Origin of the sequence: Catellatospora methionotrophica, assembly GCF_011297335.1 — a bacterium.
Classification (GTDB): domain Bacteria; phylum Actinomycetota; class Actinomycetes; order Mycobacteriales; family Micromonosporaceae; genus Catellatospora; species Catellatospora methionotrophica.
The window spans coordinates 1-56,447 of sequence record NZ_JAAOTJ010000009.1 but is presented as its reverse complement, the minus strand read 5'-3'; the positions used below and the strand labels follow the sequence as shown (position 1 = coordinate 56,447).

Genomic DNA, 56,447 nt, shown 5'->3' with positions numbered 1-56,447 from the left:
TCCACACGTGGTCGAGGATCTGCGCCTTGGACAGCACCCGGTTCGGGTTGAGCATCAGGTATCGCAGCAGCTTGAACTCGGTCGGTGAGAGCTGCACCAGGTTGCCCGCCCGGCGCACCTCGTGGGTCTCCTCGTCCAGCTCCAGGTCGGCGAACGTGAGCTTGGGCGAGTCGGTCTCGCCGCTGGTGCGCCGCAGCACCGCGCGGATGCGGGCGGTCAGCTCCTCCAGGCTGAACGGCTTGGTGACGTAGTCGTCGCCGCCCAGGGTCAGCCCGCGGATCTTGTCGTCGGTGGCGTCGCGCGCGGTCAGGAACACCACCGGCACGCGACCGCGGTCCTGGCGCAGCTGCTTGATCACCTCGAAGCCGTCCAGGTCCGGCAGCATCACGTCGAGCACGACGAGGTCGGGCCGCGCCTTCGCGGCGGCGTCGAGCGCGGTCGCGCCGTCGCCCACCGCCTTGACCTCGAAGCCCGCGAAACGCAGGCTGGCCGACAGCAGCTCCAGGATGTTCGGGTCATCCTCGACCACGAGCAGATTCGCCTCAGGCATGTCCCCCATCCTGCGCCGGATCGCTCGCCCGGCGCTGTGGATACCCTGAACGCTTCCTGTGAATTCGGCGACAGAACCCGGCGAATAGCCTGAATTCGGAACTATCGCCCCGGTTCCGCGTGCTCCAGGTCGGCGTGGGACAGGCGGGCGGCCAGTTCGCGGCGCGGCGCGTCGGCCGGGCGTGGCGCGCCCAGCAGCACGGCCGCGGACATGCCCCGGGCGGCGAGCACCCGGCGCAGCGATACGACCAGGGTGTCGTCGCCGACGAAGGCCGCCGCCGGGTGGGCGTACCGCAGGGTGATGGTCTGCACCGGCGCGTCCGCGTCGATCGCGGCCTGGAGGAACGCCGCGCGCCACGGGACCGGGTGCGGGCCGCAGGTGGTGGTGCCCTCGGGGAACACCTGCACCGCCTGTCCCGCCCGCAACGCCACCGCCACCTGCGCGACCGTGCCCGGCAGCGCCCGGGGCCGGGCCCGGTCCACGAAGATCGTCCGCTGGCGCCGGGCGATCCGCCCGATCACCGGCCAGGTGGCGACCTCGGTCTTGGCCACCATGCGCAGCCCGCCGGCGCGGCGGCTCAGCGCCGTCATCACCACGATGTCCAGCCAGGACACGTGGTTGCCGACCAGCAGCGCGCCCGGCGCGACGCCCGGCCCGGTCACCCGCAGCCGGATGCCCAGCGCCCGCAGCAGCGCCCGCGCCAGCAGGTCGGCCCGCCAGGGCAGCAGCGTGCCGAGCAGCAGCACCAGCCCGCCCGCCACGGCCCGTAGCGTCTGGCGCAGCCGGCCGACCCGCGGCCCACCGTCGCCCCCGCACTGCCGCCCGCAGTCCGCGTACGGCCGCCACAGCTGGTCGCCGGGTATGCGTGGCGGCGCGGCAGGGCGGACCCGCGCCGCGGGCGGAGTCGCCGTCCGCGGCGCCGTTCTCATCTCTTGCACGGTGTCACCCCTGTCGCGAGCCGCTCACGCGGCGAGAAAGTGCTTGAGGTAGCGCGGGTCGATCCGGTCCAGGCCGAGCAGGACGTAGAAGTCGGCCACCCCGAAGGACTCGTCGTACGCGGGCGCACCGGCGACCCACGCGCCCAGCCGCAGGTAACCGCGCAGCAGCGGCGGCGCGGCGGCGATGGTCGCCGGACGCTCGACGGGCAGCGCCTGCCACGGGGTGCGCGGCACCACGCGCAGCTGCGGCGGAGCCAGGTGCTTGCGGGACACCAGGTCCCACACCTGCGACGCCTGCGCGCCGCCGTCGGCCAGCGGCACCGAGGCGCAGCCCGCGAGCCAGCGGTGGCCCATCCGGTCCAGGTACTTGGCGATACCGGCCCACATCAGGTTGATCACGGCGCCGGTGCGGTGGTCGGGGTGTACGCAGCTGCGTCCGGCCTCGACCAGCTGGTCGCGCAGTACGGTGAGCGCGGTCAGGTCGAACTCGCTGTCGCCGTAGCGGCGGCCCAGCCAGATCGCCCGCTGCGGGGGCAGCAGCCGGTACGTACCGACGATCTCGCCGGTGCGGTCCTCCCGCACCACCAGGTGATCGCAGTACGCGTCGAACTCGTCGACGTCCAGGCCTCCCGTGTCGGGAAGCCGGGCGCCCATCTCCTCGGCGAAAACGCGGTAGCGCAGCCGCTGCGCCGCCTCGACAGTGGCCGCGTCCCCGGCGATCAGCGCGGAGTAGCCCGTGGGGGCGGCGGTAAGCAACATCGTCGTCATGTGCCCTGTGTAGAAGCCCTGCTTGACACCTGGGCCCGTGCTGGATGACCGGCACATGAAGAGTGAGAGGCTTGACGGCATGACCTCCCTGGTGATCGACGCCCGGCACAACGGACCGCCCGGCTCCGGCAACGGCGGCTGGACGAGTGGCCTGGTCGCGGGGGCTGTCGGCGTGCGGAGCGGACTGGTCGAGATCACCCTGCGCAAGCCGCCGCCGCTGGACGTCGCGCTGGCGGTCACCGCGACCGGGGACGGCTGGGCGGTGCTCGATCAGGACACCCTGATCGCGTCCGCCGCTCCGCGCGCCGACGACATCCCGGCGGTGCCGCCGGTGAGCCGCACCGAGGCGCTGGCCGCCTCCGGTCGCTACGCCGGGCACACCGACCACCCGTTCCCGACCTGCTTCGTCTGCGGGCCGCAGCGCGCGGACGGGCTGCGCATCTTCCCCGGGCGGCTGCCCGACGGCCGGACCGCGGCCACGTTCGTGGTGCCGGCCGACGTGTCGCCGACCGTGGTGTGGGCCGCCCTGGACTGCCCCGGCGGCTGGGCCGTCATCGACCGGGACCAGGCCTTCGTGCTCGGCCGGTACGCCGTGGCGGTGGACGGGCTGCCCGAAGCCGACGACGAGTGCGTGGTCGTCGGGCAGCCGGTGCACCGGGAGGGGCGCAAGGCGCTGGTCCGCTCGTCGCTGTACGCCCCCGACGGTTCCCTGCTCGCGCGGGCCGAGGCCACCTGGATCGCGGTCCCCGGCTGACGGCTGTGCCGTGGGTCACCGCCGAGCTGCGGTTCCGCCCCGGGCGTACTGTCGCGCATAGGACGGCGTGTGTCATGCGACACGGAGCCGTGCCGCGAGTGCCGCGCCACAGCGCACCGCGTAGCCTGGGAGCCGGTTTTCTGAGTACTCGTTAAAGACGTGCGGAAGAGGCGAAAGAACCCGTGTCGACCCAGCACACATCGGGCGCCGGCCCGACTGGACGCTCAGTTCAGGACAACCCACTGGCGAGCTTCGGTCCGAACGAGTGGATCGTGGAGGAGATGTACCAGCGGTACCTCGCCGACCCGACCAGCGTCGATCCGGCGTGGCACGACTTCTTCGCCGACTACAAGCCGGCCGACACCGCGCCCGCCGCGGCCAAGCCGGCTGCCGCCAAGCCCGCCGCGCCCGCGCAGCCCGCTGCCCCCGCGCAGCCCGCTCCGGCCGCCGCTGCCCCGGCCCCCGCTCCGGTAGCCGCCCCCGCCGCCACACCCGCGCCCGTCGCGCCCGTCGCGGCGAAGCCGGCCCCGGCTCAGGCCAAGCCCGCCGAGAAGCCCGCGCCCGCCGGGGCGCAGGTCGTGCCGCTGCGCGGCATCGCGGCCAAGATCGTCGAGAACATGGACGCCTCGCTGGAGGTGCCGACCGCCACGAGCGTGCGCGCCGTCCCCGCGAAGCTGATCTCCGACAACCGCATCGTGATCAACAACCACCTGACCCGCGGTCGCGGTGGCAAGGTCAGCTTCACCCACCTCATCGGGTACGCCATGGTCCGCGCCATCGGCATGCACCCCGAGATGAACAACCACTTCGCCGTCGTCAACGGCAAGCCGTCGCTGGTCAAGCCGGAGCACGTGAATCTCGGCATCGCCATCGACCTGGCCAAGCCCGACGGCACCCGCAACCTGGTGGTGCCGTCCATCAAGGGCTGCGAGCAGATGGACTTCCGCCAGTTCTGGCAGGCGTACGAGGACGTGGTGCGCCGGGCTCGCAAGAACGAGCTGACCATGGACGACTACACGGGCACCACGACGTCGCTGACCAACCCCGGCGGCATCGGCACCGTGCACTCGATCCCGCGCCTGATGCAGGGCCAGAGCGCCATCATCGGCGTCGGCGCGATGGAGTACCCGGCGCCGTTCTCCGGGATGAGCGAGCAGCAGCTGGCCGACATGGCCGTCAGCAAGATCATCTCGCTGACCAGCACCTACGACCACCGGGTCATCCAGGGCGCGCAGTCCGGTGAGTTCCTGAAGGTCATGCACGAGCTGCTGCTCGGCGAGCACGGCTTCTACGACGAGATCTTCACCGCGCTGCGCATCCCGTACGAGCCGGTCCGCTGGGTGCGCGACATCGCGCACACCTCCGAGGGCCAGATCGACAAGGCCGCGCGGGTCATCGAGCTGATCCACTCCTACCGGGTCCGGGGCCACCTGATGGCCGACACCGACCCGCTGGAGTTCATGATCCGCAAGCACCCGGACCTGGACGTGCGCCAGCACGACCTGACCCTCTGGGACCTCGACCGCACGTTCCCCGTCGGCGGCTTCGCCGGCAAGGACGTGATGAAGCTGCGCGACATCCTGGGCGTGCTGCGCGACTCCTACTGCCGCCGCGTCGGCGTGGAGTACATGCACATCACCGACCCGGAGGAGCGCAACTGGATCCAGGCGCGGGTCGAGCGCAAGTACACCAAGCCCAGCCCGGAGGAGCAGAAGCACGTCCTGGGCCGGCTCAACGCCGCCGAGGCCTTCGAGACCTTCCTGCAGACCAAGTACGTCGGCCAGAAGCGCTTCTCGCTGGAGGGCGGCGAGTCGCTGATCCCGCTGCTCGACGAGATCCTGCAGGCCTCCGCCGAGAGCAGCCTCGACGAGGTCGTCATCGGCATGGCGCACCGCGGCCGGCTCAACGTGCTCGCCAACATCGTCGGCAAGCCGTACGAGAAGATCTTCGGTGAGTTCGAGGGGCACCTCGACCCGAAGACCGCGCAGGGCTCCGGCGACGTGAAGTACCACCTGGGCTCCACCGGCAAGTTCACCTCGCCGGACGGGCAGTTCACCACCACCGTGTCGCTGGCGGCCAACCCGTCGCACCTGGAGGCCGTGGACCCGGTGCTGGAGGGCATCGTCCGGGCCAAGCAGGACCGCCTCGACCTGGGCCTGCACGGCTACACCGTGCTGCCGCTGCTGATCCACGGCGACGCCGCGTTCGCCGGCCAGGGCGTGGTCGCCGAGACGCTGAACCTGTCCCAGCTGCGCGGCTACCGCACCGGCGGCTCGGTGCACGTCGTCGTCAACAACCAGGTCGGCTTCACCACCGCCCCGGAGTACAGCCGCTCGTCGCTGTACAGCACCGACGTCGCGCGCATGATCCAGGCGCCGATCTTCCACGTCAACGGCGACGACCCCGAGTCGGTCGTCCGGGTGGCCCGCCTGGCGTTCGAGTACCGCCAGGAGTTCAACAAGGACGTCGTCATCGACATGGTCTGCTACCGGCGGCGCGGTCACAACGAGGGCGACGACCCCTCGATGACCAACCCGCTGATGTACCAGATCATCGACACCAAGCGCTCGGTGCGCAAGCTCTACACCGAGGAGCTGATCGGCCGCGGCGACATCACCGTCGAGCAGGCCGAGGAGGCGCTGCGCGACTACCAGACGCAGCTGGAGACGGTCTTCAAGGCCACCCGCGACGCCGTCGCCGGGGTGTCCAGCCGGCTCACCCGCGCCCGCGAGGTGCTGCCCGAGCCGAGCGTCGCCACCGCGATCCCGACCGACCTGGTCCGCCGCATCGGCGAGGCGCACACCACGCTGCCCGAGGGCTTCACCCCGCACAAGCGCATCCAGCAGCTGCTGGACAAGCGCGCCAAGATGGCCGTCGAGGGCGACATCGACTGGGGCTTCGGCGAGATCATCGCGTTCGCCTCGCTGCTGGCCCAGGGCGTGACCGTGCGCCTGTCCGGCCAGGACTCGCGCCGCGGCACGTTCGTGCAGCGGCACGCGGCCATCGTCGACGCGCAGACCGGCGCGGACTTCCTGCCCGCCACCGCCGTGGCCGCCGACGACGCCCGCTTCCACGCCCAGGACTCGCTGCTGAGCGAGTACGCCGCGCTCGGCTTCGAGTACGGCTACTCCGTCGAGGACCCCAGCGCGCTCGTGCTCTGGGAGGCGCAGTTCGGCGACTTCGTCAACGGCGCGCAGTCGGTCATCGACGAGTTCATCAGCTCGGGCGAGGTCAAGTGGGGCCAGCAGTCGAGCCTGGTCGTGCTGCTGCCGCACGGCCACGAGGGCCAGGGCCCCGACCACACCTCGGGCCGCCCGGAGCGCTGGCTGCAGCTGGCCGCCGAGGACAACATGCGGGTGGCCATCCCGTCGACCCCGGCCAGCCACTTCCACCTGCTGCGCCGCCAGGCGCTGTCGGCCAAGCGCAAGCCGCTGGTGGTCTTCACGCCGAAGTCGCTGCTGCGCCACCGCCTCGCGGTGTCGTCGGTCGCCGACTTCACCGAGGGCACCTTCCAGCCGGTGATCGGCGAGACCGGGCAGATCGATCCGGCGCAGGTCAAGCGGGTGCTGCTGTGCTCGGGCAAGGTCTACTACGACCTGGTCCAGGCGCGGCAGGAGCGCGGCGTCACCGACACCGCGATCATCCGCCTGGAGCAGCTCTACCCGCTGCCCGTCGACGAACTGAAGGCCGAGCTGGCCAAGTACGCCGCCGCCGAGGACTTCTGCTGGGTGCAGGAGGAGCCGGCCAACCAGGGCGCCTGGTCGTTCGTCGCCCTGAACCTGCTGGAGCACCTGGACGGGGTGCGCATGCGCCGCATCTCCCGCCCCGCTGCCGCGGCCCCGGCCGTGGGCTCCACCAAGCTGCACGACGTCGAGCAGGCCGCGCTGCTGGAGGCGGCGCTGCCCCGCTCCTGAACACCGCACGACAGATGACCGCCGTCCCCGGCCCGCAGGCGCGGGGCGGGGACGGCGGCCCTTTTCCGGAGGACCTCATGTACTTCACCGATCGCGGCATCGAGGAGCTGGTCGAGCGCCGGGGCGACGAGCAGGTCACCCTGGAGTGGCTGGCCGAGCGCCTGCGCGACTTCATCGACCTGAACCCCGAGTTCGAGACCCCCGTCGAGCGCTTCGCCACCTGGCTCGCCCGCCTCGACGAGGACGAAGAGTAGCGATGTTCCCCGCTTGAGCATTCACGTGTGACGGGTGGCGTCCGCCCCCGGTAATGTGCGTATCGACGACGACGCACGTCGTCGGACCTGGTGCGGAGGCGAGGTGCATCGATGACCGCGGCGACGCTGGACCGGCACCTCACCACGCCGATCTACTCGTTCGCCGACGGCGCGCGGATGCTCGGCATGCCTCCCAACACCCTGCACAACTGGGCAACCGGCTACGTGCTCAAGCGCGCGGACGCGCCGCCCTCGGTCGCCTACCCGCTCGTCACCAGCTCGGCGAAACGGCCGGGCAGCCGGGCCGTGCTGCCCTTCGTCGGCCTCGCCGAGGCATACGCCCTGCTGGCCTTCAAAGAGGCGGGCGTGCCCGTCCTGCGGATCCGTCCGGCCGTCAAATGGCTCGACGAGCACCTGGGTCTGCCGCAGGCCCTGGCGAGCGAACGGCTCATGACCGACGGGGCCGAGGTGCTGTACGACTTCGCCCACCACGGCGACGACGACGACGCCCGCGAGGCGATCGAGGGACTGGTCGTCGTGCGCAGCGGGCAGCAGGTCTTCCGGCCGGTCGTCGAGCAGTTCCTGAAGCGGGTCACCTACCGCAACGGCTGGATCAGCGCGATCCGGCTCCCCAGCTACCAGGCTGACGTCATCGCTGACCCGCTCATCAACGGCGGTCTGCCCACCCTGCGCCGACGCGGCGTGCGGGTGGCCGACGTGCTGGGACGGGTGCGGGCCGGAGAGAGTCCCGCTGACGTCGCCGACGACTACGGCCTCGATCCCTCGGAGGTCGTGTCCCTAGCAGGCGCCGGTTAGGAGTCCATGTCGGCGTCCACCCCCGCGCCACTTCTCTTCTTTCTCGATCGCGGTCTGGGCTCCCGGGTGGTTCCTCAACTGCTGCGGGCGGCCGGATGGCAGCTCACGACGATGGACGAGCGATACGGGTTCGAGCAGAGCCAGGCGGTCGCCGACGTCGACTGGATAGCCGAGGCTGCCGAACGTGACGAGGTGATCCTGTGCAAGGACCTCGCCATCGCCCGGAACCCGCTGGAGGCCGAAGCCGTGCGCAGGACGAGCGCCCGTATCTTCGGCCTGGCCAACGCGCGTTTGACCGGGCACGACGCCGGTCGTCTCTTCCTGCACCACCAGGCACAGATCTTCACCATGGCCGGGCGCGCTGAAGGGCCGTATGTCGTCGCGGTTGCCCAGGACACGATCCGCCGCCGCCGATTGCAGATCAACGGCTAGGTTCCGGTCACCCCGAGGACTCGAACCCGGCGCAGGCCGTACGGTATGACTGTGGCTCGTGGCGTATATGTGACCGGCGTCGAGGCGGGCGGCGGCAAGTCTGCCGTGGCGCTGGGCCTGGCGGAACTGCTCAGCCGACGCGTACGCAGGCTGGGCGTGTTCCGCCCGCTGACCCGTGACGACGGCGAGACCGACCCGATCGTGGCGCTGCTGCGCAGCCGCTACGGCACCGTCGGCGCGGCCGGGCCGAGCTACCAGCACGCGTCGGAGCTGCTGGGCGCGCACCGGGTCGACGACCTGGTCGGCGAGATCCTGGAGCACTACCACGCGCTGGAGCGCTCCTGCGACGCCGTGATCGTGGTGGGCACCGACTTCGGCCGCACCCTGGGCGAGGGCCACGACGAGCCTTCGCTGCCCGAGGAGTTGCAGCTGAACCTGCGGATCGCGGGCGAGCTGGGCGCGTCGGTGCTGCCCGTGGTCAACGGGCACCGCCGCGACTCCGGTGACATCGCCGACGCCGTGCGCGCCGCCTACTACGCCTGTGACGAGCTGCCGGTGCTGGCGGTGATCGCCAATCGGGTGGCGCCGGGCGCGGACTCGCGCCTGCCGTCGCTGCCCGTGCCGGTGTACGCCATCCCGCTGCTGCCCGCGATCGCCGCGCCGACGGTCGCCGAGGTGGCCGCCGCGTTGCAGGCCACGCCGGTGCACGGCGCGACGCCGGGCGCGCTGGCCCGCGACGTGGTCAGTGCCGTGGTGGGCGCGGCGTCGGTGCCGACGTTCCTGGAGCATCTGCGGGACAACTGCCTGGTGGTGACGCCGGGCGACCGGGCGGATCTGATCGTGGCGACGTTCGCCGCGCACCTGGGCGGGCAGGCCGCGGTGTCGGGGCTGCTGCTGACGCTGGGCGTGGAGCCCGATCCGCGGGTGGTGGCGCTGGTGAGCCGGTTCCGCGTGGAACTGCCGATCTTCACGGTGCCGTCGGACAGCTACGACACGGTCGCGGCGCTGACCGGCCTGGAGGGCCGCCTACGCGGCGACAACCAGCGCAAGGTCGACGCGGCGCTGGGCCTGTTCGAGTCGCACGTGGACTCGATCGAGCTGGCCGGGCGGCTGGACCTGAGCCGGCCGGACCGCGTCACGCCGCTGATGTTCGAGTACGAGCTGATCGAACGGGCCCGTGCCGACCGCCGCCACGTGGTGCTGCCGGAGGGGGTCGAGGAGCGCATCCTGCGGGCCGCCGAGGCGCTGAACCGGCGTGGCGTGTGCGATCTGACCCTGCTCGGGCCGGTGGACGAGATCGAGCAGAAGGCGCGGGAGCTGGGCTTGGACCTGGGCGACGCGCGGTTGGTGAACCCGGCGGACGCCCGCTGGCGGTCGGAGTTCGCGACCGAGTACGCCAGGATGCGCGCGCACAAGGGCATGACCCGCGACATCGCGTACGACCTGATGACCAATGTGAACTACTTCGGCACGATGATGGTGCACACCGGCCGGGCCGACGCGATGGTCTCCGGCGCGGTGCACCCGACGGCCGACACGATCCGCCCGGCGTTCGAGATCATCAAGACGCAGCCGGGGGTCGGGGTCGCCTCGAGCGTGTTCTTCATGTGCCTGGCCGACCACGTGCTGGTGTACGGCGACTGCGCGATCAATCCCGATCCGACCCCCGAGCAGCTGGCCGACATCGCGCTGTCGTCGGCGGAGACGGCGGCCCGGTTCGGGGTGGAGCCGAGGGTGGCGATGCTGTCCTACTCGACCGGCGGTTCGGGGCAGGGCGCCGAGGTGGACAAGGTCGCGCTGGCCACCAAGCTGGTCCGCGAGCGCCGCCCGGATCTGCCGGTGGAGGGGCCGATCCAGTACGACGCGGCGGTCGACCCGAGCGTCGCCGCGACGAAGCTGCCGGGCAGCGAGGTCGCCGGGCGGGCCACCGTGCTGATCTTCCCGGACCTGAACACGGGCAACAACACGTACAAGGCCGTGCAGCGCTCGGCGGGCGCGGTCGCGGTGGGCCCGGTCATGCAGGGTCTGCGCAAGCCGGTCAACGACCTGTCGCGCGGCGCGACGGTGCGCGACATCATCTCGACCGTGGCCATCACCGCGATCCAGTCTCAGGTGGTCTCATGAAGATCCTCGTGCTCAACTGCGGCTCGGCCTCGGTGAAGTGGGGCCTGTACGCCGACGGCAAGCCTATCGACGGCGGGCTGATCGAACGGGTCACCGACTGCGCCCAGGCGGTCCGCGAGGTGCTGTTCACGACGGACGTCTCCGACGTGGACGCGGTCGGGCACCGGGTGGTGCACGGCGGGCTGCGCTTCACGACGCCGACGCTGGTCGACGACGAGGTGCTGGACGCGGTGACCCGGCTGGTGCCGCTCGCACCGCTGCACAACCCGGTGAACCTGGAGGGCATCGCGATCGCCCGCGAGATGCTGCCGGGGGTGCCGCAGGTCGCCGTCTTCGACACGGCGTTCCACCGGACGATCCCGCCCGCGCAGGCGATGTACGCCATCGACGTCGAGGTGGCGCAGGAGAACGGGATCGCCCGCTACGGCTTCCACGGCACGTCCCACGCGTACGTGTCGCACCGGACCGCCGAGCTGCTGGGCCGGGACCCGGCCGGGCTCAACGTGATCTCGCTGCACCTGGGCAACGGGGCCAGCGCCTGCGCGGTGCGCGGTGGGCTGAGCTTCGCCACCAGCATGGGCCTGAGCCCGCTGGAGGGCCTGGTGATGGGCACCCGCAGCGGCAACATCGACCCCGCGGTGGTGTTCCACCTGCACCGGGTGGCCGGGATGTCGTTCGAGGCGATCGACGACCTGCTGAACCAGCGCAGCGGCCTGAAGGGCCTGTGCGGGGACAACGACATGCGTGAGGTGCTGCGCCGCCGCGACGCCGGCGACGAGGCGGCCGCGCTGGCCTTCGACGTGTACTGCGACCGGGTGAAGGCCTACGTCGGCGCTTACTACGCGCTGCTGGGCCGGGTCGACGCGATCACCTTCACGGCGGGCGTGGGCGAGAACGCCGCCCCGGTGCGGGCGGCCTCGCTGTCCGGCCTGGAGGCGATGGGCATCGCGGTGGACCCCGCGCGTAACGGCTCCGGCGAGCGCGGGGAGCGGCTGATCTCGCCCGAGGGCGCGGCGGTGGCCGTCTGCGTGGTGCCCACCGACGAGGAGCTGGAGATCGCCAACCAGACCGCGGAGCTGCTGACCCGCTGAGGGCACGGCACGGCGGCGGGCCGTCGGGCCCGCCGCCGGGTGCTCCGCGTACTCAGTCGGGGATCTTCAGGACCACGCCGACGTTGATCAGGTTCGGGTTGGCGATGTTGTTCGCCTTGGCGATCTTCATGTACTGCCGGCCGTCGCCGTAGTACTGCGCGGCGATGTCCCACAGCGTGTCGCCGGACTTCACCTTGTACGTGCGCTCGGCCTTGGCCGCGGGCGGTGCCTGTGGCTTCGGTGCGGCCGCGGGCGGCGGCGCGGGCTTGGGCGTGGTCGCGGCCGGTTCGGTGATCGGCGGCGCGGCCGCCGGTGGCGGGGCGGGCGCGGCCTGCGGCGGGGCGGCCTGCGCCTTGGCCTGGGCCTGGGCCTGGGCCTCCTGCGCCTTCTTCGCCTCCTCCTCTTCCTTCTTCTTCTTGCCCCAGTTGAACGGGTTCATGAAGCCCGCGGCCTCATGCTCCAGGTTCTCCAGGTGACCCTCTTTGTCCTGAGGCTGGTTCATCAGTACCCCCGTGTCTCTGATCGATCACGACCCGACGCCAGACTAGCGCCGTTTGAAACCGTTTCGGACTGGTTCGACGGAACCTCGGATGGGGCACAATGGCCAGCGTCGTGATCAACCAGCAGCGAAAGAGGACCGGCATGTTCGCACTCCCCCTCGGCGACGGCGCAGAGCTGCGGCCGCTCGAACCGTGGCAGGCCGAGGAGTTCCTGGCACACATCGACCGCGCGCGCGACGACGTCGACCCGTGGATCCCGTGGGCGAGCCGCTCGACCGATCTGGACTCGGCCCGCGCCACGCTGCAGCGCTACGCCGACATGAACGCCGCGGGCACCGGCCGCATCGCCGGCATCTGGCTGGACGGCACGCTGGTGGGCGGCACCATGCTGTTCGGCATGGACGCCGAGTCCGGCAACGGCGAGATCGGGGTATGGCTGGAGCCGGCCGGACAGGGCCGGGGGCTCGTCACCCGGGCGTGCCGGGCGATGCTGGACTGGGCGTTCGGCGAGCGCGGCCTGAGCCGGGTGCAGTGGGTGACCCGGCCGGACAACGCCCGCAGCCTGGCCGTCGCGGCCCGGCTGGGCATGACCCGGGAGGGTGTGCTGCGCGAGTCCTTCCCGTACCGCGGCAGGCGCTATGACAGCGAGTTCTGGTCGGTGCTGGCGCGCGAATGGCCGACCGCCTGAGATCCGGGCTTGCGCATCCTGATCGGACAGACCATCATCAACATTGTTGATGAACATGCCCGATCAGCGGGCAGGTCTCTGGGGAGGGTGCGTGCACGAGCCGATCATGGTGGCGAGCGCTGTCGGGGAGCAGGACGGCAGAGCGGGCCGGACCGAGGCGCCACGAATCGGGGAGGGCGGCCGGGCGGCGTACCCCCGGGTCTCGCCCTGTCTGCACTGCGCCCGCCCGGTGCTGCGCGACAACGACGCCCGCTGGATCCACGCGGATCTGAGCTACGTCTGCCGCGACCCGTGGGGCGGGCTGACGGCGACCACCGCGGAGCCGTCGCCGACCCCGCGCACCTGAGCCGGTCTCAGGCCTGGTGATCGAGCACGATCTTGCCGAAGCCCGCGCCCGCGGCCATCCGCTCGAAGGCCCCGCGGGCGTCGGCGAAGTCGAAGACGGTGTCCACCACCGGCGCGATCTTCCGGGCGGCCATCAGCTCCAGCAGCGCCGCCAGCTCGTCGCGGCTGCCCATGGTCGAGCCGACGATCTCCTGCTGCAGGAAGAAGATCCGGCGCAGGTCCACCGTGGCCAGGTGCCCGGAGGTCGAGCCGGACACCACGATCCGGCCACCCGGCCTGGTGCTCTTGACGGAGTGGTCGAAGGTGGCCTCGCCGACGGTCTCGATCACCACGTCGACGCGCTCGGGCAGCCGCTCGCCCGGGGTCAGCACGGTCGCGCCCAGCCCGGCCGCGTTCTCGCGCTTGGCCGCGTCCCGGCTGGTCGCGTAGACACGCGCGCCGAGCGCCTGGGCCAGCACCACGGCCGCGGTCGCCACACCGCCGCCCGCGCCCTGCACCAGCACGCTACCGCCGGCCTGCAGCCGCCCGCGCGTGGTCAGCATGCGGTACGCCGTCAGCCAGGCCGTCGGCAGGCACGCCGCGTCGGTGAAGGTCATGCCCTCGGGCTTGGGCACCAGGTTGCGCCGGGGCACCGTCACCAGGTCGGCCAGCGTGCCCTGGTGGCGCTCGGAGAGCAGGGAGCGCTTCGGGTCCAGCGTCTCATCGCCGTCCCCGGCGGCCGCGTCGCCGACCACCGCGTGTACGACGACCTCGTTGCCGTCCTCGTCGATCCCGGCGGCGTCGCAGCCCAGGATCATCGGCAACCGCTCGGCGGGCAGCCCCACCCCCCGCAGCGACCACAGGTCGTGATGGTTCAGCGCACTGGCCATCACCCGTACGGTGGTCCACCCTTCGGCGACCTGCGGCTCAGGCCGCTCCCCCACCACAAGCCCCGCCAGCGGGTTGTCCGGATTGATCGACTCGGCATAGACAGCACGCATCCCTCGACGCTAACAGCCACCCCGACTCCACCCCCGCCCACCCTGAGCCTCCGTTAAGGAGGCAGGCGGCCTGCGGTTTCGGCAAAACTGCAGCCATCCCCAGCCCGGTAGCCACAGTTTTCCCGAAACCGCAGCTCGGGGCCGGTCAGGCGCGTACCACGCCCTCGCGGCGGGCGGCGTCGGCGACGGCGGCGGCCACGGCGGGGGCGACCCGCGGGTCGAGCGCGCTGGGCACGATGGCCTCGGCGGAGAGCTCGTCGGCGACCACGTCGGCGATGGCGGTCGCGGCGGCGAGTTTCATGCCCTCGGTGATCCGGGTCGCGCGGGCTTCGAGCGCGCCGCGGAAGATGCCGGGGAAGGCCAGCACGTTGTTGATCTGGTTCGGGAAGTCGCTGCGGCCGGTGGCCACCACGGCGGCGTACCGGTTGGCCACATCGGGGTGCACCTCGGGCGTCGGGTTCGCCAGCGCGAAGATCATCGCGCCGGGGGCCATCCCCGCCACCGCCCGCTCGGGGATCTGTCCACCGGAGACGCCGATGAGCACGTCCGCGCCGTCGAGCGCCGCCTCGATGCCGCCGGTCACCCCGGCCGCGTTGGTCCGCTCGGCCAGTTCGGCCTTGGCCGAGCCGGGCACGAGGTCGGCCCGCCCGGCGTGGATCGCGCCGCGCGAGTCGCAGACGACCACCGCGGACGCCTCGACCCCACCCGCGATCAGCATCTTCGTGACCGCGACCCCGGCCGCGCCCGCACCCGAGACGACCACGCGCAGGTCGCACAGCTTACGGTCGAGCAGGGTCGCCGCGTTGCGCAGCGCCGCGAACACGACCACCGCCGTGCCGTGCTGGTCGTCGTGGAACACCGGGATGTCCAGCGCCTCGACCAGCCGCCGCTCGATCTCGAAGCAGCGCGGCGCGGCGATGTCCTCCAGGTTGATGCCGCCGAAGCTGGGCGCGAGCGCCTTGACGATCGACACGATCTCGTCGGCGTCCTGGGTGTCCAGGCACACCGGCACCGCGTCGACCCCGCCGAACTGCTTGAACAGGATGGCCTTGCCCTCCATCACGGGCATCGCCGCGCGCGGGCCGATGTTGCCCAGGCCGAGCACCGCCGAGCCGTCGGTCACCACCGCGACGGTGTGGCCGACCCAGGTGTAGTCGTCCATCAGGGCCGGGTTCTCGGCGATCGCCTCGCACACCAGCGCCACGCCGGGCGTATAGGCCAGGGACAGGTCTTCTCGGGTACTCAGGGGCACCGTGCTGGCGACGGTCATCTTGCCGCCCCGGTGCCGCTCGAACGCTGGATGATCCACTTTGAACTCCACTATGACGACGCACTCGAGCCGAGTCGGTTCAACGACGGGTCAGCGTTGACACGGCGCGGCGAGGTCACGGGGTTCTCCCGAGGTCAGGAGTCTAGACCCGGGCCTGCACTTGATCAACGATCGGGGCGGCCGGGCGTGGACCATTTCACACCTGGTGGGGACGCTGTCCGGTTCACGTCACCTCACTCATCGGCGGACCCGGCACCGCGGTCCAGCCGGCCCGGACGCGGCCAGTACCGGCAGAGCACCCGGCCGACCACGTCCGCCACGCCGTACGCCCGGGAGTCGTCGGTGACCAGGCCGTTGTCGCCGATCAGCCACCATCCGCCGTCCTGCGCCCGGCGTACGCGCTTGACGACCAGCAGGCCGGGACGGGAGCGGAACCGGGCGACCACCACGTCGCCCGTCCGCACGGGCCGCCCGCCACGGCGCACGAGCAGCATGTCGCCGTGCCGCAGCGTCGGCGCCATGGACGGGCCATGAACTAGTACGGGAAACAGCGGCCAGCGCAAGTGAGCCTCCCCGGCGGAGTAGGGTCGCAAGGGGATCATTGTCCCGTTCAGACCACGTACCTCATGGAGGATCCTGATGCAGTTCTTGAAAGGACGCAGCCTGAAGCCGCGCACGGTGGTCAGCGCTCACTGCGACCTGCCGTGTGGCGTCTACGACCCGGCCCAGGCCCGGATCGAGGCCGAGTCGATCAAGGCCATCTGCGAGAAGTACCAGGCCAACACGGACCCGGAGTTCCGCACCCGGGCGCTGATCATCAAGGAGCAGCGGGCCGAGCTGGTCAAGCACCACCTGTGGGTGCTGTGGACCGACTACTTCAAGGCCCCGCACTTCGAGAAGTACCCGAACCTGAACCAGCTGTTCAACGAGGCCACCAAGCTGGCCGGCGCCGGTGGCACGAAGGGCCAGGCCGACCCGGCCGTGGCCGAGCAGCTGCTGGGCAAGATCGAGGAGATCTCGAAGATCTTCTGGGAGACCAAGCAGGCCTGAGCCTGAACGTCAGCGCCGACGTATGCCGGGTGGCCCGGACGGCCACCCGGCATCACCGGACGACGAATGCGCACAACCGCCCGGCTATGAGCTAGGCTCCGCGCGGGGGGTTGGGCCAGGTGAGTCAGATTCTGCAATCGGCGGCGACGGCGCTTACCGACAACGTCGTCGCTGTCACCGTGCCTGCCGACGGCGGCTGGCTGGGTGTGCTGCGCACAGCGACCGCGGGCCTCGCCGCCCGGCTGCGCTTCGCGGGCGACAAGATCGAGGATCTGCGCATCGCCGTCGATGAGGCGTGCGCGATGCTGCTGGTCATCGCCCCGCCCGGCGGGCAGTTGCACTGCCGCTTCGAGATCGGCGACACCGAGCTGACGGTGGCCATCTCCGCCCCCGTCAACGGCAAGAAGAAACTCCCGGACCAGTCCGCGTTCGCCTGGAAGGTCCTCAGCGGCCTGACCTCACGCGTCGACGCCGAGCAGGCCGACGGCCGCGCCACGATCCGCCTGATCACCGAGCTTCCCACCTCCTGATCCACCCGGCCCCGCTCGCGCCCCTCAGAAGGCGCGATCCGGCCGAAGATCGCTGTCTGGTGCCAAGATCTGCGGTCCAACCTCGGCTTTTGCCCGCAAACAGCGATCATCACCCTGCCCGGGGCCGCCACCACCCCGCCCGGGGCCGCCACCGCCCCGCCCGGTGGGCGGCGGTGCCGCTGCGGTCAGCGCGGGTTCCAGCCGAGCCAGCGGGTGGTGGCGGGGGCCAGGATGAGGGCCATAACGGCGACGGCGGTGATCAGGACGGTCCAGCCGAGCTGGGGCATACCGCCGTTGATCATGAAGTAGGCCGGGGCGCAGAGCATCAGCTCCAGCGCCAGCGACGGCCCGCGGGCACCGGGGCGGCGGCGGGTCAGCGCGCGGGCCAGGGCCCCCAGGCTGCCCCCGATGGCCAGGGCGAACACTGTCACGCCGAGGGCTAGCCGGAGATCGGCGGCGTCGGCGGTCAGGTCGGCGTAGATCAGCACCGCGCCCAGCACGGTGACCGCGAGCGCCTGCAGCCCCATCAGCGCCACCGCGCCGTACAGGGTGGCGGGCGGGCGGGCGATGGTCGTCTCGGCGGCGGACATGAATGACACCCTAGCGAACCTGTGGTGGCCATCGTCTCGCCGCGTACGGGCGGCGTAACGCGAGGTCACCGCACCCGGTACATTCCCGGTCATGCGAGGTCTGCTCGTCGTCAATCCCAAGGCGACCACCACGTCCGCCCGCACCCGCGAGGTGCTGGCCGGCGCGCTGCGCAGCGAGATGGAGCTGACCCTGGGCTTCACCCGCCGCCGCGGCCACGGCTTCGACCTCGCCCGTGACGCCGCGGCCGGGGGCGTGGACGTGGTCGTCGCCCTGGGCGGGGACGGCACCGTCAACGAGGTCGTCAACGGCCTGATGGCGGCCCAGCGGGGCGCGGACGCCCCGGCGCTGGCCGTGGTGCCGGGCGGGTCGACCAACGTCTTCGTACGCGCCCTGGGCCTGCCGCGCCAGGCCGTCGACGCCACCTCGGTGATCCTCAAGGCGCTGCGCCGGGGCACCAGCCGCCGGGTCAGCCTCGGGCTGGCCGACGACCGCTACTTCACCTTCTGCGCGGGCCTGGGCCTCGACGCCGCCGTGGTGCGCCGGGTCGAGCGGGCGCGGCGCAAGGGCCGCCGCTCCACTCCCGGTCTCTATCTGCGCTCCACGCTGGGGCAGTACTTCGTCGAGGGCCGCCGCGAACCGGGCATCGTGCTGGAGGAGCCGGGCGCGGAGCCGTCGGGCGGCCTGGCCAACGTGATCGTGCAGAACACCGCTCCGTGGACCTATCTGGGGGACCGGCCGATCCACGCCAGCCCGCGCGCGTCCTTCGACGGGGGGCTCGATGTGCTTGCGCTGCAAGCCCTCCACCTGCCGAGCACCCTCCATACGGTCACGCAGATGGTGGCCCACCAGCCGGACGACCCCGACGAACGGGGCGATGTCACCGGAAAGAAGATCATGGTGCGCCACGATCTGGCGGAGTTCGTCATCCGTTGCGCCACCCCCCAGGCGTTCCAACTCGACGGGGACTACTTAGGCGAACGCGAAAAGGTGAAATTCACCGCGGTGCCCGGGGCACTGCGCGTAATCTGCTAAGAGTCGCTGCCGAAAGGCTGCGCGGAGCAGATGTGTGTCAATGGGCACAGGTGACACACGCTGGAAATACTGGTGGCCTATTACGCCCCGTACTACATTGATCACTGACTGTCGGTTGTCGGGGGCAAGGGTAACGCCCGGTGATCCGGACAAAACGGTCGTGAGCTTGCTCACCCGTCTGTCCTAATTTCCGGCACCCCCCTTGACATCGCTGGAGTTCGTGAAAGCATTCACAAGCGTACCGAGCGCTGAAGCTGTTGCTCATACACGCGCTGCTGATTTCGGTAGCGGTCCGTAACCAAGTCGGATCGCATCCAAATCGCTTCACGCGCGTTCGCATACAGAGAAGCCCGAACGTACCAAACCAAGCGTTAGCAATTTCCACTGCCATCACAAGGAGTGTTTCCGCCATGGACTGGCGCCACCATTCGGTCTGCCGCGACGAAGACCCGGAGCTGTTCTTCCCCATTGGGACGTCTGGCCCTGCGCTACTTCAGGTCGAACAGGCCAAGAAGGTGTGCGGGCGGTGCCCCGTCTCCACCGAGTGCCTCAAGTGGGCGCTGGAGACCGGGCAGGACGCGGGTGTCTGGGGTGGGATGAGCGAAGAGGAGCGGCGCGCAGTCAAGCGCCGCGGCGGCCTTCGGGTCCGCGCACACTCGCTCTGAGCACCCGCGAAACCGCTACGCCTCACCGCACAACGTAGAAAGCCCCGAGCGCCGCTGCTCCGGGGCTTTTACGTTGTCCGGACCCGGCTACCACACCGAGCGAAACGGTCTGTGAGCGGGGGCTCACGCGGGGTTAAGAGCTGCGGAAACCCGCTCAGACGGCCAGCAGGGCGCGTCGCGGAGCAATGGCGTCCACGCGTTGCAGGACGAGGCGTACGAGCTCTCTCGACGCTCCCAGCGGGGCTGCCGCCCCGATCGCACCCGCCGTGCGGGCGTCGGCGAGCACGGCTTCGTGCAACCGGCCGGGCGCGAGGAAGTACGACGCCACCGCGACCCGGCGTGCCCCACGGGCCCGCAGCGCGGCGACGGCCTCGCCACCGGTGGGCGCGGCCGCGCTGGCGTACGCCGCCACGCACGGCACGCCCAGCCGCGAGGTGAGCGCCCCGGCTACCTCGTCGACCATGGCCCGGCCTGACGCCACGCTCGTGCCCGCCGCGGCGAGCACCACCGCGTCGTAGCGGGTCACCGCCTCGTGCAGCCGCCGGGTCAGCCCGGCCAGCAGCGGCTCGGACACCTCGCCCAGCGTGTCGGCGATGACGCAGTCGAACCCGGCGACCTGGGCGGGCAGGTCCACCCGTCCGTGGTACGCCCGGGTCAGCAGCAGCGGGACGACCACGGGAGCGGGCTCCCCCGCCGCCCGCAGCGCGCCCAGCACGTCGGCCGGGCGCGGGTCGGCCAGCTCCAGGAACGCCACCCGCACGTCCAGTCCGGGGCGCCCAGCCGCGACGCCCCGGGCCAGCGCCCGGGTCGCCGCCTGCGCCCGCGGGTCGCGGGAGCCGTGCGCGACCAGCACCACGGGCGCCGCCGCGGTGCCGGCCGCCGCCGGATCAGGCCGCATGCAGACCGCACTCGGTCTTGTCGAACATGGCCCAGCGACCGGCACGGGCGTCCTCACCCGGCTGGATGCGCCGGGTGCACGGCCAGCAGCCGACCGAGCCGTAGCCCTGGTTGAGCAGCTGGTTGACCGGGATGTCGTAGCGGGCGATGTACTGGTCGACCTCGTCGGTGGTCCAGGTGGCCAGCGGGTTGACCTTGACCTTGCCGCGGGCCTGCTCGAAGTGCACGACGGGGGTGTTGGCCCGGGTCGGCGACTCGTCGCGGCGCAGGCCCGCCGCCCACGCGTCGTACCCCGCCAGCGCGTCCTCCAGCGGCTTGACCTTGCGCAGGTAGCAGCACGAGTCGGGGTCGCGGGAGTAGAGCCGGGGGCCGAAGCGCTCGTCCTGCTCCTCGACGCTGATCTCGGGCCGCACCGTCACCACGGTCACCGGGATGGTGCGGGCGACCTGGTCGCGTACCCGCAGCGTCTCCGGGAAGTGCAGGCCGGTGTCGAGGAAGACGACCTCGATGCCGGGCACCACCCGCGCGGCCACGTGGGCCAGCACCGCGTCGGCCATGGAGCTGGTGACGCAGAAGCGGGGCCCGAACGTCTCGGCGGCCCACCCGATGATCTCCTCGGCCGGCGCGCCCTCCAGCTCGGCTCCGGCCCGGCTGGCCAGGTCCATCAGCTCGGCGGTGGAACGTCGCACGTCGACTGTCATGGCGTCACCCTCCCCAGCAGTCCGATCATCTTCAGCGCGAAAACCCTGCGGCATGCTCGGCACTCCCACTGCCCGTGTGTGCTGGCGGGCTCTGCGTCCTCGTTCTCGGGACCCGCGTGCGGCCGGAGGAAGGCCTCCTCGCCGCAGAACGGGCAGTAGTACGGCACCGCGCGTTGGCTGCCGTCGGAGCTCATAGCGCCGCCTCCGGCGTCGCCAGGAGCCGAACGGCGCCCCTGCGCCCGCTCCGCTCGCTCATCGGAGTTCTTCCTCGTCCACCCGCAGCACCCATTCCGCGAACGGCTCGGTCGCGTCCTTGCGGCCGTCGAGGTAGCGGCGGGCGAGGCGCTCCGCGTACTCGGGCAGCTCCGCGGCGGTGGTCTTGAGACCGCGCAGCTTGCGACCGAAGTTCGGGTTCTGCCCCTGGGCCATGCTCAGGCCGCCGCCCAGGTGCACCTGGAAGCCCTCGACCATCGTGCCGTCGGGGCCGGGGACCAGCTGGCCCTTGAGCCCGATGTCGGCGACCTGGGTGCGGGCGCAGGCGTTCGGGCAGCCGTTGACGTTGATCGAGATCGAGCCGTCGATCCGGCCGATGGTGCGCTCCAGGTGGTCGATGGTGCGCGCGGCGGTCGCCTTGGTCTCGACGATGGCGAGCTTGCAGTACTCGATGCCGGTGCAGGCCATCGTGTCGCGCCGCCAGGACGACGGCCGGGCCTGCAGCCCGATCGCGTCCAGCGCCGTGATCAGCGACTCGACGCGGTCCTCGGCGACGTCGAGCACCAGCAGCTTCTGGTACGGCGTGAGCCGCACCCGCCCCGAGCCGTGCGCCTGCGCGATGTCGGCGACCTGCGCCAGCACCGTGCCGCTGACCCGGCCCGCGACGGCCGCCGCGCCGACGTAGAACTTCCCGTCGCGCTGGCGGTGCACGCCGATGTGGTCGATCGGGTGCTCGGGCAGTTCCGGCGCGGGGCCGTCGACCAGCTTGCGGCCGAGGAACTCGTCCTCCAGGATCTGCCGGAACTTCGCCACGCCCCAGTCGGCGACCAGGAACTTGATGCGCGCCCGCGCGCGCAGGCGGCGGTAGCCGTAGTCGCGGAACAGGCGGGCGACGGCGGCGTACACCTCGGCCACCTCGGACAGCGGCACCCAGGCGCCCAGGCGCTGGGCCAGCATCGGATTGGTGGACAGGCCGCCGCCGACCCAGAGGTCGAAGCCGGGCCCGTGCTCCGGGTGCACCACCCCGAGGAACGAGATGTCGTTGGCCTCGTACGGCACATCGGCCAGCCAGGACACCACGGACTTGAACTTGCGGGGCAGATTGGACAGCGCCGGGTCGCCGATGTACTTCTCGACGATCTCGTCGATGGCCGGGGTGCCGTCGAGCACCTCGTGCTCACTGATCCCGGCGACCGGGCTGCCGAGCACCACGCGCGGGGTGTCGCCGCAGGCCTCCGTCGTGGACAGGCCGACGGCCTCGATCTCGCGCCAGATCGCCGGCACGTCCTCGACGCGCACCCAGTGCAGCTGGATGTTCTGCCGGTCGGTGATGTCGGCGGTGTCGCGGCCGTACTTGCTGGACACGTTCGCGATGGCGCGCAGCTGGGCCAGGTCGAGCTGGCCGCCGTCGACGCGGATGCGGAGCATGAAGTACTCGTCGTCGAGCTCGTGCGGCTCCAGCACCGCGGTGCGGCCGCCGTCGATCCCGGGCTTGCGCTGGGTGTACAGGCCCCACCAGCGCATCCGCCCGCGCAGGTCGGCGGGGTCGATGGAGGCGAAGCCGCCGTGGGCGTAGATGTTCTCGATCCGGGCCCGCACGTTCAGGCCGTTGTCGTCCTTCTTCGTGCGCTCGTTCGGGTTGAGGGGCTCGCGGTGCCCGAGCGCCCACTGACCCTCGCCACGCGGTTTGCGCGCGGCCCGTCCCGGGGTTGGCGTGCTTGCTGCCGGTGCTGCCATCGCAGCGTCCTCCTGTAGTCCAGTGGAGCGAGGACGCGCCTATGCGCCAGCGCCGCGACAGAGCGGCGAATTCAAGAACATGAATGTCCCCGGCGCGTATGCGCGCCCGGGTTTCGAAAAAACAGACGGGCGCGGATCAGCCAGCCGGACAGATGGCGCTGCGCACGCGGCCGAAGTCGATGTGGCGGCGGGCGGTGAGCCCGAGCCCCATCAAGCGGCGGCTGGCAGCGGCGGTCATGGTGTCACTTTCTCACGGCGGGCAGGCCCGTGCCAATCACCGGCCGCGTTACGTCCCACATATTGACGCGGAGGTGACGCAGATCGCTCTTTGTTAAAAGGGGAATCAACGGTCACGTTTCGCCAGCGGCACGAACAGCAGGGCCTCCGTGCCGCCCTCGGCCCGGTTGCGCAGTTCGATGGTGCCCCGCAGCTCACCGGTGGTCAGCGTACGGATGATCTGCAGGCCGAGGCGCTTGTTCGTGGTCGGGTCGAAGTCCTCGGGCAGGCCCCGGCCGTTGTCGGCGACCACCACGTGCAGCTCCCGCTTGGCCCGGTTGACATGCACGACCACCTCGGCACCGTCGGCGACCTTGCCCTCCAGCGAGTCGAAGCCGTGCTCGACGGCGTTGAGCAGCAGCTCGTTGAGCACCATGACCAGCGGGGTGGCGATCTCGGCGGGCAGCACGCCGAAGGTGCCCTCGCGGCGGGTGCGCACCGGCGACTCCGGCGAGGCGACCTCGGCGGCCGCGTTGGCGACCCGGTCGACGATGCCGTCGAACTCGACCGCCTCGTCGGCGGACATGGCCAGCGTCTCGTGCACCAGCGCGATGGAGGCGACCCGGCGCACCGACTCCTCCAGCGCGGCCCGCGCCTCCGGGTGGTTGACCCGGCGGGCCTGCAGGCGCAGCAGGGCGGCCACGGTCTGCAGGTTGTTCTTCACCCGGTGGTGGATCTCCCGGATGGTGGCGTCCTTGGTGATCAGCGCGCGGTCCCGGCGCTTGACCTCGGTGATGTCGCGGACCAGCACCAGCGCGCCGATGGGCACGCCTGCGGGCATCAGCGGCAGCGCCCGGCTGAGCACGGTCGCGGTGCGCGCCTCGATCTCCTTGCGCGGCGGGGCGTCCCCGCGCAGCGCGCCCAGGATGCGGTTGCTGGCCTCCGAGCCCTCCAGCGGGTCCTCGGCGAGCCGGTTGAACAGCGCGGCCAGGTCCTCGCCGACCAGGTGGGCCGAGAAGCCGAGGCGGCGGATGGCCGACTGCGCGTTGGGCGAGGCGTAGGTGACCTTGCCGCTGCCGTCCAGCCTGATCAGGCCGTCACCGACGCGCGGGGCCGAGGTGGTCTCACCCGGGTGGCGCACCGACGGGAAGGTGCCGTCGGCGATCATCTGCGCCAGGTCGTCGGCCGTGGTCAGATAGTTCAGTTCGAGCTGGCTGGGCGTACGCGCGGTGGACAGGTTGGTGTCCCGGCCGACGACGGCTATCACCGGCCCGGCCTCGCCGTCCTCGCCGCGCAGGCGCACCGGGATGGCCTCGTGCCGGGCCGGGGTGTCGCCGTACCAGACGGGGTCGCCCTCGCGCCAGATGCGGCCCTGCTCGCGCGCGACGCCCAGGTGGGCCACCTCCGCGCCGCTGGAGATGCGCCCCACCTGGTCGTCCTGGTATGCCGTCGGCGCGGTGGTCGGCCGCACCTGCGCGACGCAGAGGAAGGACAGGCCCGCGCTCGGATCGCCCTCGACCGGCACCCACAGCAGCAGGTCCGCGAAGGAGAGATCGGAGATCATCTGCCAGTCGCCGGCGAGCCGGTGCAGGTGGTCGATGTCGACCGGGCCGAGCGAGGTGTGCTCCTCGACCAGTTCACGCAGCGTTGACACGCAGTCAGCCTCTCACGGCGCGTGTCACAGCGTGGCGGTGACCTTCTTCAGGCCGCGGGGCGCGTCGGGGTCCTCGCCGCGGGCGAGCGCGAGGGAGAGGGCGAGCTGCTGCAGCGGCAGGATCTCCAGCAGCGGGGCGTAGCGCTCGTCGACGGCGGGCACGGTCAGCAGGGCCTTCGCTCCGGGCACCGCCTCGGGGCCGACCGTGACCACGTCCGCGCGGCGCTCGTCGAGGCGGGTCAGCACCTCGCGCATCGCCTGGCCGCCGAGCCCCGCGCCGACCATGGCCAGCACCGGCACGTCCGGGTCGGTCATCGCGAGCGGGCCGTGCAGCAGGTCCGCGCCGGAGAACGCGAGCGCGGGCAGGTACGAGGTCTCCATCAGCTTGAGCGCGGCCTCGCGGGCCGACGGGTAGGCGTAGCCCCGGCCGGTGGTGACCATCCGCGCCGCGAACCGGTAGCGCGCGGCGATGTCGGTCGCGGTGGTGTCGGCGAGCGTGCGGGTGGCCAGCTCGGGCAGCGCGGACAGGGCCGCGTGCTCGTCGGCGGGCAGCACGCCGTCGCCGGCGCGTACGCCCTCGATCAGCATCAGCAGCGCCATCAGCTCGGCGGTGTAGGTCTTGGTCGCGGCGACCGCGCGCTCGTGCTCGGCGGCGACGTCCACGGACAGCTCGGCGGTCTGCGCCAGCGCCGAGGAGGGGTTGTTGGTCACCGCGAGGGTGAGCGCGCCGGACGCGCGGGCTACCCGCAGCACCTCGGCCAGGTCGGGCGAGCCGCCGCTCTGCGAGACGCCGATGACCAGGGCGTGCGACAGGTCGGGGCGGGCGCCGAAGACGGTGATCGCGCTCGGCGAGGCCAGCCCGGCGGGCAGCCCGAGCCGGATCTCGGTGAGGTAGGCGGCGTACAGGGCGGCGTGGTCGGAGGTGCCGCGCGCGGTGAACACGACGTGCTGCGGACGGCGTTCGGCGATCACCTTCGCGACCTTCGCGATGGCTCCGGCGTGGGCCGGTTCCAGCAGGGTCGCGTACACCTCCGGCTGCTCGGCGATGTCGGCTGCCATTCCGGTGCCACGCTGGGCCATCTCTGTCTCCTACCACTTCGCCCTGGAGTGCTGCGCGATACAGCTCGTACAGTGCGCAGTCTTGCACGTTAATGCTCGCTCTAGCAACACTGCGCGCACAAATGAGCAGGGGCACACAGCGCGGCCGACCGGCTCTAGCCTGTCCGTGCCGGACCACGGCCCGACGGCGCGCCACCGCTCACGCGGTCGCTCCCGCAGGGACCCCCACGTGCTCCGCGGACCGAGGAGATCACGTGGCCGACGGCGTCAACGACCCGCACCAGGAGGCGCTGGGCGAACTCGCCCTGGCCGGCCTCGCCCTCGACGAGCACGACCTGGACCACGCGGTCAGCCACCTGTCGGTGGCCCTGGCCCACGAACCCGGCCTGCCCGAGGCCCACGAGCTGCTGGCCAAGCTGGCGGCCCGGTCCGACGACGGCGGGCTGGCGCTGTTCCGCCCCGGCGAGCGCGCGCCGGTGGGCCGCGTCGTCGCGTTCGCGCACGTGCTGGCCCGGCATGGCGGCCACGCCGACGCGCTCAGCCTGCTGGCCCAGGCGACCGTGCACGATCCGAGCCGCGCCTGGGCCGACGTCAGCTGGGTGCAGGCCCTGGACGCGCGGCTGGTCCCGGCCGACCGGCTGGTGCGGGTGCTGCTGGCGGTGCTCGGCGCGCTGCCGGACCCCGCACCCGCGCCGATCGCCGCCGCGACCCGGCCCTACCTGGCGCTGGCCGAGCGCGCGCTGACCGCGTACCCGCAGGACGCGCTGCTGCACGGGGCGGCCTCCGGGGTGGCCCGGCGGCTGCGCGAGGTGCCGCTCGCGCTGCGCTGGGCCCAGCGCGGGGTCGAACTGGAGTCGAGCAAGCTGACCGAGATGTGGTGGGGCAACGCGCTGCGCGCCGACGGCCAGCTGTCCGCCGCGGTCCAGGCCATGCGCGCGGCGCAGCGGCACGACCCGGCGGACCTGTCGGTCACCTCGGACCTCGCGCTGTGGCTCACCGAACTCGGCCACACCGCCGAAGCGCTCGAACTCATCGAGCAGGCCCTGGTCCGGGACCCGTCGTACGACTGCGCCGTGCACACCGCGCACCGGCTGCGCTTCCAGTCCGACGGCGACCCGGACCACCTGGTCGCGCTGGCCGACTTCATGCGATCCACCACCGACGCCAGCCACGAGCACCACGACCTGCAGCACTGCTGTGACGGGCTGCCGTGGCTGGGTTACGTGCCCGCGGCCGTCGAGGCCTGCGTCAACGCGCTGCGCCGTACGACCGACGAGCAAAGGACCCATCCGGGCGAGCTGGGGCTGTCCTCGATGGAGTCGCCCAGCGCGCTGGCCCTGCTGAGGCGGGCCTGGCCGGGACTGGCCATCGCGGCGGCCGAGCCGCGTCCGCCGGACCCGCGCGTGGCGCTGCGGCCGGGGATCAGGCTGTGGGACTTCGACGGCACCCGGCCGTCGCCCGCGCTGGAGCCGCCCGCTCCGCACGCCGCCCGGGAGGTCGCGGGCATGCTGCCGCTGGGCTGGGCGCCGCCGCCGATGGTGTACGACATGGCGGTGCGGCTGTCCGGGGTGCCGGTCGACGAGCTGCTCGCGGCGCTGGTGCATCCGCCGACGCCGACGGTCGAGACCGATCCCGACCGGGTGTCGGTGCCGGAACGGCAGTTGCAGGTGTGGGCCTGCGTCGGCCTGCTGCACCACCGCACCGCCGAGCCGTGGGCGGCCTCGACCCGGCGGCGGCTGCTGGTGGAGATCGTCTTCGGTGCGGAGGACTGGACCACCGAGGCAGCCCTGTACGCGCTGGTCACCGCCGCCTGGGTGGACCCCGCGTGCCGGGCCGACGTGGCCGAGCTGGTCGCGGCACGGCTGCGGGCGCTGCTGGACGCCCGGCGCACCCGCGCGGTCACCATCGCGGCGTCGGTCGCCCAGCTCGCCTTCATCACCCCCGGCATGCCCGCCGACGTGCGCGCGCTCGCCCGGGAGCTGGCCCAGGACCAGTGGCCCGCCTCCGCGACGTACGCGCCGGGCCTGGCCGCTCCCCTGCCCCGCCCTCGCCGCTCCTGGCTGGACCGGCTGCTCGGCCGCGGCTGAACACGGGCGAGGCCCCGTCCCGCTGCGGATGCAGCCGGACGGGGCCTCGCTCAGCGGGATCCGCGGATCAGTCGACGGCCACCAGCGGGCGGTGCGCCTGCTCGCCGTCGGTCAGCGCCTCGGAGCCGCGCAGCGGGACCTCCTTGATGAACCAGGCCGCGACCGGGACGAGGATCGCGAAGCCCAGCGCCCACCAGAACAGACCCGAGGTGGCGTACGCGATGCCGTGCAGCACCGCCTCCTTGATCGGCGGGGGCAGCAGCTCCAGCTTGTCGGGCTGCAGGGCGCCGACGTCGGTCGCCATGCCGCCGGCCGGGGTGCCCGCCGGCATCGCGCTGGACAGGTCGTCCTTGAGCCGGTTGACGAAGACGGCGCCGAAGATCGAGACACCGAACGAGCCGCCGATGGAGCGCACGAACGTCGCCGTCGAGCTGGACACGCCCAGGTCCTTCTGGTCCACGCTGTTCTGCGCGATCAGCATGGTGGTCTGCATCAGGAAGCCCATGCCCACGCCGAGCACGACCATGTAGATCGAGGACTCGGTGATGGAGGTGTCGACGTCGAGGCGGGTCAGCAGGAACATCGCCAGCGCCAGCGTGATGCCGCCCAGGATCGGGAACATCCGGTACCTGCCGGTCTTGGTGATGGTGCGGCCGGCCACGATCGAGGTGACCATCATGCCGAGCATCATCGGCAGCAGCAGCAGGCCGCTGTTGGTGGCCGACGCGCCCTGCACGGTCTGGATGTAGAGCGGCAGGAACGAGATCGCGCCGAACATCGCGAAGCCGACCATGAAGCCGATCACCGAGACCAGGCTGAAGTTGCGGTTGCGGAAGATGCCCAGCGGCAGGATCGGCTCGGCGACCCGCGTCTGCGTCCACAGGAACAGGCCGACCATGACCACGCCCAGCACGGCCATGCCGATGATCTCCTTGGAGCCCCAGGCGTACTTGTTGCCGCCCCAGGTGGTGATCAGCACGAGCGCGGTCACGCCGACGCTCAGCAGCGCCGCGCCCAGCCAGTCGATGCGGTGCTCGGTCCGGTACTTCGGCAGGTGCAGCGTGGTGGCCAGGACGAACAGCGCGATGCCGCCGATCGGCAGGTTCACGTAGAAGGCCCAGCGCCAGTCGAAGTGGTCGGTGATGACGCCGCCGATGAGCGGTCCGCCGATCATCGCGACACCCATGATCGCGGCCATCATGCCCTGGTACTTGCCGCGCTCGCGCGGGGAGACGAGGTCACCGATGATCGCCATCGCGCCGACCATCAGACCGCCGGCACCCAGGCCCTGCAGGGCGCGGAAGGCGATGAGCTGGTTCATGCCCGACTCGGGCATGATCTCGCCGGCCGCGCCGGACAGCGCCGAGCCGACGAGGAAGATGATGATCGAGACCAGGAAGATGGTCTTGCGGCCGTACAGGTCGCCCAGCTTGCCCCAGATGGGGGTCGAGATCGTGGTGCCCAGCACATAGGCCGTGACCACCCACGAGAGCTTGTCGAGGCCGCCCAGCTCGCCGACGATGCGGGGCATCGCGGTGCCGATGATCATGTTGTCGAGCATCGCCAGCAGGATGGCCAGCATCAGGCCGGGCAGCACTACCCGGAGATTCGGCTTGGGGATTTCAGGGGAGGACGTCCGGTCCTGGACTGTGGTCACGGGGGCTCCACTCGTTCACCGGTACGCTTACCTGCCGCCCGGCTAGAATATTTACTAGCCGTACGGTAAGTTCCCTACTTGCCGGCCGTCAAGTTAGTTCGTGCGTCCGGATGACGGTGTGGTCTACGTAACACGGAGCAGTGATGAACGAGCCCGCGACCAGCAGTGCCGAGGCCCGGCCCGACACCCGTGCCCGCATCCAGACCGTCGCCCTGGACCTGTTCACCGAGCAGGGATACGACGCCACCTCGCTGCGCGAGATCGCGGAGAGCCTCGGCGTGACCAAGGCCGCGCTCTACTACCACTTCAAGAGCAAAGAGGAGATCGTCGACAGCTTCAGCGCCGACCAACTCGTCAAGCTCAGCCGGATCGTGGAGTGGGCCCGCAGCCAGCCGGACCACCGCTCGACGGAGTTCCGGCGCGAGCTGCTGCAGCGCTACGCCCAGGAGCTGTACACCGGCCGGTACTCCAAGGTCATGCAGTTCTTCCACCAGAACCAGCCAGCCTTCAAGAACGCTCCGGCCGGGGCCAAGATGCGCCAGGCGATGATGGACCTGATCGGCCTGCTGGTCGAGCCCGAGTCGACGCCGACCGCGAAACTGCGCGCGGGCATGGCCGTGCTCGCCATCAACACCAGCTGGTTCCTGCTGCGCGACACCGACATCAGCGACGAGGACCTGCGCGAGGCGGCCATGGAGGTCGCCTTCGACCTGCTCCGCTAACCGAGCGGGTAGCGCAGGCCCAGCAGGACGACATCGGGCTGCGGCGTCCAGTCCAGCTCGGGCGCGGGCACGAAACCCATCCGGGCGTACAGGCGGCGCGCGTCGGCCGCGAAGTCGCGTACGCAGATCACGACGCTGCGGCAGCCCAGCTCGCGCGCCCGGTTCAGGCAGGCCCGCGCCAGCGCCTCGCCGACGCCCCGGCCCTGGGCCAGCGGCGACACGGCGAGCATGCGGAACTCCGCCTCGCCCTCGGTGGCCAGCTCGGCCAGCGGGCTGCCGGGCAGCGCGAAGGTGACCGAGCCGAGCACCGCCCCGGTGGCCTCGTCAACGGCGACCAGCAGCTCGGCCTGCGCCGCGCGGGCGGCGGCGTCGCGCAGGGTCGGCTCGTACGGGTGGTCCTCACGGGTCTGCCCGTCGCCACGGTAGGCGGCGACGGACAGCGCGCCGACCGCGTCGTGGTCGGCGGGGGTGGCCGGGCGGACGTGGATCTCGGTCATGCCCGGTGAGGCTACTACTCGATGACGGCGATCAGGTCGCCCTCCTGGACGACGTCGCCCTCGTTGACAGCGATCTTGGAGACCACGCCGTCGGATTCGGTGATGACCGGGATCTCCATCTTCATCGATTCGAGGATGACCAGGGTGTCGCCCTCGGACACCTCGTCCCCCGCCGCCGCGACGACCTTCCACACGTTGGCCACCATCTCGGCCTTGATCTCCTCGGCCATCGCCGGGCCCCTTCCTTGGATCGCAAGCAGGACGTTCCGTATCCAATCACGGAGCGCCTGGACAGCGCCGATCAACCTGCGCATAGGATCTGAGGCTGCGAACCGCCGAAGACGGAAGGGGTGTTCACCATGGGTAAGAAGGCCCGTAAGAAGAAGGCTCGTAAGGGCTCGAAGGCCAACCACGGCAAGCGACCCAACGCCTAATCACGTTGCCGGAGTGCACGGCGGGGCGGATCATTTCCCGCCGTGCACTCCGCGCTGACGCTCACCCCGGCCCAACTGCCCGACCTGCTGCTGCACGTCGCGGTGGTCCGGCCTGTCTTCGTCTGGGGCGCGCCGGGCATCGGCAAGAGCTCCCTGGTCCGCGCCTTCGCCGACTCGCTGGGCCTGCCCTGTGTCACCCTGGTCGGCACCCAGCTCGCCGCCGAGGACCTGATCGGCGTCCCGGAGCTGCGCGACGGCCGCAGCCGCTTCGCGCCGCCGGAGTCCATCGCCCGCGCCGAGCCGTACTGCCTCTTCCTCGACGAGCTCAACGCCTCCAGCCCCGACGTGCAGAAGGCGTTCTACTCGCTCATCCTCGACCGCCGCATCGGCGAGTACGAGCTGCCCGCGGGCTCGATCGTGATCGGCGCGGGCAACCGGGCCACCGACAACGCGCTCGCCCGCCCGATGGCGTCCGCCCTGGTCAACCGCCTGCTGCACCTGCACCTGCGGGCCTCGGCGGTGGACTGGCTGGACTGGGCGGCGGGCGCGGGCATCCACCCGTGGGTGCTCGACTACCTCACCCAGCGCCCCGACCACCTGTGGGTGCAGCCGCCGAAGACCGAGGAGCCGTTCTCCACCCCGCGCGCCTGGCACATGCTGTCCGACGCGCTGCACTCCTACGGCGACGACATCGTCGAGGACACGCTGCGCCTGCTGGCGGGCGGCACGCTCACCCCGGCGCACGCGTCGGGCTTCTGCGCGTACGTCAAGACGGTCCGCCACCGCTACGGCCTGGACGCGATCGTGCGCGGCGACGCCTCCTGGCCGCGCGCCGCCACTGACCGTGACCTGCTGTTCTTCTTCGCCGAGGCGTTCCGGGCCCGGCTGGTCCACGACCTGCCGGACAGCCGCGAGCACGCGAGCCGGGCCGTACGCGACTTCGCCATGCGCGCCAAGGGCCTGCTGGTCGAGCTGGCCGAGATCTCGCTGGAGTGCGCGCAGCTCGTCGTCGCCGCCGACGCCGAGGGCCGCCCGGTGCTGCCCGCCTGGTTCCTGGTGGAGGTGACCCGCGACCTGCCCCGGCTGGTCGCGGCCCGCACGTGAGCCGACGCGGCGGCACGCAGCGCAAGGACCCTCGGCGGGAGGCCTTCCAGGCCGCCGCGCACACCGTCTTCTCGCGGCGCATGTTCCGGACCATGGACGACTCGTCGCACCACGGCCGGGTGCTGCGCAGCACCTGGGCCGAGGACGCCGAGCTGGGCCGGGCCCGGGGCTGGGCGCGGGTGCGTTCCGACGGCCTCATCACGGTCAACCGCAACGCCCCCGCCGAGCCGGCCGAGTGGATGTGGGTGCTCGCGCACTGCGCGCTGCACCTCGGCTTCGGGCACCTGGAGCCGGGCCGGACCGCCGACCATGCCGCACAGGCGGCGGCCTGCCTGGCGGTGACCCGGTTCCAGCAGCAGTTGCGTATCGGCACGCCGCCGTTCGCCGTGCCCGCCGAGCTGCCCGGCACCGACGAGGACCGGCTGGCCGCGCTGTGGCGCGACACCGGCGTGCCCGCCGAGTACGCCGCGCTGGGCTGCGGGGGCGCGTCCCCCGACCAGCATCTGGAGTTCGCTCCGGAGCCGGAGACCGGGCGCTGGGCACGGCAGGCCGCCGCGGCGACCCCGCCGCCGACCTGGCCGGAGCTGTTCGCCGTCGGGCTGGCCGCCGCCGCGACCGAGGCGGTCGAGGAGGCCGGGCAGCAGCGGCCGCGCGGGGACCGCGAGCTGGGTCCCGACCACCCGTGGGAGCAGGCACGGCGCTGGTTCGTGTCGTCGTACCCGCTGCTCGGTGCGCTGGCGGCGGGTTTCACGATCGTCGCCGACGCCGAGCTGGCGCGCACCTGGCAGATCTCCGTCGCGGCCGTCGACGCGGCTGCGGGCGAGATCTACGTGAACCCGCTGCACCGCATGTCCGGGCCGGAGCGCCGGTTCGTGCTCGCGCACGAGATGCTGCACGCCGCGCTGCGCCACGGGCAGCGGGTCGGCCCGCGCGACCCGTACCTGTGGAACGTCGCCGCCGACTACGTGATCAACGGCTGGCTGGTGCAGATGGGCGTCGGGGAGATGCCCGACGACGTGCTCTACGACCCGGCGCTCAAGGACCACTCCGCCGAGGAGGTGTACGACCTCATCACCGCCAACCTGCGCCGTTACCGCAAGCTGGCCACGCTGCGCGGGCGCGGGCTGGGCGACATGATCGACCGGCCGATCCCCGGCGCGGGCGAGGCGCGGCGGGCGGGCGACGTCGACGACTTCTGCCGCCGGGCGCTGATCGGCGGGCTGGCCCATCACGAGCAGCACGGCCGTGGCCTGCTGCCCGCCGGGCTGGTCGCCGAGATCCGGGTGCTGGAGCACCCGCCGCCGCCCTGGGACGTGCAGCTGGCGCAATGGTTCGACCGCTACTTCGCACCGCTGGAGCCGACCCGCTCGTACGCCCGCGCCTCCCGCCGCCAGGCGTCGGCCCCGGACATCCCGCGGCCGGGCAGGGTGCGGCCCGAGCTGGTCGAGCGGCAGCGCACGTTCGGGGTCGTGCTGGACACCTCGGGTTCGATGAGCACCGAGCTGATGGGCCGGGCGCTGGGCGCGATCGCGTCGTACGCGCTGGCCCGTGACGTGCCCGCGGCGCGGGTGGTGTTCTGCGACGCGGCCGCCTACGACGCGGGCTACCTGCCGGTCGAGGACATCGCGGGGCGGGTGAAGGTGCGCGGCCGGGGCGGCACCGAACTGCAGCCCGGTATCCGGCTGCTGGAACGGGCCGAGGACTTCCCCGCCGACGGGCCGATCCTGATCATCACCGACGGCGACTGCGACGTGCTGCGGGTGCGCCGCGAGCACGCGTACCTGATGCCCGAGCGGGCCCGGCTGCCGTTCACCCCGCGCGGGGACGTCTTCCGCCTGCGCTGAGCACGACGAAGGCTCCGCCGTCCGGCGGAGCCCCGATCGTTCGTCAGCCCATCTCGCGGGTGGCCTCGACCTCGACCACGAGTTCGGAGAGCTTGGCCCGGAGCCGGTCCCGCAGTTCCGCGGGCGCCTGCTCCTGCCCGCAGCACCGGTTCACCAGCGCCTTGACCTCCTGCTCGATGCCGAACTCGCGCAGGCACGGCGAGCACTCGTCGAGATGCTGCTTGATCAGTGAGCGGCGGTCGTCAGAGCATTCGAGGTCGAGGTAGAGGTATACCTCGGTGAGCACCTCGCGGCAGTCGCCGTCCTCGTGTTCCGTCGTCATGACGCCTCCCGAGCGCTGGTCGTGCCCGAGAACCCGCGCTCCGCGGCATAGCCCTCCAGGAGCTTGCGCAGGTTGCGCCGGCCGCGGTGCAGCCTGGACATCACGGTGCCGATCGGCGTGTTCATGATGTCCGCGATCTCTTTATAGGAGAAGCCTTCCACGTCGGCGAGGTACACCGCCAGGCGGAACTCCTCCGGCAACGTCTGCAGCGCGTCCTTGACGTCGCTGTCGGGCAGCCGGTCCAGCGCCTCGGTCTCGGCCGAGCGCAGCCCCTGGGAGGTGTGCGACTCCGCCTCCGCCAGCTGCCAGTCGGTGATCTCGTCCGTGGGCGCCTGGATGGGCTGCCGCTGCCTCTTGCGGTACGAGTTGATGAAGGTGTTCGTGAGGATGCGGTAGAGCCACGCCTTGAGGTTCGTGCCGTCCTCGAACTGGTGGAAGGCGGCGTATGCCTTCAGGAAGGTCTCCTGGAGGAGGTCCTCGGCGTCGGCCGGGTTACGCGTCATCCGCAGGGCGGCCGCGTAGAGCTGGTCGAGGAAGGGCATCGCGTCCCGCTCGAAGCGGGAACGACGCTCTTCGACGCTGTCGGTGCTGGTCAACCGCGAGACCACCCTCGGAGTACGCTCTTGCCGCGGCTCCTTGACAGCGGACCGCAGCGCTGAGGCTGACTCTACCGATGCCAGGTGCACCCGCGGGGCGGGCACCGCGGTAATGCCTGATGCCGCGTCGTCGTCCAGCGCCGCCGGCCACGCGGGAGCGGACAGCAGCCGCTCCACGGTCTTCAGCACCGGATCGTCGCCCGACCGCGTCAGGCAGCGCGTTCCCGTCCGCACCATCGACCCACCTCTCGCCGGGGCCGGACGCTTCCGGCCACCCGCGGTCTGTAACGCCACGCGACGGCTGTCGCATTCCGCGGGACACTCGGGGCAGTGGCGACCGTCACGTCCGCTCGCCGCTACCGGGCCCAGCCATGGGCGCGCAGCCATCCGGCCACGGCCCGGCCGACGGTGTCCGGCGCTTTGCGCAGGTCGTGCCGCTCCCCGGGAAGGACAACGATCTCGACCCCCGGTGCGGCACCGGGCACGCCGAACGGATCGGCGGAGCCGTTGACGACGAGCGTCGGCAGACCGGTGTCCAGCTCCGGAGCCCGGCTGCGGTCCGGCTTGCCCGGCGGGTGCAGGGGGAACGCCAGTGCCACGATGCCGGCCGCGCCGACCGTTGCGGCGGTGCGGCATGCGACCCGCGCCCCGCTGGAGCGGCCGCCGACGATCAGCGGCACCCCCGGAAAGCGCTCGGTGAGCAGGTCGGCGACCGTGCACCAGGCCTCGTCGAGGTGCCCGGCGGGTGCGGGCGCACGTCGGCCCGCGACCCGGTAGGGCTGGGTGACCAGGGCCACCGCCACGCCTGCGGCGACCGCGGCGTCGTGCACCGCGACCAGGTCGGGCGCGTCCACGCTGCCGCCGGCTCCGTGCCCGAGCACCAGCAGCGCGGCCGGGGCGGCTGGCGTGCCCGCCCCGGCCTGCTGTCGCGCTTCGTCACCGGTGCGCCCGGCCGCGTCGCCGGGCATGGTGACGGCTACCCGTGCCGGGCCGCGCCCGGTCTCGACCGTTTCCGTGCCACTTCGCATACCGCGATCATGCGGCGTGCGCGTGCTCCCTGGTCAGCAGGGGCAGGGTTTGCAGCGCGGTGTCGCGTTCCGCCTCGCCCAGCGTGCACAGGGCGAGTTCGGCGCGGGACTGGGTGGGGATGCGCGGCAGTTGCCGCGTCACCCCGGCCGCCCGCTGTGGCGGGGCGAGCTGTCCGGCCGAGACCACCAGGTCCGGCTGCGGCCCGTACGTCGTGTACGGCATCTCCTCCTGCTGCTCCTCGGTGCGCCAGGCGACGAGCATGGCCCGCCGCTCGCGTGCGGTCGTGCCGCCCCAGACTCCGTGGCAGTCGCCGACGCTGAGCGCCCAGGCCAGGCAGGCCCCCGACACCGGACACCTTCCGCACAGCTGGACGGCCGTGTCGGCCGGCTCCAGCGGTGCCGGAAAGAACGTCTCCGGGTCGACGGCCTGGCAGGCACCTCTGGTGCGCCAGGCGTTGTCATGCCGCTCCCGCACGGCCCGCACCAAGCGCGGGTCCCTGCGAGCAGCGGCGACTTCGTGCGGGCGTGGAATACGCGCGCGGGTCATCCACCCACCTCCCCCGTGGGTCGGTCCCCCCGCCCCCGGCGGGAGGATCCGGCTCAGACAGACGGTGACGCGCGGCACTGCCGCTTACCACCGACGCTGTGTCTTACCGCACGGTAGAAGAACGAGGCAAGGGTTTACCCGCAAATTCGTGGCGCAAACTAACACGATCCAGTGCAAAATCAGAACAGACTGACCTGTGTGTCCGGCTCCGCGAGCCGCCTGGTCAATTCAGGACCATCGTTGCGTACGTTGCCGACCGCCGCGCCCACCGGACGGATCTCCAGACCGGACAGGTATCCCGGTCCCGGCGGCGCGAGCAGTTCCGGATCGGCCGGGCCGGTCAGCCACGCCTCCCACAGCTCGGGCTCCAGCAGCAGCGGCATGCGGTCGTGCACCCGGGCCAGCTCACCCTGCGCCGCCGTGGTGATGATGGTGCAGCTCAGGCCGAACTTCGACGCCGTCCACAGGCCCGCGAAAGCGAGCCCCCGCCCCGCGGCCGGGTCGGTCATGTAGTACGCCTGCTTGCCGCTCTCGGTGCGCACCCACTCGTACCAGCCGTCCGCGGGCACGATGCAGCGCTTCTTCGCGAACGACGGCGCGAACACACGGGAGGTGGCCAGCGTCTCGGCTCGCGCGTTGATCAGCTTGAGCCCGGTGCGCGGATCGTCGGCCCACGGCGGCACCAGACCCCACCGCGCCAGGCTCAGCACCCGGGCCTCCCGCGTCGCGCAGACGCGCACGATCGGGGCCGGGTCGGTGGGCGCGAGGTTGTAGTCCGGGGCAAGCGATTCCGCGGTCTCGTCCTCGGCCGCGAACAGCTGAGTCAGATCCGCCGCCGTACGTGTCGTCGCGTACCGCCCACACATGGCGCCCACCATACGCCGGTTCGCGCCGGCGGCCCGTCCCCGGCGGCCCGCGCAGGACGGCGCAATACCGAGGGTCCCCCGTCGGCGGTCATCAGGCAGACTGTGAGGCGTAACCGAACGCAGTGAGCAGACCACGCGCGGCCGATCCGCCGCCGACCAGCGCAGCGAGGAGCAGGTGTGAGCAGAGCACTCGTGCCGTGGACCGCGCCGACCGCGGTCGATGCGACCGACGCTGTCGTACGCCTGCCCGGTTCGAAGTCCATCACCGCCCGGGCGCTGGTGCTGTCCGCGCTCGGCATGGGGCCGTCGACGCTGCTGGCCCCGCTGCGCGCCCGCGACACCGAACTGATGGCCGCCGGGCTGCGCGCGCTCGGCGCGCACGTGTCCACCTCCGACGACGAGCGCTGGGAGATCCGGCCGCGTCCGCCGGTCGGGCCCGCGCACGTCGACGTCGGCCTGGCGGGCACCGTGATGCGCTTCCTGCCGCCGCTGGCCACGCTGGCCGACGGCCCGATCACCTTCGACGGCGACCCCCGCGCCCGGCAGCGCCCGCTCGGGCCGCTGCTCAAGGCCCTGCGCGAGCTGGGTGCGACGATCGACGCGTCGAGCATCGACGGCATGCCGCTGACCGTGCACGGCAAGGGCGGGCTGCGCGGCGGCGAGGTCGCCGTCGACGCCTCGCTGTCCAGCCAGCTCATCTCCGGCCTGCTGCTGTCCGGGGCCGACTTCGACGAGGGCGTCACCGTGCGCCACACCGGCGACAACCCGGTGCCCAGCGCCCCGCACCTGCGGATGACCGTGCAGATGCTGCGCGCCGCGGGCGCGGCCGTGGACGACTCGGCCCGCGACGTCTGGCACGTGGCCCCCGGCCGCCTGTCCGGGCGGGCCTGGCAGATCGAGCCGGACCTGTCCGGCGCGGCCCCGTTCTTCGGGGCGGCACTGGTCACCGGCGGCAGCGTCACCCTGGCCGGCTGGCCGCGCAGCAGCGTGCAGCCGGTGGACAAGGTCCGCCAGCTGCTCGGCGCGCTGGGCGGCACGGTCACCCTGTCCGAGCACGGCCTGACCGTCACCGGCACCGGCGAGATCCACGGCATCGACGCCGACCTGTCCGACGTGGGCGAGCTGACCCCGGTCGTCGCGGCACTGGCCGTGCTGGCCGACGGCCCGTCGACGCTGCGTGGCGTCGGGCACATCCGCACCCACGAGACCGACCGCCTGGCCGCCCTGGCCCGCGAGCTGACCGCGCTCGGCGCGCGGGTCACCGAGACCGCGGACGGGCTGTCCATCACGCCCGGCCCGCTGACCGGTGCGACCTTCGAGACCTACGACGACCACCGGATGGCGCACGCCGCCGCGGTCATCGGCCTGCGCGTGCCCGGGGTGCGGCTGACCGACGTGGCGTGTACCTCCAAGACGCTGCCCGAATTCCCGGCACTATGGAGCGCGGTGGTCGCCGGACGATGAGAGGCCTGCAGTGAAGAAGAAACGGGAGTACGACGAGGACGATGTGAAGGTGCGGGCCACCAAGTCGTCACGTTCGCGTCCCCGTACGCGGACCCGGCCCAAGCACGACGACGCCGTGACCGGCTTCGTGGTCGCCGTCGACCGGGGCCGCTACACCTGCGTGGTGCACGAGGGCAGGAAGGTCTTCGAGGTCACCTGCATGCGGGCCCGCGAACTGGGCCGCAAGTCGGTCGTGGTGGGCGACGAGGTCGGTCTGGTCGGCGACGTCACCGGCGATGTCGGCAGCCTGGCCCGGATCGTGCGGATCGAGGAGCGGCGCTCGGTGCTGCGGCGCACCGCCGACGACGACGACACCACCGCCGAGGGCCGCATCGAGCGGGTCGTGGTCGCCAACGCCGACCAGCTCGTGATCGTGAGCGCGCTGGCCGATCCGCCGCCGCGCGAGGGGTTCATCGACCGGTGCCTGGTCGCCGCGTACGCCGCCGACATCGAGCCGCTGCTGTGCCTGACCAAGGCCGACCTGGCCGGTCCGGAGCAGGTGATCAGCTACTACGCCGAGCTCGACCTCGACTACGTGCTGACCCGCCCCGACGGCGACCTCGACGAGCTGCGCGAGCGGCTGTCCGGGCGCCGCTCGGTGCTCGTCGGGCACTCCGGCGTCGGCAAGTCGACACTGGTCAACCGGCTCATCCCGGACGCGCGCCGGGCGGTCGGCGTGGTCAGCGCCATCGGCAAGGGGCGGCACACCTCGACCAGCGCGGTCGCGCTGCGGCTGCCGGACAAGCGCGAGTCGTGGATCATCGACACCCCGGGCGTACGCAGCTTCGGCCTGGCCCTGGTCTCCTCCGACGACCTGCTGCACGGCTTCCCCGACCTGGTCGAGGGCACCGTGGACTGCCCGCCCAACTGCGAGCACACCGGCGGCGAGTGCGCGCTGGACGCCTGGGTCGCGCAGGGCAAGGCCGACGCCCGGCGGCTGGCGTCGTACCGCCGCCTGCTGTCGTCCCGCGCGGGCGACACCGAGCCCGGTCAGACCTCGACGTAGCCGCCGGTGCGCCAGTACAGCCCGTCGGCGCGCGCCATCAGGCCCGTGTCGATCAGGTAGCGCCGCAGCGACACCCAGTCGGTCTCGTAGAACGCCCGCAGCACCGCGTCGACCTCGCGCTCGGGCATCTTCACCCCCGGCTCGAAGGCCGCCACGATGTGCTCCAGCAGCACCCGCCGCTTGCCCGCCTTCGCGGGCATCGAGGTCAGCCGCCCGTGTTCGTCGAGGAACGTCCGGAGCACCTTTTCCGGGTCAGCACCCATGACTCCTCCTTGCCGTGCCACGGGCGTGCACACCCGCTCATGCCCGTGAAATTACCCGCCCCGCCGTGATCCACGCGTTCTCATTTACGGCGGGTCCGCCAACCCGATACCTCGGCGGTGCGGAGATCCGATAAGTTCTCGCCATGGCCCGCTACTCGGACGACCTTGGGCTTGCCCACGTGCTGGCGGACACCGCCGACTCCATCTCCATGTCCCGGTTCAAGGCGCTCGACCTGTACGTGGAGAGCAAGCCCGACCTGACGCCCGTCTCGGACGCGGACACCGCGGTGGAGAAGGCGCTGCGCTCGACGCTGGCGCGCACCCGCTCGCGCGACGGCGTGCTCGGCGAGGAGTTCGGGGTCGCCGGTGGCACCGGCAACCGGCAGTGGGTCATCGACCCGATCGACGGCACCAAGAACTTCATCCGCGGCGTGCCGATCTGGGGCACGCTGATCGCGCTGATGGAGGGCGACGAGCCGGTCGTCGGCATGGTCTCCGCCCCGGCGCTGGGCCGCCGCTGGTGGGCCGCGCGCGGGCTGGGTGCCTTCGCGGGCCGCCACCAGGCCGCCGCCCAGCCGATCCGGGTCTCCGGCGTACGCCGCATGGCCGACGCGAGCTTCTGCTACTCCTCCCTGGACGGCTGGGAGCAGACCGGCCGCCTGGCCTCGGTGCTCGACCTGATGCGCAAGACCTGGCGCAGCCGGGCGTACGGCGACTTCTACGGCTACATGCTGCTCGCCGAGGGCGCGGTCGACATCATGATCGAGCCGGAGCTGATGCTCTGGGACATGGCGGCGCTGGTGCCGATCGTCACCGAGGCGGGCGGCAGCTTCACCGACCTGTCGGGGCGCAACGGCGCGGGCGGCGGCTCCGCGGTGGCCACCAACGGTCAGTTGCACGACGACGTGCTGGAACGGCTGAGCCCCGCCGGGCTTCGCGCACTGTAGTCACTCTCATTCACTCGGTGAAGTCGCCGGGCGGGTAGGGCGCTGCCGACCCCTAAGGGTCTAAGCTGCCAGGGTGGTGTCCTCTGGCTGGTGGTTCCTGGTGGCGATGATCGCCGCATACGGCATCGCCAACCTGCTGCAGTCCATCGCGGCGACACGCACAGCGACGACGGACACCCTTGATCCGGGCCTGCTGCTGCGCCTTTTCGGCAACTCGACGTACCTGCTCGGCCTCGGCTGTCAGATCCTCGGCTTCTTCCTCGCCCTCGGTGCGCGGCGCGATCTGCCGCTGTTCCTCGTCCAGTCGGCGGTCACCGCGGGCCTGTGCGTCACCGCCTTCGCCGGGGTCGCGGTGCTCAAGTGGAAGCTGCCGCTGGCCGAGGTCCTGCTCCTGCTGGCGGTCATGGCGGGCATCGGCATGCTGGCCGTGTCGGCCGAGCCCGGCCACGCCGAGCCGCTGGACGCCAAGGGCGTGATCTCGCTGGTTTTCGCGCTGGTCGCGATCGCCGGGGTGAGCGCGTTCGCGGGCAAGGTCAAGGGCGTGCTCGGCTCGGTGGTGCTCGGCTCGCTGGCCGGGCTCTGCTTCGCCTCGGCCGCCATCGCGGCCCGGCCGCTGGCCTCGGCGCAGACCATCGTCGAGTTCGGCCTGAACCCGCTGCTCTACCTGGTCATCGCGCACTCGCTCACCGGCCAGCTGCTGCTCGGCCTGGCCATGCAGCGCGGCTCCACCAACGCCGCCGTCGCCGCCATGGACGCCGCGGGCGCGGTGCCCGCCGCCGTGATCGGCATGCTGCTGCTGGGTGACAAGATCCGCCCCGGCATGTCCTGGGTCGCCGCGCTCGGCTTCGTCATCACCCTGGGGGCGGTGATCGCGCTCACCCGCTATGCCGAACCACAACACGACCTCGTCGCCGAACCGGTGCCACTACCGGTGCGGTTCAGCTCCGCCTCCGTGCCCGGTCTGCCCGAGCATCCGGCCCGCGGCGTGTTCCAGGTCCCCGGCGCGAGTGATCCCGCGCCGCGCACCGCGACGGTCCCCCTGCCCGGCCAGACCCCCGAACCGGAACCGGCCGGTGGCGCGTACGTGCCGGTCATGGTGCCGCTGTCCACGACGACCACCTCGCCCAAAGGTCCCGCCCCGGCCAACGGCCACACTGCCGGCGGCGGCACGAACGGGCACGCCACCGGCACCGGGCAGACCCCCGGCAACGGGTACGCCCCGAGCAACGGGCAGGTTGGCGGGCACGGCTCGGCCAACGGCCACGTGCCCGCGCCCGCAGCTCCTGAGCAGTCGATGCCCAGCACCGGCAACGGCTTCGCCGCGGGTGGCCCGCATGGCTACGGCCCGGCCGAGCAGGGACACGGCAACGGCCACCCGCCGGTGACCCTGCCCCACCCCGCCCGCCGCCCGCTCCCGGTCAACGCGGACTGAGCACCCGGCCCGGTCGCGTTCCACCCGCTGCGGTCCCCGCGCATCCTGGGCATAACCGGGACATCTCGCAAACTCTCTGCGTACCGTGCGATAAGGCGCGGCAGACGGCCGCGCGAGAGGTGCGCGCATGTCCATTCCGAAGGAGATCCTGGCCGCCATCGGCATGCCGGAGACGCTGGACACCCCGCTCGGCCAGTTCGCCTTCCCCGACGGCCTGCCCGCCGACGACAGCACCGACGGGCTCTACGACGCCCTGGACCTGATCCGCGCGGTCGAGGCGTTCCTGGTCGCCATGCCCGCCGCGTCGCTCGCCGCGATCCGGGCCGGACTGCGCAACGTCGGCGTCACCTCGGCCCGCCAGATCGGCATCACCGACCCGCGCTTCAACTCCACCAGCCTCTACCTGACCCCCAACACCGACACCACGTACGGCCACACCTTCCTCGACCTCGACACCGACGGGCCGACCGTGGTCGAGGTGCCGCCGAACGCGCTGTGCGTCGTCGACGACTTCTGGTTCCGCTACGTCACCGACCTCGGCCTGAGCGGCCCCGACCAGGGCGCGGGCGGCAAGTACCTGTTCCTGCCGCCGGACCACGAGGACGAGGTGCCCGACGGCTACTACGTCTTCCGCTGCCCGACCTTCACCAACTGGGCCATGTTCCGCGCCCTCGACGGTGTCGAGGCGATCCGGAGGATCCGGGTCTACCCGCTGTCCCAGGCCGCGTACCCGCCGCCGAACGAGTTCGTCAACCTCGCCGACCGGCCGCACAACACCGTGCACGCCAACGACGCGACCTTCTACGACGAGGTCGACGTGGTGATCCAGGAGGAGCCGCTGGACTCCCTGGATCCCGAACGCCGCGGCATCCTGGCCGGGATCGGCCTGGTCAAGGGCGACGTGTTCGGCCCCGACCAGCGTCTGCGCGCGATCCTCGCCAAGGCCGCCCCGCTGGCCGCCGGCATCGCCCGTGCGCTGGCGTTCCGGCCCCGCGACCCCGAGGCGTACTACTACCCCGACTCCTCGTGGAAGCGGCTGTTCATCGGCGGCAGCCACGAGTTCCTCCGCGAGGGCGCACGCCTGCTCGACGCCCGCGCGGCATTCCACTACCTCGCCACGGTCGTCACGCCCGCGATGGCGCAGTCCCCGGTGGGCACCGGCTCGGCGTACGCCTACACCGCCGAGGACGCCGACGGCCGGTGGCTCGACGGCGGGCACTCCTACCGGCTGCGCCTGCCCCGGCACGTCCCGGCGAAGACGTTCTGGTCGGTGTGCGTGTACGACTGCCAGACCCGCTCGCTGCTGGCCACCGACACCCCGTACCCGAGCCTGAGCAGCCTGTCCGGCACGGTCGTGGCCGAAGCCGACGGCAGCACCGAGGTCTGGTTCGGCCCTACGCCGCCGCCCGGCCGGGAGGCGAACTGGATCCAGACCGTGCCCGGCAAGCACTGGTTCACCTTCCTGCGCCTCTACACCCCGCTCCAGCCCTGGTACGACCAGACCTGGCGCCCCGGCGAGATCGAGCGGACCGGCTGATCCGACTACGACCGGGCTATCGGGACCTCGTAGCAGCGATTTCCGTGAAAAGGCTGCTAAAAGCAGGTAGCTCCATCGCTGCGCCTGGCTGGAGCGCATGACCGGCGATGTCGTGAGATTCGCCGGTGTGGTTGAACAGCCAGACTCCGTCCGTGGCGCGGACCGCCTCCACGCCGTCGGGCAGGCCGGGCAGGACCGGGGCGGCTCCGGCGGCGGCACAGACCCCGTCGAGCAGGTGTGCCGTCGCGGTCTCGGCCAGGCCGCAGGAGACGTAGTGCGCGGTGCCGGTGCCGTGCTCGCGCCGGGTGATCGCCGGTCGTCCATCGGGATAGGAGACTTGCACCGCCGCGCCGGGCGCGGTCAGGTGCTCGGTCCAGGCGGTGGCACGGTCGCCGTTGTCCAGGGTGACGGCCGTTCCGGTCGGCAGCGGGTCGAACTCCTCGACGTGCACGCCGAGCAGTTCGCGCAGCGCGCCCGGGTATCCGCCGAGCCGCACCCGCAGGTGCTCGTCGACGATCCCGGACAGGTACGTCACCACCAGGTGCCCGCCCTCGCGCACGTACCGCTCCAGCCTGCGCGCCGATTCGTCGGTGAGCAGGTAGGCCGCAGGCACGACCAGCACGCGGTATCCGTCCAGCGCGGCCGAGGGCGGCACCACGTCGACCTGATACCCCAGCCGCCACAGCGCCCGGTGCCAGTCTTCGACGATCCCCTGGTAGTCCACGGGCGCGGGCAGGTGCGACGCCCCGACCGCCCAACCGCACGTCTCGTCGAACCACACCGCCACCTCGCCGCACGCCGTCGCGGCTCCGGCGGGCTCGCCCGTGGGGAAGGGCACCTTCCGATCGGCCGAGCGATCGGAAGGTGCCCTTCCTTCAGTTGCCGCGAGGCGGTTGCCGAGGGCGACGGCTTCGGCGAAGAGGCGGGTGGCCGGGCCGGGGTGGGCGACCAGGGCGGTGTGCCACTGTTCAGCGCCACCGCGGCTCGCGCGCCACTGGAAGTACATCGCCCCCGCCGAGCCACGGGCGACGTGCGCCAGCGCGGTACGGGCGAGCATGCCGGGTGGTTTGCGGCGCTGGACACCCTGCTCGGTGACGTGGCCGGGGGCGTGCTCCATCAGGAGCCAGCGTCCGCCGTGCCCGGCGGCGGCCGACCAGCCCCGCGCGGCGTCGGCGGCGAAGGCGCTCTGCGCGGGTACGCCGTCCAGTGTGGACGGGTAGTGGTCGATGGCGACGAGGTCGACCTCGCGGGACCAACTGGCGTGGTCGACGGGCACCCATCCGCCGAGCACGAAGTTCGTGGTGACCTGCGCGGCCGGGGCGACCGCCTTGATCGCGTCGCGCTGCTCGGTGTACGCCGCCAGCATGCTGTCGGACAGGAAGCGCCGGTAGTCCAGCTCGTGCGCGGGGTTGCCGAGGTACTGGGTGGCGCGGGGCGGGAGGATCTCGGACCAGTCGCCGTGGCGCTGGCTCCAGAAGTCGGCGGTCCAGGCGTCGTTGAGGGCGTCGACGGCGCCGTGGCGCTCGCGTAGCCAGGTGCGGAAGGCGCGCGCGCAGTGGTCGCAGAAGCACCAGGTGCCGTACTCGTTGTGTACGTGCCACAGGCGTAGTGCGGGGTGGCGGGCGTAGCGCACGGCGAGCGCGGTCGCGATGCGCAGGCTCGCGGCGCGGTAGGCGGGGGCGTTGACGCAGTACGTGTCGCGGGAGCCGTGGACCAGGCGTACGCCGTCGCGGCGCGTCGCCAGCGCGTCGGGGTGGGCCCGGGTGAACCAGGGCGGCGGGGAGGCGGTCGGGGTGGCCAGCACCGCGCCGATCCCGTGGGCGTGCAGGCCGTCGAGGACGCGGTCGAGCCAGCCGAAGTCGTACGCCCCGGGGCTCGGTTCCAGGCGCGACCAGCTGAACACGCCGACGGTCGCCGCGGTGACGCGGGCCTCGCGCATGAGGGCGAGATCCTGCGCCCAGACCGGCTCCGGCCACTGCTCGGGGTTCCAGTCCGCACCGTAGAAGGTCGAGTTTGTCGGCACCCCGGCCAAATTAGAGGGAGCAGGACGGGGCGTCAACCGTTGACGTTTGTTTGGCTACACGGAAAACTAAAAGACGTCATACCTGCAGTAGACGCCGCGCTGGGAGCCGATAATGCCGTTCCGCCCGCCACTGGTGGCCCACGAGTACTTCTCCGCCGACCCGCCGGAACTGCCCCGCCGCGCCCACGGCGAACCCGGCCCGGAGACCGTCGTGCGGGCCGAGCTGACCGGCAAGGACTCCGTCGGCGTGACCTTCGACGCGTTCACCGACGCCGGAACCGTGCTGCATCTGCACGTCGGCGCGGCCGGCGACGGGATCCTGCGGGTACGCCTGTCCGCCGAGGCCGGGGCGCGCAGCCGCAGCGCCCGGCTGCTCCCGCTCACCCAGCCCGACCCGGGCGCGGTGGCGACCGTGGTGACCGGCGAGAACACCGTCACCGTCACGGCCGGGCCGCTGACCGCCGAGGTCACGCTGGACCCGTGGCGGCTGTCCTTTCACGACGCCGACGGGCGGCCGCTGCTCGGCGCGGACCCCGGCCTGACTGACATCTCCGGACGGATGCGCACCCTGCCGCTGGGCTGCTCGCGCGTCGACGGGCAGATCGTGGCCTACCACGAGAGCTTCGCCATGCCCGCCGACGAGGTCCTGTCCGGCACCGGCGAGCGCTTCACCGCGCTGAACCTGCGCGGCCAGCGGCCGGTGATGTGGAACTTCGACGCCTTCGGCAGCGAGTCCGACCGGGCGTACAAGAACGTGCCGTTCTACCAGTCCAGCCGGGGCTACGGTGTCGTGGTCGACTCGGGCATGCCGGTCGAGTTCGACTTCGGCGCGTCCACCGGCAGCGTCACCCAGCTCCTCGTGCCCGACGACCTGATCGAGTACTACGTGCTCGCCGGGCCCACCCCGGCCGACGTGCTGGACCGCTACGACGCGCTCACCGGCCGCCCGGCCTGCCCGCCGAAGTGGGCGTTCGGCTCCTGGATCTCGTCGGGCTTCTGCCGCGACACGCAGGAGGCGGTGCTGGCCCGTGCGGCGACCATCCGCGCCCACGGCATCCCCTGCGACGTGCTGCACCTGGACACCTACTGGCAGGCCGAGGGCACCTGGTCGCACCTGCGCTGGGACCCGGTGGCGTTCCCCGACCCGGACGCGATGCTGGCCACCCTGCACGAGCAGGGCTTCCGGGTCTGCGTGTGGATGAACTCGTACCTGTCGCACCGCACCGACCGCTTCGCCGAGGCCGCCGAGCGGGGCTTCCTGCTGCGCCGGGCCGACGGCGCGGTGTACGTAGCCGACTCCTGGCACGGCTCGTTCCCGGCGGGCGGCATCGTCGACTTCACCAACCCGGAGGCGACCGCCTGGTTCCAGGACCTGCTGCGGCCGCTGGCCCGGCAGGGCGTCGACGTGTTCAAGACCGACTTCGCCGAGGGCGTGCCCGCCGACGCGGTCGCCTTCAACGGCATGACCGGCACCGAGCTGCACAACGTGTACGCCCTGCTGTTCAACGACGCCGTCGCCGAGGTCACCCGCGAGGTGCACGGGCACACGATGGTGTGGGCCCGCTCGTCGTACCTGGGCGGGCAGCGGCACGCGGCGCAGTGGGGCGGGGACACGATGTGCTCGTACGAGGCGCTGGCCTCGTCCATGAACGGCGGGCTCGCGCACGGGCTGTCCGGGGTGCCGTACTGGTCGCACGACAGCGGCGGCTTCTGCGGCGTGCCGAGCGACGACCTCTACCTGCGCTGGGCCCAGTTCGGGGCGCTGTCGCCGCTGGTGCGCTTCCACGGCACGACGACCCGCGAGCCGTGGCGCTTCCCGGCCGTCGAGGCGGACGTGATCGAGGCGCTGCGGCTGCGCTACCGGCTGCTGCCGTACCTGTACTCGGCCGCGCTGCGCTCGGCGGCGACCGGCGAGCCGATGATGCGGGCGCTGGGCGTGGACTCCCCGGCCGACGCGGCGTCGTGGCGGGCCGAGCACGTGTACCGGCTCGGCACGGACCTGCTGGTCGCTCCCATGATCAGTTCCAGCCAGCAGCGCGACGTGTACCTGCCGCCCGGCGAGTGGGTCGACTGGTGGAGCGGCGACGTGGTCGGCGGCGGTGTCACGCTGCGTGTCGCCCCGCCGCTGACGCAGCAGCCGCTGTGGGTGCGCCGCGACGCGCTGCTGCCGGTGGCCGCGCCCGCCGAGCACCTGGCCGACGGGCCGTGGGCGCAGCTCACCCTGCTGAGCTTCGGGGGCGGCGACGGGGCGTGCGAGATACGTGACGACGGTTACGTAAGCACTGTCGCGGCACGGCGGGACGGGGATACGCTCTCGGTGACCATCGCCGGGCCGGCCCGGGTCACGGCGATCGCGTTCCCCACCGTCGCCGGCGGCACCCCTCCGGCCACCGTGCTGGTCAACGGCGTGCGGGCCACGCTGGGCCCGGTGGACGGCCTGCTCACGGCGGCCTGGCAGGCTCCAGGAGACTGAACTTCATGACACTCGTCGCCGGCATCGACTCCTCCACCCAATCGTGCAAGGTGGTGGTCCGCGACGCCGACACCGGCGCGCTGGTCCGCCAGGGCCGGGCGAGCCACCCCGACGGCACGTCCTGCCCGCCCGAGGCCTGGTGGCAGGCCCTGCAGACGGCGATCACCGCGGCGGGCGGGCTGGACGACGTCGCGGCGATCTCGGTCGGCGGGCAGCAGCACGGCATGGTCTGCCTCGACGCCTCCGGTGCCGTCGTGCGCGACGCGCTGCTGTGGAACGACACCCGCAGCGCGCAGGCCGCCACCGACCTGGTCGCCGAACTCGGCGGGCCACGTGCCTGGGCCGACGCCGTCGGCAGCGTGCCGGTCGCCTCGTTCACCGTGACCAAGCTGCGCTGGCTGGCCCAGCACGAGCCGGACAACGCCGCCCGCACCGAGGCGGTGTGCCTGCCGCACGACTGGCTGACCTGGCGGCTGGGCGGGACCGGCGACCTGTCCGCGCTGGCCACCGACCGTAGCGACGCCTCCGGCACCGGCTACTGGTCCCCGACCACCGGCGAGTACCGTCGCGACCTGCTCAAACTCGCCTTCGGCCGGGACGCCCTGGTGCTGCCGACCGTGCTCGGCCCCGACGGCTCCCCCGGCCGCACCCCCGGCGGCGCGCTGCTCGGCCCCGGCGCGGGCGACAACGCCGCCGCGGCGCTGGGCGTCGGCGCGCGGCCCGGTGACGTGGTCGTCTCCATCGGCACCTCGGGCACCGTGTTCAGCGTCGCCACCACCCCCGCCGCCGACGACACCGGCACCGTGGCGGGGTTCGCCGACGCGACCGGGCACTACCTGCCGCTGGTCTGCACCCTGAACGCGGCCCGCGTCCTGGACGCCGCCGCGACCATGCTCGGCGTCGACCACGCCGAACTGTCCCGGCTGGCCCTGTCCGCCCCGGCGGGCAGCGACGGCCTGGTGCTGGTCCCCTACCTCGAAGGCGAGCGCACCCCGAACAAGCCCGACGCCACCGGCTCGCTGCACGGCCTGACCCTGGGCACGTCCACCGCCGCGCACCTGGCCCGGGCCGCCGTCGAGGGCATGCTCTGCGCCCTGGCCGACGGCCTCGACGCCCTGCGCGGCCAGGGCGCGACCGTGTCCCGCGTGGTCCTGGTCGGCGGCGGCGCCCGCGCCGAGGCGGTACGCCGGATCGCCCCGTCGGTGTTCGGCTGCCCCGTCGTGGTCCCCCCGCCAGGCGAGTACGTGGCCGACGGAGCGGCCCGCCAGGCCGCCTGGGTCGCCACCGGCACCGCCCCCGCGTGGACCCTCGACGGCCTGGAGACCTTCGAAGCCGACGCCGTGCCCGCCGTCCGTGCCCGCTACGCCGAGGCCCGCGAGCTCACCCTCCCCCGCGTGTAGTGCAAGGAAGGGCACCTTCCCAACGCCAGAGCGTTGTGGAAGGTGCCCTTCCTTGCCCCGCAGTCCCTGCGGAGCAGGTCGGGGCGCGGGTGCGGCGGGACCGGTGAAATCGCCGATGCCGCCGAGCCGCACCGCTGCGCAGACTGATCAAGTAGCCGCCGGCACCGTGCGCCCTGGCATCGCGTGCCCCGGTGGCACGCCCGCCGAGTGCGGCGGCTCCGGGCCCTGACCTGATCGGAGAGCCGCATGCAGACCTTCCCGTCGTACGACGGCATCACGCTGGCGTACCACACCTGGGGCGAACCTGGCGGCGACCTGCCGCCCGTGGTCCTACACCACGGGTTCAGCACCTCGGCCGCCGCCAACTGGAAGGCGCCCGGCATCGTCGACGCCCTGGTCGGGGCGGGCCGCCACGTCATCGCGATCGACGCGCGGGGCCACGGCTCCTCCGAGAAACCCCACGACCCCGCGCGGTACGGCGAGGACAAGATGGCCCGCGACCTGGGCACCCTGTTCGACCAGCTCGGACTGGACCGGGTGGACCTGGTCGGCTACTCGATGGGCGGCGTCGTCGCGCTGCTCACCGCCGCCGCGGACCGGCGGGTCCGACGACTGGTCACCGGCGGCATCGGGGCCGGAGCCGTCGAGCAGGGCGGCGTCGACCGGGCCGCCCTGCCCGGCCGGGCACTGGTCGACGGCCTGCTCACCGACGACCCGAGCACCATCACCGACGAGCGGGTCATGGGTTTCCGGCTGTTCGCCGACGCGTCCGGCGCGGACCGCCAGGCGCTGGCGGCCCAGGCCCAGGCGGGCCACCGCGCCCCCATCGCCCTGGACCGCATCACGATCCCCGCGCTCGTCCTCGCCGGCACCGACGACTGGCTGGCCACCCGCCCCGAAGTGCTGGCCGCCGCCCTGCCCGACGCCCGCTGGAAAGTCCTCGCGGGCGACCACCTCACCGTCGTCCGCAACCCCGAATTCGCCGCCGCCATAGTCACCTTCCTCACCTGATCGCTCCGGCGGCGCGGGCGCGGCATGATCGCCATTTCGGGTCGAAAAGTGTGGGCGGACTCCACTTTTTGGCCCGAAACGGCGATCTTCGCGGCGGCGCGGCGGGGCCGGGTGGGGTTGGAGATCGCCGCGGCGAAGGGAGAGCCGCGGCGATCCGTTCGGGGCGGCGGGTGCCGCGGCGGGGTCAGCCCTTGAGGGCGCCGGTGATGACGCCCTTGGTGAAGTGGCGCTGGATGAACGGGTAGACGGCGACGACGGGGATGAGGACGACGACGACTACGGCCATCTTGACCGCGAGGCTGGGTGGCGCGCTGAAGCCCAGCGCCGGCGGTGAGCCGATACCCGCAGGGCTCTGACCGGCGATGATGTACGCCTGTAGCACCTGCTGCACCACCCGGTCCTCGGCGTCGTTGAGGTAGAGGACCGCGTTGAAGTAGATGTTCCAGTACCCGACGGCGTAGAACAGCCCCACCACCGCGACCACGGCCTTGGACAGCGGCAGCACGATCCGGGCCAGGATCATCCACTCCCCCGCCCCGTCGATCCGGGCACTGTCCAGCAGCTCCGACGGGATGCCCATGAAGAACTGCCGTACCACCATCAGGTTGAACGCGTTCACGGCGGCGGGCAGGATCAGCGCCCAGTGCGAGTCCTTGAGCCCGAGGCTGGTCACCACCACGTAGGTCGGCACCAGGCCGGGCCCGATCAGGAAGGTGATCAGGAAGAACATCAGCAGCGGCCGGTGCCAGAGGCTGCCCGGCCGGGACAGCCCGTACGCGGCGAGCACGGTGCAGACCAGGCTGAGCGTGGTGCCGACGACGGTGACGAACACGCTGTTCCAGATCGCCGCCGACACCTCGCCCCGCGTGAAGATCAGCACGTACGCGGAGATGTCGAAGTCGCGGGGCAGGAACACCATGCCGCCCGCGTCGGCGATCGCCTGCTTCGACGAGAAGCTGGTCACGATCACCGACCACATCGGGATCAGCACGGCGAGCACCACGGCGGTCAGCAGTACGCCCTTGGCGAGCCGCCCGGGAACCGTGGGCGGCTCCTCCCAGGCCGGGCGCTGGGCACGCCGACGGCGGTCCCGCATGGCAGGGGTGACAGCGGTCATGAGCGGACGAACACCCCCTCCTCGCCGAAGCGGCGGGCCACCCGGTTGGCGACCAGGATCAGGATCAGGCCGATGACGGCCTTGAACAGCCCGGCCGCCGCGCCGACCCCGTAGTCCTGGGTGAGCAGGCCGAGGTAGTACACGTAGGTGTCGAGCACCTCGGCGGCCTGCCGGCCGACGGCGTCGCGTTGCAGGATGAACTGCTCGAAGCCGACGGACAGCGCGTTGCCCAGCTGCAGGATGAGCAGCAGTACGACGACGGGTCGCAGGCCGGGCAGGGTGATGTGCCACAGCCGCCGCCACCGGTTCGCCCCGTCGGAGGCCGCCGCCTCGTACAGGTTCTGGTCGATCGCGGTCAGCGCGGCGAGGAAGATGATGGTCCCCCAGCCGACGTCCTTCCACAGCGACTCGGAGCTGACCAGCAGGATGAATGTGTCCGGATTGGTCATGACGTCCCACGGCTGCAGGCCGTTGTCCCGCAGCACCTGGGCCAGCAGGCCCGAGCCGCCGAGCATCTGCAGGAAGAACGTCACGACCAGCACCCAGCTGAAGAAGTGCGGCAGGTAGACCACGGTCTGGATGAAGCCGCGCAGGCGGCTGGACACCACGCTGTTGAGCAGGATGGCCAGCGCGATCGGCAGCGGGAAGAAGAAGACCAGCTGGAACGTGGTGATCAGCAGCGTGTTGCGCAGCGCGTCCCAGAACTGCGAGTCGGCGAACAGCTCCGCGAAGTTGGTGAAGCCGATCCACCGGCTGTTCACGATCGCCTCGATCGCGGTGTCGCCCGACCACTGGTCGTAGTCCTTGAAGGCGACCACGTTGCCCAGCGTGGGCAGGTAGTGGAAGACCAGCAGCAGCAGTACGGCGGGCAGCGCCATCACCAGCAGCGGCCAGTCCCGCCGCCAGCGCGCGCCGAACGAGGCCCGCCGCCGGACGGGCGGCCCGCCGGGCGCGGGAAGTGGCCGGGCCGCCGAAGACCCGGCCACTGGACTCGGGGGCTGCTCCGGCGGCCCGTCGTGAAGACGGACCGCCGGCTGCCCACCAGTTTCGGTGGTGCCTTTCACCGCGACTCCCTGTTCATCGGCCAGCGTCGCTCAGCGCCTTCGCCATGTGCGCGCGGCCCGTCTCGCCGCCCCCGTCACGCCACTGCTTGAGCACGGTGTCCAGGTCGGACAGCGGCCGGCGACCCCGGGCGATGTCCTTGACCTTGTCCTCGGTGGGCTGCTTGACCTTCACGTACTCCGCCGGCATCTCGAGTTTCATGCCCAGCCACGGGTCGACCTCGAGGTTCTTGACCGCGGCGTTCTCCCAGTTGATCAGATCGGTCACGTAGTTGGGTACCCGTGCGTCGTACTTGATCGTGGGGGCGGTGCCGGCCAGGAAGCGGAACTGGTCCGCCTTCTCCTTGCCCTGCAGGTCGGTGCCGACCGGCCAGCCGTCGGCGCCCTTGGTGAAGTGCTTGCCCTCGACGCCGTACTCGACGAGCTCGAACTCCTTCGTCCCCAGCGGCGCGGCGACGAAGTTGAGGATGCGCAGGATCTCCTCGGTCCTCTCCTTGCCGAGGCCCTTCTTGACAAAGGTGTAGAAGACCGGGTCGGGCGAGCCCCAGACCAGCGGCGCGCCGCCGTCGGCGGCGAAGAACGGCACCGGCTGCATGTTGAAGCCGGAGGTGACCTTCTGCTGCTCGGCCTGCATGCCGAGCCACGCGCCCACGCCGTCCTGGATCATCGCGATCTTGCCGCCGGAGAACAGCAGCTTGGCGTCGGCACCCTTGCTGGCCACGACCTCGGGGTGGATCAGGCCGTCCTTGTACAGCTTGGCCATGAACTCCAGCGCGGCCTTGAACTCGTCGGTCTCGTACTTGAACAGCACCTTGCCGTTCTTGTACCCCCAGCCGTCCTTCGAGTTCGGCACCCGGAAGATCATCTCGACCATCGCCTGGACGTCGTTGAACGCCCACACGCCCTTGCCGGGATCGGTCATCTTCTTGCCGAAGTCGTACAGCTCCTGGGCGGTCTTCGGAATCCCCGCCCCCGCGGCGTCGACGAGGTCCTTGCGGTAGAACAGCGCCCACGGGTAGGGGCCGTCTGTCGGCCACGGGACCGCCATCAGCCGCTCGTTCCACACCGCGTTGCCCCAGGCGACGGTCGGCAGGCTGGCCAGCATCTGGTACGGCTTGACCTTGTCCCCGGCCAGGTGGTCGGTGAGGTCCTCGAACAGCGCCTTGGCCGCCTCGGAGAAGTTGGGGATCTTGCTGATCTCCCAGCCCGGAATGCACAGCACGTCCGGGATGTCACGGGCGGGCAGGATCGCGTTCAGCTTGTCGGCGTACGTGTTGCCGTCCTGCACGCCCGGCGTGACCACCGCACCCAGTTCCGCGTTGATCGCGTCGAGGTACGCGTTCTGGCCCGGACCGGCGGGCACCTGCCCCCAGAACGGGGTCATCGTGGTGATGGTGCTGCCCCGGCCGGGCTTCTCAGTGATCGCGTCGACCAGCGCGGACGGATACTTGGTGAAGCCGTTGGCGACCGGCGAGACGCCCTTGATGTCCGGCTGCACCAGCTCCAGCGGCTGGAACTTGGGCAGGACCGCCTGCAGCTTGTCGAGCTGCTGCGTCGTGCCCGGGTCCGCCGCCTTCTCACCGCAGGCGGCGAGGGTGCCGCTGCCCGCTACGGCGACCGCGCCCAGGCCGAGCAGGCTCAGGAACGATCGGCGGTTCGCCGCCGCGCCCGCGAGGGGGTTGTCCACGGCGTGCTCCCTTCGTCATTTGTCAAGCTCAGGATCAGGGAAAGGGGTGTCTGTGGAGCGATTGCACGGTACAGTTAGTTCGGCTTCCGACTAAACAAACTAGCCGAAGGTCAGGGCGACCACAAGGGAGCGTTCCCATGCCGAGGTCCACGGCGGTGCTGAGCCATGGCTCGATACGGCATGATGGTGCGACCAGTGCAGCCACACCGGAGGGCAGACGGTGATCACCATGCAGCGCGGCCCTCAACCGGCGGACTTCGCCGACGTGAGGGCCACGAACCTGGCCGTCGTGCTGCGCTACGTACGCGGCCACGCGCCGTGCTCCCGCGCGGAGATCGCCGCCACCACCGGGCTCAACAAGGCCACCGTGTCCAGCCTCGTCGCCGACCTGATCGAGCGCCGCCTGCTGCGCGAGACCGGCCTCACCGAGCACCGGATCGGCCGCCCGGCGACGATGCTCGTGCTCGACGGCTCCCCGTACGCCGCGATCGGCATCGAAGTCAACGCCGACTACCTCACCGCGGTCGCCATCGACCTGGCCGGGCAGCAGGTGCTGTCCTGGAGGCGCTCGTTCGCCGGGCTCACCTCCAGCCCCGCGCAGGCCGCGACCGCCATCGCGGCACTCGGCCGGCGCGCGGTCAACCGGGTGCTCAAGGAGGACCGCCGGGTGCTCGGGCTGACCGTCGGCGTGCCCGGCCTGGTCTCCCCCGACGGCGTCGTCATCATGGCCCCCAACCTGGGCTGGCGCGACGTCAACCTGCGCGACATCGTCAACCGCGCGCTCGGCGAACCCGGCTTCCCGGTCGCCGTCGACAACGACGCCAACCTCGCGGTGCTCGCCGAATCACGTTACGGCGCGTTCGCGGGCTCGCAGAACCTGATCTACCTGACCGGCGAGGTCGGCATCGGCGCGGGCATCATCAGCGACGGCCAGCCGCTGCGCGGCCACCGCGGCTTCCCCGGCGAGATCGGACACATCACCATCGACCCGCAGGGCCCGCCGTGCGCCTGCGGCCGCCGCGGCTGCCTGGAGGCCATCGCGGGCATCACCGCGATCATCGCGCGGGTGCTGCCCGAGGTCGCGGGCGACGGCGACATCACGGACCTGCAACCCGAGGTCGACGAGGTCGTACGCCGAGCCCGCGCCGGCGACCCCGCCGCCCTCCACGCGCTGGACGACGTAGGCCGAGCCCTCGGCCAGGGCGTCTCCATCCTCGCCAACCTCCTCGACCCCGAGGTGATCGTGCTCGGCGGCTACTTCGTCCCCCTGGCCCCCTGGCTCCTCCCACCCGTCGAAGCCGAACTCCGCGCCCGCCGCATCGGCCCCGACACCGGCAGCCCCCAGGTCGTCGCCTCCATCCTGGACCACGGCGCAGCAGCCACCGGCGGAGCAGCCACCATCCTCGACCACATCGACGCCGGCCGCCTCCCCCGCCCCTGACCCCACCCCACCGTGGCCCGCGCCCACCCCGCCACCCACCCCGCGCCGCCGCCCCGCCCCGCCGCCCCGCCCG

At 72.0% G+C, this 56,447-nt stretch carries 51 protein-coding genes and 2 pseudogenes (1 of these 53 running past the window's edge); 27 read left to right on the top strand and 26 right to left on the bottom strand.

Annotated elements, in window-relative coordinates; genetic code table 11:
• From HAV40_RS20860 to HAV40_RS20850, 3 genes are all read right to left on the bottom strand, one after another.
• Positions 1-559 carry the 5' portion of a response regulator transcription factor gene (locus tag HAV40_RS20860; protein WP_166383785.1) on the bottom strand. Its footprint begins 137 nt before the window's first position, so the window shows 559 of its 696 coding nt (coding positions 1-559); the start codon lies at positions 557-559; its stop codon lies beyond the left edge, outside the window.
• 92 nt (positions 560-651) lie between these two features.
• A complete protein-coding gene (locus HAV40_RS20855; RefSeq protein WP_166383783.1) occupies positions 652-1,479 on the bottom strand; it encodes a lysophospholipid acyltransferase family protein in 828 nt (275 codons plus the stop codon).
• Positions 1,480-1,512: 33 nt separating this feature from the next.
• Positions 1,513-2,256, bottom strand: coding sequence for a GNAT family N-acetyltransferase (locus HAV40_RS20850; RefSeq protein ID WP_166383781.1), 744 nt, complete (start codon positions 2,254-2,256; stop codon positions 1,513-1,515).
• Positions 2,257-2,335: 79 nt separating this feature from the next.
• Between HAV40_RS20850 and HAV40_RS20845 the strand changes: the two genes are divergently transcribed.
• The 7 genes from HAV40_RS20845 to HAV40_RS20815 all read left to right on the top strand — a co-directional run bounded on the left by HAV40_RS20845 (position 2,336) and on the right by HAV40_RS20815 (position 11,641).
• Complete coding sequence (locus HAV40_RS20845; protein ID WP_308441045.1) at positions 2,336-3,010, top strand: hypothetical protein; 675 nt, start codon at positions 2,336-2,338, stop codon at positions 3,008-3,010.
• Positions 3,011-3,192: 182 nt separating this feature from the next.
• Positions 3,193-6,924, top strand: coding sequence for a multifunctional oxoglutarate decarboxylase/oxoglutarate dehydrogenase thiamine pyrophosphate-binding subunit/dihydrolipoyllysine-residue succinyltransferase subunit (locus tag HAV40_RS20840; RefSeq protein ID WP_166383779.1), 3,732 nt, complete (start codon positions 3,193-3,195; stop codon positions 6,922-6,924).
• Positions 6,925-7,001: 77 nt separating this feature from the next.
• Complete coding sequence (locus HAV40_RS20835; protein WP_196279910.1) at positions 7,002-7,178, top strand: DUF6104 family protein; 177 nt, start codon at positions 7,002-7,004, stop codon at positions 7,176-7,178.
• Positions 7,179-7,289: 111 nt separating this feature from the next.
• Positions 7,290-7,994 (top strand): DUF433 domain-containing protein, encoded by a 705-nt coding sequence (locus HAV40_RS20830; protein ID WP_166383777.1) that lies wholly within the window; start codon positions 7,290-7,292, stop codon positions 7,992-7,994.
• A 6-nt stretch (positions 7,995-8,000) separates the two neighbouring features.
• Positions 8,001-8,426, top strand: coding sequence for a PIN-like domain-containing protein (locus HAV40_RS20825; protein WP_166383775.1), 426 nt, complete (start codon positions 8,001-8,003; stop codon positions 8,424-8,426).
• A 45-nt stretch (positions 8,427-8,471) separates the two neighbouring features.
• Complete coding sequence (pta, locus tag HAV40_RS20820; protein ID WP_166383773.1) at positions 8,472-10,550, top strand: phosphate acetyltransferase; 2,079 nt, start codon at positions 8,472-8,474, stop codon at positions 10,548-10,550.
• Complete coding sequence (locus tag HAV40_RS20815; RefSeq protein WP_166383771.1) at positions 10,547-11,641, top strand: acetate kinase; 1,095 nt, start codon at positions 10,547-10,549, stop codon at positions 11,639-11,641. The genes pta and HAV40_RS20815 overlap by 4 nt, the downstream gene beginning before the upstream one ends.
• 52 nt (positions 11,642-11,693) lie before the next feature.
• On the opposite strand, the gene HAV40_RS20810 is transcribed toward HAV40_RS20815, so the two are convergent.
• Positions 11,694-12,143 (bottom strand): LysM peptidoglycan-binding domain-containing protein, encoded by a 450-nt coding sequence (locus HAV40_RS20810; protein ID WP_166383769.1) that lies wholly within the window; start codon positions 12,141-12,143, stop codon positions 11,694-11,696.
• A 140-nt stretch (positions 12,144-12,283) separates the two neighbouring features.
• On the opposite strand from HAV40_RS20810, the gene HAV40_RS20805 reads away from it, so the two are divergent.
• Together HAV40_RS20805 and HAV40_RS20800 are read left to right on the top strand one after the other, a co-directional pair.
• Positions 12,284-12,829, top strand: coding sequence for a GNAT family N-acetyltransferase (locus HAV40_RS20805; RefSeq protein ID WP_166383767.1), 546 nt, complete (start codon positions 12,284-12,286; stop codon positions 12,827-12,829).
• 91 nt (positions 12,830-12,920) lie between these two features.
• Complete coding sequence (locus HAV40_RS20800; RefSeq protein WP_239086476.1) at positions 12,921-13,175, top strand: hypothetical protein; 255 nt, start codon at positions 12,921-12,923, stop codon at positions 13,173-13,175.
• Positions 13,176-13,182: 7 nt separating this feature from the next.
• Here the strand turns inward: HAV40_RS20800 and HAV40_RS20795 are convergent, their stop codons facing one another.
• The 3 genes from HAV40_RS20795 to HAV40_RS20785 form a co-directional block, all read right to left on the bottom strand.
• Positions 13,183-14,154, bottom strand: a complete 972-nt coding sequence (locus tag HAV40_RS20795) for a zinc-binding dehydrogenase (protein ID WP_166383765.1) — start codon at positions 14,152-14,154, stop codon at positions 13,183-13,185.
• Between the two features lie 145 nt (positions 14,155-14,299).
• Positions 14,300-15,424 carry an NAD(P)-dependent malic enzyme gene (locus HAV40_RS20790; RefSeq protein ID WP_166384135.1) on the bottom strand — a complete coding sequence of 375 codons (1,125 nt, stop codon included), beginning with the start codon at positions 15,422-15,424 and terminating at the stop codon, positions 14,300-14,302.
• Positions 15,425-15,657: 233 nt separating this feature from the next.
• Complete coding sequence (locus HAV40_RS20785) at positions 15,658-16,026, bottom strand: S24/S26 family peptidase (protein ID WP_166383763.1); 369 nt, start codon at positions 16,024-16,026, stop codon at positions 15,658-15,660.
• 37 nt (positions 16,027-16,063) lie between these two features.
• Here HAV40_RS20785 and sodN point away from each other — a divergent pair, with 37 nt between their 5' ends.
• Together sodN and HAV40_RS20775 are read left to right on the top strand one after the other, a co-directional pair.
• Complete coding sequence (gene sodN / locus HAV40_RS20780) at positions 16,064-16,474, top strand: superoxide dismutase, Ni (protein WP_144122344.1); 411 nt, start codon at positions 16,064-16,066, stop codon at positions 16,472-16,474.
• Positions 16,475-16,602: 128 nt separating this feature from the next.
• The gene (locus HAV40_RS20775) at positions 16,603-17,004 is read left to right on the top strand and encodes an ATP-binding protein (protein ID WP_166384133.1); all 402 of its coding nucleotides are present in this window, start codon (positions 16,603-16,605) and stop codon (positions 17,002-17,004) included.
• A 185-nt stretch (positions 17,005-17,189) separates the two neighbouring features.
• On the opposite strand, the gene HAV40_RS20770 is transcribed toward HAV40_RS20775, so the two are convergent.
• A complete protein-coding gene (locus HAV40_RS20770; RefSeq protein WP_166383761.1) occupies positions 17,190-17,594 on the bottom strand; it encodes a hypothetical protein in 405 nt (134 codons plus the stop codon).
• Positions 17,595-17,685: 91 nt separating this feature from the next.
• Here HAV40_RS20770 and HAV40_RS20765 point away from each other — a divergent pair, with 91 nt between their 5' ends.
• Both HAV40_RS20765 and HAV40_RS20760 read left to right on the top strand, forming a co-directional pair.
• Positions 17,686-18,627 (top strand): diacylglycerol/lipid kinase family protein, encoded by a 942-nt coding sequence (locus HAV40_RS20765; protein ID WP_166383759.1) that lies wholly within the window; start codon positions 17,686-17,688, stop codon positions 18,625-18,627.
• Between the two features lie 410 nt (positions 18,628-19,037).
• Positions 19,038-19,292 carry a WhiB family transcriptional regulator gene (locus tag HAV40_RS20760; RefSeq protein WP_120318209.1) on the top strand — a complete coding sequence of 85 codons (255 nt, stop codon included), beginning with the start codon at positions 19,038-19,040 and terminating at the stop codon, positions 19,290-19,292.
• 154 nt (positions 19,293-19,446) lie between these two features.
• On the opposite strand, the gene HAV40_RS20755 is transcribed toward HAV40_RS20760, so the two are convergent.
• The 5 genes from HAV40_RS20755 to HAV40_RS20735 form a co-directional block, all read right to left on the bottom strand.
• Entirely contained in the window at positions 19,447-20,190 is a 744-nt protein-coding gene (locus HAV40_RS20755) for a sirohydrochlorin chelatase (RefSeq protein ID WP_166383757.1), read from the bottom strand.
• Positions 20,180-20,890 (bottom strand): phosphoadenylyl-sulfate reductase, encoded by a 711-nt coding sequence (locus tag HAV40_RS20750; protein WP_239086478.1) that lies wholly within the window; start codon positions 20,888-20,890, stop codon positions 20,180-20,182. The genes HAV40_RS20755 and HAV40_RS20750 overlap by 11 nt, the downstream gene beginning before the upstream one ends.
• 252 nt (positions 20,891-21,142) lie before the next feature.
• A complete protein-coding gene (locus HAV40_RS20745) occupies positions 21,143-22,840 on the bottom strand; it encodes a nitrite/sulfite reductase (protein ID WP_166383753.1) in 1,698 nt (565 codons plus the stop codon).
• A gap of 343 nt (positions 22,841-23,183) precedes the next feature.
• Entirely contained in the window at positions 23,184-24,710 is a 1,527-nt protein-coding gene (locus tag HAV40_RS20740; protein ID WP_166383751.1) for a sensor histidine kinase, read from the bottom strand.
• Between the two features lie 24 nt (positions 24,711-24,734).
• Positions 24,735-25,769 carry an SIS domain-containing protein gene (locus HAV40_RS20735; protein ID WP_166384131.1) on the bottom strand — a complete coding sequence of 345 codons (1,035 nt, stop codon included), beginning with the start codon at positions 25,767-25,769 and terminating at the stop codon, positions 24,735-24,737.
• Between the two features lie 254 nt (positions 25,770-26,023).
• Here HAV40_RS20735 and HAV40_RS20730 point away from each other — a divergent pair, with 254 nt between their 5' ends.
• Entirely contained in the window at positions 26,024-27,856 is a 1,833-nt protein-coding gene (locus HAV40_RS20730; RefSeq protein WP_203671518.1) for a tetratricopeptide repeat protein, read from the top strand.
• Positions 27,857-27,923: 67 nt separating this feature from the next.
• On the opposite strand, the gene HAV40_RS20725 is transcribed toward HAV40_RS20730, so the two are convergent.
• Positions 27,924-29,438: an MDR family MFS transporter gene (locus tag HAV40_RS20725; RefSeq protein WP_166384129.1), complete on the bottom strand. Its 1,515-nt coding sequence runs from the start codon at positions 29,436-29,438 to the stop codon at positions 27,924-27,926.
• Positions 29,439-29,656: 218 nt separating this feature from the next.
• On the opposite strand from HAV40_RS20725, the gene HAV40_RS20720 reads away from it, so the two are divergent.
• Positions 29,657-30,235 (top strand): TetR/AcrR family transcriptional regulator, encoded by a 579-nt coding sequence (locus HAV40_RS20720; protein WP_166383749.1) that lies wholly within the window; start codon positions 29,657-29,659, stop codon positions 30,233-30,235.
• Here HAV40_RS20720 and HAV40_RS20715 read toward each other — a convergent pair.
• Positions 30,232-30,732 (bottom strand): GNAT family N-acetyltransferase, encoded by a 501-nt coding sequence (locus HAV40_RS20715; RefSeq protein ID WP_166383747.1) that lies wholly within the window; start codon positions 30,730-30,732, stop codon positions 30,232-30,234. The two genes, HAV40_RS20720 and HAV40_RS20715, sit on opposite strands and share 4 nt — an antisense overlap.
• A 14-nt stretch (positions 30,733-30,746) precedes the next feature.
• The gene (locus tag HAV40_RS20710) at positions 30,747-30,962 is read right to left on the bottom strand and encodes a biotin/lipoyl-binding carrier protein (protein ID WP_166383745.1); all 216 of its coding nucleotides are present in this window, start codon (positions 30,960-30,962) and stop codon (positions 30,747-30,749) included.
• 129 nt (positions 30,963-31,091) lie between these two features.
• Between HAV40_RS20710 and HAV40_RS39220 the strand changes: the two genes are divergently transcribed.
• From HAV40_RS39220 to HAV40_RS20700, 3 genes are read left to right on the top strand one after another with little or no spacing between them, the layout of a single operon-like run.
• Positions 31,092-31,166 carry a 50S ribosomal protein bL37 gene (locus HAV40_RS39220; RefSeq protein ID WP_120321693.1) on the top strand — a complete coding sequence of 25 codons (75 nt, stop codon included), beginning with the start codon at positions 31,092-31,094 and terminating at the stop codon, positions 31,164-31,166.
• Positions 31,167-31,208: 42 nt separating this feature from the next.
• Positions 31,209-32,270: an ATP-binding protein gene (locus HAV40_RS20705; RefSeq protein ID WP_203671520.1), complete on the top strand. Its 1,062-nt coding sequence runs from the start codon at positions 31,209-31,211 to the stop codon at positions 32,268-32,270.
• Positions 32,267-34,114, top strand: coding sequence for a vWA domain-containing protein (locus tag HAV40_RS20700; RefSeq protein ID WP_409364980.1), 1,848 nt, complete (start codon positions 32,267-32,269; stop codon positions 34,112-34,114). Before HAV40_RS20705 ends, HAV40_RS20700 begins: the two co-directional genes overlap by 4 nt.
• A gap of 43 nt (positions 34,115-34,157) precedes the next feature.
• On the opposite strand, the gene rsrA is transcribed toward HAV40_RS20700, so the two are convergent.
• The 5 genes and pseudogenes from rsrA to HAV40_RS20675 form a co-directional block, all read right to left on the bottom strand.
• Complete coding sequence (rsrA, locus tag HAV40_RS20695; protein ID WP_166383743.1) at positions 34,158-34,436, bottom strand: mycothiol system anti-sigma-R factor; 279 nt, start codon at positions 34,434-34,436, stop codon at positions 34,158-34,160.
• Complete coding sequence (locus HAV40_RS20690; protein ID WP_166383741.1) at positions 34,433-35,269, bottom strand: sigma-70 family RNA polymerase sigma factor; 837 nt, start codon at positions 35,267-35,269, stop codon at positions 34,433-34,435. Before HAV40_RS20690 ends, rsrA begins: the two co-directional genes overlap by 4 nt.
• A gap of 119 nt (positions 35,270-35,388) precedes the next feature.
• Entirely contained in the window at positions 35,389-36,060 is a 672-nt protein-coding gene (locus HAV40_RS20685; RefSeq protein ID WP_239086479.1) for an alpha/beta hydrolase family protein, read from the bottom strand.
• A 199-nt stretch (positions 36,061-36,259) separates the two neighbouring features.
• Positions 36,260-36,607 (bottom strand): annotated as a pseudogene (locus HAV40_RS20680) (WhiB family transcriptional regulator); the annotation flags it as partial.
• Between the two features lie 179 nt (positions 36,608-36,786).
• Positions 36,787-37,473, bottom strand: a complete 687-nt coding sequence (locus HAV40_RS20675) for an SOS response-associated peptidase (protein WP_166383739.1) — start codon at positions 37,471-37,473, stop codon at positions 36,787-36,789.
• A 177-nt stretch (positions 37,474-37,650) separates the two neighbouring features.
• On the opposite strand from HAV40_RS20675, the gene aroA reads away from it, so the two are divergent.
• Positions 37,651-38,937 carry a 3-phosphoshikimate 1-carboxyvinyltransferase gene (aroA, locus tag HAV40_RS20670; protein ID WP_166383737.1) on the top strand — a complete coding sequence of 429 codons (1,287 nt, stop codon included), beginning with the start codon at positions 37,651-37,653 and terminating at the stop codon, positions 38,935-38,937.
• Between the two features lie 49 nt (positions 38,938-38,986).
• A complete protein-coding gene (gene rsgA, locus HAV40_RS20665) occupies positions 38,987-39,982 on the top strand; it encodes a ribosome small subunit-dependent GTPase A (protein ID WP_203671538.1) in 996 nt (331 codons plus the stop codon).
• Here rsgA and HAV40_RS20660 read toward each other — a convergent pair.
• Positions 39,967-40,245, bottom strand: coding sequence for a DUF2087 domain-containing protein (locus HAV40_RS20660; RefSeq protein WP_166383733.1), 279 nt, complete (start codon positions 40,243-40,245; stop codon positions 39,967-39,969). The genes rsgA and HAV40_RS20660 overlap by 16 nt on opposite strands.
• Positions 40,246-40,388: 143 nt before the next feature.
• Here HAV40_RS20660 and hisN point away from each other — a divergent pair, with 143 nt between their 5' ends.
• The 3 genes and pseudogenes from hisN to HAV40_RS20645 all read left to right on the top strand — a co-directional run bounded on the left by hisN (position 40,389) and on the right by HAV40_RS20645 (position 44,161).
• Entirely contained in the window at positions 40,389-41,192 is an 804-nt protein-coding gene (hisN, locus tag HAV40_RS20655) for a histidinol-phosphatase (protein ID WP_166383731.1), read from the top strand.
• 106 nt (positions 41,193-41,298) lie between these two features.
• Positions 41,299-42,093, top strand: a pseudogene (locus HAV40_RS20650) (hypothetical protein); the annotation flags it as partial.
• A gap of 658 nt (positions 42,094-42,751) precedes the next feature.
• Positions 42,752-44,161 carry a DUF1254 domain-containing protein gene (locus tag HAV40_RS20645; protein ID WP_203671522.1) on the top strand — a complete coding sequence of 470 codons (1,410 nt, stop codon included), beginning with the start codon at positions 42,752-42,754 and terminating at the stop codon, positions 44,159-44,161.
• Between the two features lie 16 nt (positions 44,162-44,177).
• On the opposite strand, the gene HAV40_RS20640 is transcribed toward HAV40_RS20645, so the two are convergent.
• Positions 44,178-46,184 (bottom strand): beta-galactosidase, encoded by a 2,007-nt coding sequence (locus tag HAV40_RS20640; RefSeq protein WP_239086481.1) that lies wholly within the window; start codon positions 46,182-46,184, stop codon positions 44,178-44,180.
• Between the two features lie 112 nt (positions 46,185-46,296).
• On the opposite strand from HAV40_RS20640, the gene HAV40_RS20635 reads away from it, so the two are divergent.
• From HAV40_RS20635 to HAV40_RS20625, 3 genes are all read left to right on the top strand, one after another.
• A complete protein-coding gene (locus HAV40_RS20635; RefSeq protein ID WP_166383729.1) occupies positions 46,297-48,657 on the top strand; it encodes a TIM-barrel domain-containing protein in 2,361 nt (786 codons plus the stop codon).
• A 5-nt stretch (positions 48,658-48,662) separates the two neighbouring features.
• The gene (gene xylB, locus HAV40_RS20630) at positions 48,663-50,057 is read left to right on the top strand and encodes a xylulokinase (RefSeq protein ID WP_166383727.1); all 1,395 of its coding nucleotides are present in this window, start codon (positions 48,663-48,665) and stop codon (positions 50,055-50,057) included.
• A gap of 246 nt (positions 50,058-50,303) precedes the next feature.
• Positions 50,304-51,068, top strand: a complete 765-nt coding sequence (locus tag HAV40_RS20625; protein WP_166383725.1) for an alpha/beta fold hydrolase — start codon at positions 50,304-50,306, stop codon at positions 51,066-51,068.
• A gap of 184 nt (positions 51,069-51,252) precedes the next feature.
• On the opposite strand, the gene HAV40_RS20620 is transcribed toward HAV40_RS20625, so the two are convergent.
• The 3 genes from HAV40_RS20620 to HAV40_RS20610 all read right to left on the bottom strand — a co-directional run bounded on the left by HAV40_RS20620 (position 51,253) and on the right by HAV40_RS20610 (position 54,933).
• Positions 51,253-52,185 carry a carbohydrate ABC transporter permease gene (locus HAV40_RS20620; RefSeq protein ID WP_203671523.1) on the bottom strand — a complete coding sequence of 311 codons (933 nt, stop codon included), beginning with the start codon at positions 52,183-52,185 and terminating at the stop codon, positions 51,253-51,255.
• Positions 52,182-53,171 (bottom strand): ABC transporter permease, encoded by a 990-nt coding sequence (locus HAV40_RS20615; protein ID WP_239086483.1) that lies wholly within the window; start codon positions 53,169-53,171, stop codon positions 52,182-52,184. Before HAV40_RS20615 ends, HAV40_RS20620 begins: the two co-directional genes overlap by 4 nt.
• Positions 53,172-53,262: 91 nt before the next feature.
• Entirely contained in the window at positions 53,263-54,933 is a 1,671-nt protein-coding gene (locus HAV40_RS20610; protein ID WP_166383721.1) for an extracellular solute-binding protein, read from the bottom strand.
• A gap of 229 nt (positions 54,934-55,162) precedes the next feature.
• Here HAV40_RS20610 and HAV40_RS20605 point away from each other — a divergent pair, with 229 nt between their 5' ends.
• Positions 55,163-56,374, top strand: coding sequence for an ROK family transcriptional regulator (locus HAV40_RS20605; protein WP_166383719.1), 1,212 nt, complete (start codon positions 55,163-55,165; stop codon positions 56,372-56,374).
• Positions 56,375-56,447: the final 73 nt, after the last annotated feature.

Bases quoted from the DNA above. Each gene is read 5' to 3' on its own strand.
- HAV40_RS20720 (WP_166383749.1), top strand. From the start codon at position 29,657: ATGAACGAGCCCGCGACCAGCAGTGCCGAGGCCCGGCCCGACACCCGT.
- HAV40_RS20735 (WP_166384131.1), bottom strand. From the start codon at position 25,769: ATGGCAGCCGACATCGCCGAGCAGCCGGAGGTGTACGCGACCCTGCTG.
- HAV40_RS20770 (WP_166383761.1), bottom strand. From the start codon at position 17,594: ATGTCCGCCGCCGAGACGACCATCGCCCGCCCGCCCGCCACCCTGTAC.
- pta (WP_166383773.1), top strand. From the start codon at position 8,472: ATGACTGTGGCTCGTGGCGTATATGTGACCGGCGTCGAGGCGGGCGGC.
- HAV40_RS20835 (WP_196279910.1), top strand. From the start codon at position 7,002: ATGTACTTCACCGATCGCGGCATCGAGGAGCTGGTCGAGCGCCGGGGC.
- HAV40_RS20690 (WP_166383741.1), bottom strand. From the start codon at position 35,269: ATGGTGCGGACGGGAACGCGCTGCCTGACGCGGTCGGGCGACGATCCG.
- HAV40_RS20850 (WP_166383781.1), bottom strand. From the start codon at position 2,256: ATGACGACGATGTTGCTTACCGCCGCCCCCACGGGCTACTCCGCGCTG.
- HAV40_RS20620 (WP_203671523.1), bottom strand. From the start codon at position 52,185: ATGACCGCTGTCACCCCTGCCATGCGGGACCGCCGTCGGCGTGCCCAG.
- HAV40_RS20785 (WP_166383763.1), bottom strand. From the start codon at position 16,026: ATGATCCCCTTGCGACCCTACTCCGCCGGGGAGGCTCACTTGCGCTGG.
- HAV40_RS20725 (WP_166384129.1), bottom strand. From the start codon at position 29,438: ATGCTGGCCATCCTGCTGGCGATGCTCGACAACATGATCATCGGCACC.
- HAV40_RS20810 (WP_166383769.1), bottom strand. From the start codon at position 12,143: ATGAACCAGCCTCAGGACAAAGAGGGTCACCTGGAGAACCTGGAGCAT.
- HAV40_RS20660 (WP_166383733.1), bottom strand. From the start codon at position 40,245: ATGGGTGCTGACCCGGAAAAGGTGCTCCGGACGTTCCTCGACGAACAC.
- xylB (WP_166383727.1), top strand. From the start codon at position 48,663: ATGACACTCGTCGCCGGCATCGACTCCTCCACCCAATCGTGCAAGGTG.
- HAV40_RS20830 (WP_166383777.1), top strand. From the start codon at position 7,290: ATGACCGCGGCGACGCTGGACCGGCACCTCACCACGCCGATCTACTCG.
- HAV40_RS20715 (WP_166383747.1), bottom strand. From the start codon at position 30,732: ATGACCGAGATCCACGTCCGCCCGGCCACCCCCGCCGACCACGACGCG.
- HAV40_RS20685 (WP_239086479.1), bottom strand. From the start codon at position 36,060: ATGCGAAGTGGCACGGAAACGGTCGAGACCGGGCGCGGCCCGGCACGG.
- HAV40_RS20765 (WP_166383759.1), top strand. From the start codon at position 17,686: ATGCGAGGTCTGCTCGTCGTCAATCCCAAGGCGACCACCACGTCCGCC.
- HAV40_RS20710 (WP_166383745.1), bottom strand. From the start codon at position 30,962: ATGGCCGAGGAGATCAAGGCCGAGATGGTGGCCAACGTGTGGAAGGTC.
- HAV40_RS20625 (WP_166383725.1), top strand. From the start codon at position 50,304: ATGCAGACCTTCCCGTCGTACGACGGCATCACGCTGGCGTACCACACC.
- HAV40_RS20635 (WP_166383729.1), top strand. From the start codon at position 46,297: ATGCCGTTCCGCCCGCCACTGGTGGCCCACGAGTACTTCTCCGCCGAC.
- HAV40_RS20750 (WP_239086478.1), bottom strand. From the start codon at position 20,890: ATGACAGTCGACGTGCGACGTTCCACCGCCGAGCTGATGGACCTGGCC.
- HAV40_RS20675 (WP_166383739.1), bottom strand. From the start codon at position 37,473: ATGTGTGGGCGGTACGCGACGACACGTACGGCGGCGGATCTGACTCAG.
- HAV40_RS20790 (WP_166384135.1), bottom strand. From the start codon at position 15,424: ATGACCGTCGCCAGCACGGTGCCCCTGAGTACCCGAGAAGACCTGTCC.
- HAV40_RS20795 (WP_166383765.1), bottom strand. From the start codon at position 14,154: ATGCGTGCTGTCTATGCCGAGTCGATCAATCCGGACAACCCGCTGGCG.
- HAV40_RS20745 (WP_166383753.1), bottom strand. From the start codon at position 22,840: ATGGCAGCACCGGCAGCAAGCACGCCAACCCCGGGACGGGCCGCGCGC.
- HAV40_RS20645 (WP_203671522.1), top strand. From the start codon at position 42,752: ATGTCCATTCCGAAGGAGATCCTGGCCGCCATCGGCATGCCGGAGACG.
- hisN (WP_166383731.1), top strand. From the start codon at position 40,389: ATGGCCCGCTACTCGGACGACCTTGGGCTTGCCCACGTGCTGGCGGAC.
- sodN (WP_144122344.1), top strand. From the start codon at position 16,064: ATGCAGTTCTTGAAAGGACGCAGCCTGAAGCCGCGCACGGTGGTCAGC.
- HAV40_RS20805 (WP_166383767.1), top strand. From the start codon at position 12,284: ATGTTCGCACTCCCCCTCGGCGACGGCGCAGAGCTGCGGCCGCTCGAA.
- HAV40_RS20815 (WP_166383771.1), top strand. From the start codon at position 10,547: ATGAAGATCCTCGTGCTCAACTGCGGCTCGGCCTCGGTGAAGTGGGGC.
- HAV40_RS20760 (WP_120318209.1), top strand. From the start codon at position 19,038: ATGGACTGGCGCCACCATTCGGTCTGCCGCGACGAAGACCCGGAGCTG.
- HAV40_RS20825 (WP_166383775.1), top strand. From the start codon at position 8,001: ATGTCGGCGTCCACCCCCGCGCCACTTCTCTTCTTTCTCGATCGCGGT.
- HAV40_RS20845 (WP_308441045.1), top strand. From the start codon at position 2,336: ATGACCTCCCTGGTGATCGACGCCCGGCACAACGGACCGCCCGGCTCC.
- HAV40_RS20755 (WP_166383757.1), bottom strand. From the start codon at position 20,190: ATGCGGCCTGATCCGGCGGCGGCCGGCACCGCGGCGGCGCCCGTGGTG.
- rsrA (WP_166383743.1), bottom strand. From the start codon at position 34,436: ATGACGACGGAACACGAGGACGGCGACTGCCGCGAGGTGCTCACCGAG.
- HAV40_RS20855 (WP_166383783.1), bottom strand. From the start codon at position 1,479: ATGAGAACGGCGCCGCGGACGGCGACTCCGCCCGCGGCGCGGGTCCGC.
- HAV40_RS20605 (WP_166383719.1), top strand. From the start codon at position 55,163: ATGCAGCGCGGCCCTCAACCGGCGGACTTCGCCGACGTGAGGGCCACG.